This window comes from Microcoleus sp. (assembly GCF_041354475.1).
Classification (GTDB): domain Bacteria; phylum Cyanobacteriota; class Cyanobacteriia; order Cyanobacteriales; family Microcoleaceae; genus Microcoleus.
Genome location: NZ_JBGJZU010000051.1, coordinates 1 through 47804, shown reverse-complemented (window position 1 = coordinate 47804; position 47804 = coordinate 1). Strand labels below are relative to the sequence as shown.

Below are 47804 nucleotides of genomic sequence, written 5' to 3'. Positions count from 1 at the left end.
GAATTAGCCCCCCCTTGGTAAGGGGGGGTTGGGGGGGTATTCATGGAATTAGCCCCCCCTTGGTAAGGGGGGGTTGGGGGGGTATTCATGGAATTAGCCCCCCCTTGGTAAGGGGGGGTTGGGGGGGTATGAGTGGAATTAGCCCCACCTTGATAAGGGGGGGTACTTGTATAGGCGTAACTGCTCCAATTAATGTAAGCTTTTGCTAAATCTCCATCATCTGTCCAGTTTTGAGCTTCAATTATGCCTTGAAGTCCCGCGCCGTAGGCACCCGGTTTGGAACCAAAGACGCGAAATTGCGATCGCAATTTAGCCTCTTCCCGACTCAAACCAGTCGATTCCCAATCTTGAATTTCCTGCTTAACCTGTGCTGCTAAAGGATTGCTTTCGGCTGGTTCATCTAAATCTGCCACAGCTTTTACCGCCGAATCAAACAAATCAATTAAATTAAAAAAAGCATCCCGAAAAAAGCCAGAAATTCGCAAAGTAACATCGACTCTGGGCCGTCCCAAAACTGAAATTGGCAAAACTTCAAAATCTACAACCCGGCGCGAAGGGCCATCCCAAACTGGCTGAACTCCGATCAATGCTAGAGCTTCTGCAATGTCATCTCCTCCGGTTCGCATGGTGGATGTTCCCCACACAGACAAGCCCAAAGTTTTCGGATATTCGCCATTTTCTTGGGTGTATCTTTCGATTAAAGTTTCGGCTGCAACTTTCCCAACTCTCCATGCGGTTTCTGTGGGAATAGCGCGGATATCTACGGAGTAAAAATTGCGGCCTGTGGGTAATACATCGGGGCGGCCGCGGGTGGGTGCGCCGGATGCGCCGCTGGCTATGTGGCCCCCATCTAAGCCACGCAAAAGATTGGTAATTTCTTGGTTTGTTTGGAGGAGTGATGGTAAAAGATAGTTTGCTATCCAGTCTATTTCTGGTTTGGTTGCTTTTCCTATGGGGAGATTTTTAATCGCCGATTCATGGGAGTCAACCGGGAGATTTTCGATTAATTTATCGACTAATTGGATGGCTTGTTCTTCTATTTCTGCTGTTAAATCGCCCGCTGTGCGCTGTTGAATTTGGGAGGTGGGATCGGAGGTTAAGGGGTCGAAATCATAGCCTGAGTCTTCTGCTAGGGCGCGGGTTAAGCCCGATCGCCCGTTGGTGGGATGGCGGGCGATCGCAATGATCAAATCTCTCAACTGTCGCCCTTGGGGGCACTGTCCAAAAATGTGCAATCCGTCGCGAATTTGGGATTCTTTGAGTTCGCAAAGATAGCCATCGGTGCGGGTGATAAATTCGGTAAATTCTGATTTATTTAGTTGAATTCCTAAGTCTTTGTCTAAGTTTTCTTTGTTGGTGAGGGCGACAATGCGATCGCGAATCATCGGTAATCGAGACGGGTCTAAGCTTTGCGCCTCGCAATATTCGTCGATTAAGGCCTCTAACTGCTGCAAAGGCCCATAAAGTTCGGCGCGAGTCATGGGCGGGGTGAGGTGGTCGATTATCACGGCTTGCGATCGTCTTTTTGCCTGGGAACCTTCCCCCGGATCGTTGACAATAAACGGATAAAAATTCGGCATCGCGCCTAATGCAACTTCGGGATAACAATTACTAGATAAAGCGACACTTTTACCGGGAAGCCATTCTAAATTACCATGTTTTCCGGCATGAATTATTGCCTGACTTCCAAAGTTTTGCCGCAGCCAATGATAGTAAGCTAGGTAATTATGAGTTGGTTCTAAATCCGGTGCGTGATAGTTCAAACTAGGGTCAATTTCATATCCCCGCGATGGTTGAATTCCCACAAACACATTCCCAAACTGAATCCCCGGAATCGGGAACAGGTTCGCCGTCAGTAGTTCCGTTTTTTCCCCCGTCGCCAACCCCCATCTATTACAAATTCCATCCTGTACTTGCTGCGGCAAAGTTGCAAAATATTCTTGATATTCCGCCAAATCTAAATATTGATTTATAGGGCGCAATTCCCGTCCTTCCGGGTCATTTGTCACGCCGGATGTGAGCATTTCAATTAACTCGTTGCCGCTGTGGGGAATATTATCTACTTGATAACCAGCTTGCTGCAAAGCTTTCAGGATTTCCACACAGCTAGCAGGCGTATCCAAGCCGACACCGTTGGCTAATCTGGCGTTGCGGGTGGGATAATTGGCGAGAATGATGGCGATGCGTCTGTTGGCTGGGGGAGTTTGTTTGAGGTTTACCCAGTTTGTAGTTAAATCTGCTACAAATGAAATGCGATCGACCGCAGCGACATAACCCACAACATCAGTTTCTAATTCGCTATTCCAAGTTTGGACAGCCTTAAAAGAAACCGCCCTCGTAATGATTTTCCCATCCACTTCTGGCAAAGCTACATTCATCGCCACATCGCGGGGCGAAAGTCCTTGCAAGTCACTTTCCCGCTGTTGTAAACCACCGCCACTAAATATGGCTTGCAAGACTGGAACATCTAATAATTTTAAAGTATTTTGTTCTGAGTCGGGACTGTTGAAACCTGAAACTGCAAAACTTGTCGTGTTCAGCAATAATTGAATTGGTTGTGCGTCTTTGGGTTGAAAATATTCCAGCAATTCCACTTGCAATTCAGGTTCCCGCAAGGAAGACACAAACACGGGAACGGGTATTAAGTCTCGCTCGGATAACGCTTGACAAAGTGCATCGATTGGTGCAAGATTTCCCGACAGATAATGAGCGCGATAAAATAAGATTCCTACCGTAGGGGCGGTGCCCCCGTGCCCGCCCTCTTCCTGTCCTTTAGCATCTGTTTCCAGCCCCGGAGATCCCCCCCAGCCCCCCTTAATAAGGGGGGAGCAAGAAGTGGTCAAAGTCCCCCTTGTTAAGGGGGATTTAGGGGGATCGGAATCAGGAATCAAAGTCCCCCTTGTTAAGGGGGATTTAGGGGGATCGGAATCAGGTTGAAAAGTTTCAAAACCAGCCCTCGCATTCCCTCCCCAATCATAAATTCCAACGCGGGAAACGGTTTGAGGTAAAGGTGGATGGTAAGCAGTTTTGAGACAAGTATCAGCCGCAAATTTTAGGGCATTCACAAAGTTTTGGACTCCGCCTTCTGTGAAGTAGCGCCATAGTTGATTGACTGCTGACAGCGATACATTTGAATGACTGATTAAATCGGGGTCTGGACTGTCCTCACCGGGCATTATAATCAGTTTAGCTTGGGTTTTTTCCACTGTTTCGCGCAGTATTTCCAAGCCATAAGACCAATAGGAACGCCCTCCTAACAACCTTAAAATAATTACCTGGGCGTGTTGTAAAATTTCTTCGGCATAGGTGTCAATGGTTAGTTGTTGCTGCAATTGCAGGAGATTCACCGCGCGCAGTTTGGGGAATTCTGCTGGTAGTTTTGATGCAGCGGCTGCGAGGGTTTGAATATCTGTATCAGCCGCACTAATAAATACGATTGGTGCGGGGGTTTGTTGGATGAATATTACTCCTTCGGCTTGGGGGTTCCAGCCTCCTGGTGTTGCGGCTATTTTGTGCATTAATTTTTAGTTTATGTTGATAAATAATGAAAGGTGCGATCGCTCTTAGTATAACATGACTTATTTTAAATCCGGTTGGATTAGAATAATTGAACCACAGAGGGCGCAGAATACGCAGAGGAAGAGAAGAGAGAGATGGATGATTTTCTGTTTCCGAGGTTTCTATCTATAAACTGATAACGAAAACTCCCAAAACCATGATGGCTGCGCCTAGTAATCTTTGTTGTATGTCTTTTTCTTTGAAAATAAAGTGACCGAACAATACACCCATTAAGACGCTAGTACGTTTAATTGCTATCACTTGTACTACTAAAGTTAATGTCAAAGCTTGCATTTGACAAAGCACTCCAATAGCATTGAAAAACCCCATAGCTGCTAGCATGGGTAATTGTTTGAGGATTTTGCGGCTGGGATTTGGGGTTTTGTGCAATAAAATTGGGAGTAGCAAGATACTCATTGTACCAAATATAGAAAATATCCAAAAAATTGGGGATGAATTTTGAACTCCTATTTTGTCAAAATTTGAAGTAATACTCCACAGGAATGCTACCATTAACATCAATTTCGGTCCTGGTTCTTTTACCAGTGCTTTGAAGGGGGCTAAATATCCCTGGGATTTATCTTTGATATTGAGTAAGTAAGAGCCTGATACGATTAGAAAAATGCCAATATAATCAAAAAGTTTGGGATATTCACCAACAATTAAGGGTGAAGTTAGCAACATGAATAGCGGTGTCAAAGCTACCAGGGGTACTGTCAGGGATAAATCTGATACTTTGATGGCTTTGATGTAGAGTAGGGCTGTGACAGCATTGATGCTACCTCCGATTAATAGGGCGACCCAAAATTGAGAGTTTAATGCCGGAATTCCTGTATAAATTACCCAGGGAGTCAAAGAGATGACTGAAAAGAATGAGAGGGACCAAGCGACGACATATTCGTCACTTTTTTTGAGATTTTGTTTGCCAAAAACGTCTTTGACGGCTTCAAAGAATGCGGTAAAAATTCCTAAAATTAACCAAGTCAACCTAAGTATGCCCTCCTCACTCGATCGTCATTTAGCAAATCTGATGCCAGGCCTGTGAGAGTAATGTTACCAGCTTCTAGTACATAACCTCGATCGGCAATTTGCAATGCTAAACTGGCGTTTTGTTCGACCAAGAGAATTGTAACGCCTGTGGAGCGCAAATGTTGAATAATCCCAAAGATTTCTTTGACTATGGCGGGGGCTAAACCCAAACTGGGTTCGTCTAATAGTAGCAGTTTTGGGCGCGACATCAACGCGCGGGCGATCGCCAACATTTGCTGTTCCCCACCGCTGAGGGTTCCCGATAATTGATTGCGGCGTTCTGCTAACCTGGGAAATAGTTTAAATTGGTACTCTAAATCAGCTTTTATGGCCACTGTGTCCGATCGCACATAGGCCCCTAATTCCAAGTTTGTCAACACCGTTTGCTGCGCCAAAACCCTTCTCCCTTCTGGGCTGTGGGCGATTCCGAGTTTGACAACTTCGTGGGCTTGGCGGCGGGTAATATCGCGCCCGTTATAGATAATTTGCCCTTGGTGCAAATTAACTATTTTGGAAATAGCCCTGAGTGTGGTACTTTTCCCCGCACCATTGGCACCGATGAGGCTGACAACTTCGCCTGCATTAATTGTGAGATTAATATTTTGCAGGGCTTGAATTCCGCCATAATTTACAGAAAGGTTTTTGAGTTCTAAGAGGATATTTTGAGTGGTTTTAGGTGGGGTTTCGTGCATTTTTTGTAACTTGATATGTTGATAATCTTACTCGTTCCCAGGCTCTGCCTGGTAACGCAGATCCAGAGGCTCTGCCTCGATTTCGCCTGTTACCAAACGAGGCAGAGCCTCTAGATATCGGTTCCCAGGCAGAGCCTGGGAACCAGTGAAACTGTTTATCTATTTTTCATCTCCCAAATAAGCTTCAATTACAGCAGGATCGTTCCTGACAATCGCAGGTTCTCCCAAAGCAATTAGTTGACCGAAATGTAGCACGGCAATGCGATCGCACAATCCCATCACCAGCGGTACATGATGCTCGATCAATATTACAGTTAAATTGAACTTTTGGCGCACTTCGCGGATAAATTCGCTTAATTTGTGCTTTTCATTCGGATTCATGCCCGCCGCTGGTTCATCTAATAACAATATTTGCGGTTCTAGGGCTAAAGCACGGGCAATTTCTAAACGTCTTTGGTCGCCATAACATAAGTTTTTGGCTTGTTCGCCAGCCCGATCGCCCAATCCGACCAATTCCAACAATTCCAACGCTTTTGCGTGGGTTTCGCGCTCCATTGCGTTCGCTGCTGGTAACGCAAATATGCCCGCTAGCAGTGATAAAACGGGATTGTGCGATCGGCTGTGGATGTGTCGTGCGATCGCCACGTTTTCACTAACATAAAGTTCCCCAAATAACCGGATATTTTGAAAAGTTCTGGCAATACCTTTATTCGCAATTTGATAAGGTTTCAATTGGGAAATATTTTCATTTTGATAAATCAGATTGCCACTAGAAGCAGGTATTAATCCAGTCATTACATTAAATAGAGTAGTCTTACCAGCGCCGTTAGGGCCGATTAGTCCAAATATCTCGTCTTTTTCAACTGTAAAAGATACGTTGTTTACGGCAATTAAACCGCCAAAGCGGCGAGTTAATCCTTGGGCGGCTAAAACCGGATTGGATTTTGAGAGATTAAGGGGTTCGGAAATCATCAAGTATGATAAAATAGTGATTATCTAATTATGCCTGAGACTTCGGCAAACACGAATAAATGCCATCATGTCATTGCGAGGAAGGAAGCAATTCGCTTGCGCTTTGGGATTGCTTCCTTCCTTTCGCTGCAAAACGGTTGTTGTGCCGCATTACACTGTCGCCATTTCATACTGGATATCGGGGGATGCTGGCTCAAAATGTAGTACCATGAATTGCTCTGGACGTAACCCGACAGACTCGTAAGTTCGTCCATTGCGATCGCTAAATTCAACTTCAAATGCAGCACCATCTGCTAGCATCTCAACTATCGTCCCAACCTGCCCGCGCCACAAATTGTACTGGGGAAGGTCAACGGTCAGGGCTACAACATCTAGCAATTTGCTTGTACTATTTATCATGTTTATCACCTACACTAATTACAAAGGATAACAGGTCGTTAATTTGGGAATTTCCGACCCGCGCTCAATGATCCAGCCACTCCGAAGAGTTGCATTTCTATTTTGCCATTCTATGCTAAAGTCGAGAGTGTAGCGTTGCCCAAATTCATCTTGCCTCCCTAACCGAGCTTCCTGAGTCTTAACGACTTCAAGCAAGATTTGGCGCAATTCCTCAGCATCGTCAGCCGTCATCCCCATAATTGACGAAAAAAGCCTTGCTTTGTGCTTGCCATCGTCGTGTTCTAAATTGAGGCAGTAATCACGAAGTTTACGAATATCAACAACTGCATTCTTTGCATTTGGAATGAGCATAGGAAAGCTGATACAGATAAGTAACTTTCAGTTTATCTCAAAATCTGCTTCACCACTGACAAGCACAAAATTACATCGCCCGGAGTCCCGAAAACAGTTTGATGAGAATGTATACACAATTATTCAAATGACTGAAACTGCTCCTCAAATACAAGGATTCAGGCCATGACAAAATACTACCAACAAAGATTAATTGCCGTAATTGCCCTCTCGTTTCTATCTTTCACATCGCCTTTGCTGTTGATTCGGAATGCTACGGCTGAAAACCTGAGCACATCCACGACTAATCCCAAAGAAATTGCCTCCCTCATTGAGAAGTTAAAAACTAACGATAAAAAGGAACTTGATGCAACTATTAAAAAATTAGTAAAAATAGGTGAACCAGCCATACCGGCTTTGATAGAAGCTTTGCAGGATCAGAATTTGCTAGTCCGCCGGAGTGCCGCCCAGGTTCTGAAACAAATTGCTGGCCCTGCTATTCCTGCCCTTGCTAAAGCCTTGAAAAACTCAGATGCAGATGTGCGTAGTGGTGGCGCCTCTGCCTTGGGGATAATCGGTGCAGAAGCTAAAACTGTGGCGCCACAGCTAGTTCCCCTGCTTAAAGACTCAGATGCAAAAGTGCGTAAGAGTGCAGCCTCTGCTTTGGATAATATCGGTGTAGAAGCTAAAACTGCTGTGCCACAGCTAATTCCTCTGCTTCAAGACTCAGACCCAAAAGTGCGTAGGAGTGCAGCCTATGTTTTGGGGAATATCGGTGTAGAAGCTAAAACTGCTGTGCCACAGCTAATTCCTCTGCTTAAAGACTCAGACCCAAAAGTGCGTAGCAGTGCCGCCGATGCTTTGGGGAATATCGGTGCAGAAGCTAAAACTGCTGTGTCGCAGCTATTTCCTCTACTTAAAGACTCAGACGCAAATGTGCGTAGCAGTGCAGCCTCTGCTTTGGGGAATATCGGTGTAGAAGCTAAAACTGCTGTGCCACAGCTAATTCCTCTGCTTCAAGACTCAGACCCAAAAGTGCGTAGGAGTGCAGCCTATGTTTTGGGGAATATCGGTGTAGAAGCTAAAACTGCTGTGCCACAACTAATTGCTCTGCTTCAAGACTCAGACCCAAAAGTGCCTAGCAGTGCAGCCTCTGCTTTGGGGAATATCGGTGCAGAAGCTAAAACTGCTGTGTCGCAGCTATTTCCTCTACTTAAAGACTCAGACGCAAATGTGCGTAGTAGTGCAGCCTATGCTTTGGGGAGAATCGGTGCACAAGCTCAAAAAGTTGTGCTGGAGATAGTTCCCCTGCTTCAAGACTCAGACGCTAATGTGCGTCGCAGTGCAGCCGATGCTTTGGGGAATATCGGTGCAGAAGCTAAAACTGCTGTGTCGCAGCTATTTCCCCTGCTTCAAGACTCCCAGACAAAGGTGCGTAGCAGTGCAGCCTATGCTTTGGAGAGTATTGCTCTTAGCCTTCAAGAAAAAGCAAAGACGCTAACTTTAACGGAGTTAAATCAGGCTGTATCAAATTTAGACTCAGCCTTGAAAATTTTGGCTGAACCTAAAGCTCATTTCTCACAACGAACGATCGCAAATATCCGTGTATACATCAAAGAACTCAAAGCCGAACAAAGCGAGCGTCTATTTGTCAAATCAATTCTCCAAAATCCCTACGTCTGGGGAACCGGAATTTACCTATTATTACTCTTTGGAACCTTTGCCATCCGCCCACTGTGGCTGCCCAGAATCTACGAAATCTTAAAACAGATCGGCTTCAAAATACCACTTCTCGGTACAGATGTATCCCTCGGTTTTTTGCTATTTCTCAAATACCATCCCAGAGTCCTCGATGCTTGGGTGACAGCACACATCCAAGCCACGCAGAAGGAATTTCAGAAGCTGGAAACAGTGCACGATATGGAAATTTTTGTTCCCATTCGCGTCGAACTCAACAACAACAAAACTATGAGCACCCTCAAAGGCAAAGATTTACAGCCCACATTTGCTCAAAAGCGCGGCTGTTTGTTGATTTGGGAAGAAGGGGGAGCAGGAAAAACCAGTTTAGCTTGTCAGATTGGCAAATGGGCGATGTCCGATCGTCCTGAAGAACGCATTTGCAATCATCGAATGCTGCCAGTTCTAATCGAAGAAGAACTAAACATTAAAGTAGCAGAAGGCAAACAGCCATTAATCGAAGCAATTCGCGGTAAATTGCAAGATCTAACCGACACTGCCGAGCCGATTTATGAAGAATTATTAGAACAATTGCTCAAACAGCGGCGCATCCTAGTCATCGTCGATCACCTCTCAGAAATGAGCGAACATACACAAACAGCAATTCGACCGGGAATGCCAGATTTCTACGTGAATGCTTTGCTCGTAACTTCGCGGCTGGAAGAACCTTTAGATCTAGTCACGAAGACAGCAATCAAACCTCTCCGCATTGCGGGAAATAGACTGTCATCGTTCATGGAAAGCTATCTCAGCCAACGGCAAAAGCGCGACTTATTCAGCGATACAGAATTTTTAAATAACTGTATCCAACTATCCACAATCGCCGGCGACAGAAATATAACTGTTTTGCTAGCAAAACTCTATGCCGACCAACTCATTGCCAAGAAAGAAGGGGCAACAGACGGCAATTTACCGAATAATATTGCTGAGTTAATGCTGCAATACTTAAACCAACTCAACCGCAGTGTAACAGAGGATAAATTCAGCGATTCCACCGTCCACAAAGATGCTAAAATCATCGCTTGGGAATGCCTGAAGCCAAAGCCAACCTATTGCCCCGCAGCGGCAAACCGTCAAAAAGCGATAGATGCTCTGGGTGAAGAAAATGCAGAATCACGGCTCAAGTATCTAGAAGAAAAACTCAGCATCATCCAAACAATAGGTGTCGCCCACAACAAAATCCGCTTTGCTTTAGCTCCGCTAGCCGAGTATTTAGCTGCGTTGTATTTGCTAGATATTAACGGAACTGATGAGAGTAAATGGCAAGATTTCTTGAACAAAGCAGACTCCCAAAATTCACCAGAAGGAATCAAAGGTTTTATGCTAGCAGTAAAAGATTGCTATCTCGATAAAATTCCCGGTGCAAAAGATACCGATTTTCTGCCACAAGAAATCACATCACGCTATAATGTAACAATTACCGCAGTGGCTGTATCTCCTTAACATCTCGCAGGGATAATTGTTTGACACTCCCTGGCGTGAACGCACGAGGATTCTTTGATCTACGACATGACTTGCTGATGCAGGATTTCTCCAGCAAAAGTAGAGGAATCATCTCCCAAAGCGTTGCTTGCATTTAATGCAAAGGTTCCGGTATGCCCTACCGTACCCAATCCTCGACTGAGGATATTTCTAGCTGCATTGAAGTCTCTATCCATTACACAACCACACTGACAAACGTGTGTTCTAGTAGATAGCGTTTTCTTGACAATTGCACCACAGCTAGAGCATTCTTGGCTAGTATATTGCGGATTAACCGCAACCGTGACTTTCCCAAATACTTTGCCAAAGTATTCAAGCCAGATACGGAACTGATACCAAGATGCGTCGTTAATCGACTTCGCCAAACAGTGATTCTTCGCCATATTCTTGATCCTCAAATCTTCGTAGGCTATCAAGTCGTTTGACTGAACTACGCACCTTGCAAGTTTGATTGCATGGTCTTTGCGCTTCCTACTTATTTTGAGGTGGCGTTTTCCTAAAATCTGTCTAGCTTTGCCTCGATTCTTTGAAGCTTTAACTTTTCTGGAAACACGACGTTGACAACGCTTGAGGACTTTTTCACCTTTTCGGAGGAATCTCGGATTTTCAACCATCACTCCGTTGGAATCGGTATAATATTCTTTCAGTCCTACGTCTAACCCAATGGTATTCCCAGAAGATTCCGTTTGTTCTTTTCGGTGAACATCAATAGAGAATTGAACATATACGCCCGAAGCCCGTTTCACCAATCTCACCCGTTTTATTTGGCTAAAGGAGTAAAAATGTAAATCCCGTGTTCCTTTGAGTTTGAGTTTCCCAATTCCTTTTTTGTCGGTAAACTTAATCGACTTCCGATCTTCTGCTAACTTCCATCCAGTAGATTTATACTCAACTGAGCGACAATCTTTCTGGAATTGCGGATATCCTTTTTTACCAGGAATTCCTTTTTTGCAGTTCTCATAAAATCGGGAGATAGCAGACCAGGCTCTCTCAGCGCTAGCTTGTCTAGCTTGAGAGTTGAGTTCCGAGGCAAACGGAAAGTCACCAGCCAATACAGCGCAATATTTGTTCAAATCATACTTGTCCACTTTCTGGTTGTCCATCCAATAGCGTAAACAGCTATTGCGGACAAATTGGGCTGTACGAATTGCTTCATCTACTGCTGTGAACTGACTTGATTTTCCGTAGGCTTTGAACTCAAAAACTAGCATGGCTTTACCTCTTATTTTATGCTAATCTATTAGGAACAAGACTTGCTGGCATTGCAACAAAGTTTTATAATTAAAGCCGTCCTATAAGGCGATGTGCTGAGCGTAGCCGAAGTGACGGGGTTTTCAACCCAGTTTTCTGATAACAATGTACATACCAGATTCGCAATCTTCCCCAACAAAAGTGCTGCCGACGATGTACGATCTACCCAGTGAAGACCCGGAGCACCCAGGCTTGCCTGACGAATATCATCAATGGCAAGCACAACTTTTGTCTGCTAGCTGCATTCCTTCTAATTATCCACGCGATCGCGTATTTTCGGCCAGCGATCTGAATCTATACTACGATTCCAACCATCCCAATTGGTACAAAAGACCCGATTGGTACTTAGTTGTGGGCGTTTCGAGATTTTATCAAGACAGAGACTTGCGCCAAAGTTACGTGATTTGGGATGAAGCAGTCAATCCTTTGATTGCGATCGAATTTCTGTCACCAAGTACGGAAGATGAAGATTTGGGGCTGACAGAATCTGAACCAAACAAACCTCCGACTAAGTGGCAGGTTTACGAGAGAATTTTGCGGATTCCTTATTACTTTGTGTTTAGCAAATACAACAATCAATTGAGAGTATTTCGCTTAATTGGCAACCGTTACCGCGAACAAGTGTTAACTGGTTCTCGATTTTGGATACCGGAAATACAGTTAAGTTTGGGTTTGTGGCAAGGTGCTTTCCTGCAAAATGAAAGGTTGTGGCTGCGCTGGTATGATATTGATGGGAATTTGATTCTGAATCCTGAAGAATTTGAGAGACAACGAGCTCAATTGGAAAGCCAACGAGCCGAGTTTGAAAGACAGCAAGCAGAAATTGAAAGACAGCAAGCTGAATCAGAAAGGCAACGTGCTGAATTTGAAAAACAGCAAGCTGAATTAGAAAGGCAACGTGCTGAATTTGAAAAACAGCAAGCTGAATTAGAAAGGCAACGTGCTGAATTTGAAAAACAGCAAGCTGATTCAGAAAGAGAGCGGGCAAATCGTTTAGCCGATCGCCTCCGAGCAATGGGCATTAATCCCGATGAGCTGTAAAATGAAATAATAGGACTTTCTCTTTCATCCAAAAATAAAATTAGTTGGTAATGAGGACTGGAGTCTTTAACTGCTGGTGACTAAAGTCCTCACTACAAACATTTTTTTAAACTGTAAGATGAAATAGTAGCGTTAAATGCTGCTAGCACTGTCCATAAAAAATTATTAACAAAACACTACTTATGCCAGAATCTACCTCATTGCGCGATCGCTACTTAGCCCTGATCGACAAAATTGTCGAAATCACCCTCAAGGGTCAAATTCGCTCCAAAGAACAAGTATATCAAATGCTCGTCCAAGACATCGGCACCGGCACTGGCGAAATTTTTGAACGCTGTTTCGGAGAACGCCTAGATGCCACCGAAAACCTGCTCAAAAATGAAAAAGACGAAATCAAACAAGCCAAAGCAAATCGCACCCTCAGAGCGCTAAAAACTATCCAAGGAGAATGGGAACGCTGGCAAAAGGATAACCGAGTTTCCAGTGCGATCGCCTCGGCCATCCAACAAATCCTCACCGCCGAATCTAACGCCCGTCTTCTAGCATTATTACAAATAATTGACCCCAACAAAGAACTGCCCCTGACTCTCGATCAATTGCAGCAATTAGCAAAATCGCTGCACCAACAAATGCTGCAAACTTCCAATCCCGAAACCGAGCGGGACTTGCAGCAAATCACCGCTGGGATTGCCAAAGGTTTAGAATCTTGGCAACGGCTGGAACCGGAACTTGTAGGCTGGATTTATCAGCCACAGCAGCTAGGATTTGCCGGTAGTCCCGAACAAACTGGACCTTGGGCTTTTTGGGCAAAAAAGGTGAAAAGTCCGTTTCCTCACGCTCTTTTGCAGACAATTGCGATGGGTGAATCGATAGTTGAATTGGCTGCGAAACAATCGAGTTTAGAATTGGGCGCTTTGGTGGAATTAGCGATTATTTTGCAGTGCTTGCAGCGGGCTTTGGCGACATGGTTTGACAAGCAAGTTTACGACTCCAAAGTTTCAACCAAAGCTTCAATTTCTACTTACATTACTTTTTCGGTAATTTGGAGTCAGTTGGCCAGTGGATTTAATAATTCTACCAAAAGCGGCGAACAGTTGGCAAATGCTTGTTTTCAAGTAACGTTGCAAATTTTGCGGGCTTTTTCTCAACGGGAATACTTTCCGCTTTACGGCGGGATTTTCGCCTCCTTTGATGGCAAATCTCTGCGGCATACTTTGGAGTATTTAGATGAACCGCTGCGACGGGTTGAAGGTACTCAAGCTAAGGCTCGAATTTTGACGCTGTTGGGTTATTCGATGCGGGCTGTGGGAGCCTATGAGCGATCGATCTTACTGCACAAAGAAGCGCTGGAAATTGCCCGTAGGGAAGATGATAAAGCCTGCGAAGTTGCTAATCTCAATCACATCAGCCGCAACTATGTTTCTCAGAAAAACTATCAGGAAGCGATTAATTACAGTCAGCGGGCTTTAATTATGGCACGACAAGCGGGTGAGCGGCAAGGTGAGGCGAATGCTCTAGCTAATTTGGGTTATAGCGAGGTGTTTCAGGCACGACAATTGGAGGATGTGGAGCCGGAGGTGTATGAAAGTGCGATCGGCTATTTGGAACAAGGCTTGTTGCTGTCGGAAAGGTTGGGAGATATGCAAAGTCAAGCTTTTTGTTCCAGCAGTCTGGGGATTGCTAAAATTGCGCTGGAAAATTCTGAAAGTGCGATCGAATATTTGGTCAAAGGTTGGCAAGCGGCCCAATTCTCCGGGGACTTGTATTTGCAAGGTCTGAATTTGGCCTATTTAGCTCAAGCTTATTACAGTATCAATGAGCTGGAAAAAGCTATATTTGCTGGCAGTTTGGGGATGTATATTTTAGAGCAAATTGGGGCGATGGAGTGGCGTCAATCGGCTGGTTTACTGACTATTTTGCGGGGACAAATGGGGGCTGAGGCTTTTAAAGAGTCTTTGGCTAAGAGTCGAGGAAGTATCATTCCGGCGATCGGAGTTGATGGCTATGATTACATCCCGGAATTGTTGGAAAAATATCAGCAATCCATTTAATATAGCGGGATATGAATTCCCTGTCTAATAGTGACAGTCCTCTCAAAGATGACTAATGGTTGAAAATTCTTCTTCTGATATCAAATCCTCTCTTCATTGGAATTATTAAACTCTCTCTTCTCTTCCTTCGCGTCCTACCCTACGGGAACGGCTTCGCCGAACGCGCCTTCGCGGTTAAATCATTCCGATACAACCGGAATTGATATGAGTCCTCTTGAGAGGACTTTTGCTTTGAGGCAGGGGTTTTAACCCCTGCCGGACTATCGGTTTTATAAAAGCCCTGCAATCGCTGAATTCTAGTGGCTACTTAACAGTCTTGAAGGTATCCAATTTGCCAGTAAATCGGTTGATAAACATCTGCAAAACAGTCCGCTTACCAATATTGATATTAGAACTCACTGCCATTCCTGACTGCAAATTAACTTCCACTTGATTCGGCTTGTCCTTGTTCAAAACAAACTTTTGATTGTTGAGCTTAATTGTGGTTTTAAAAGCGTAGTATTTCCGCAGTTCTGTGGGAGCCACAGCATCGCTGCTAATATCTATCACTTCACCTTCAGCAGTACCAAATTCCATCGCCGGGAAAGCTTCTACATTCACTTCCACAGGCACGCATTGGTATTTAGTCAAACCCAGTTTATCTCTGTTAACTTCCTTCTCAGGACAAGCGCAACTTTTACCTTTTTCGCAGTCAATCTTTTCTCCATCCAATTGTTTGCCGTGATACTGCTCCAATTTTGCCCGCTTCTGTCTCAAAGCATCCAATACCAGGGCTACGTTGCTATTTTCCAAATAAACTGTTGCTTGCAAACCGTTTTCGTCATCCAAAACTTTGAGCAATTTCTCAGTTTGCTGCGCTTCATAATAAGCCTCTTCGCAGCGTTTGGGGCGCGGTTCCCCCGGTTTCAACACTGAGTTAATAATGGATTGACAGATCGGATCTTTTGCCAGATCCAATTTAGATTTCTCCTTGGTAGAAGGTTTCAAATCAAAAATCACGCCGGATACTGGGGACTTCAGAACTTGAGTGTTACGGTTTTCCTGTGCCTTTTCTAGTTGAGAATTGATGTCTGATAACTTTTTCAGGTTTTCTACTTTGTACCGACTCAGTTGAGAATCGCTGCTGGCAATTTGTTTCTGGTTTTCGGAAATTTTAGTATACAGTTCTTTTGCCCAGGAATCCTTGGTGTTTTTCAACTGTTCCTCTGCTCGCTTAATCGATTCTTGAATTCGTTCTTGCTCTCCTCGCTGGCGTTGGATTTCAGCAGTGATTTTTTGGATGTCACCTTGTCTGGCGTTAATCTCACCTCTGCGGGTGTTTATCTCACCTCTGCGGGTATTGATGTCGCCTTTACGGGCATTTATTTCACCTTCGCGCTGCTTGATTTGATCTTGTTGTTTCAGGACATCGCTTTGGCCTCGGAAAACATCTTGCTCCTGTTTTTCTTTTTGGAGTTCAGCGATCGCTCCTGCTTCCACCAGTGGGCCTAGTCTGCTCAAAATGCCTTGATTGGACTTGAGCACCTGTTGGGACTTGGCTAACTGTTCGTCGGCTAAGATTTTCTGAGATTCGGCAGATTTTACTTGCTCTTTGGCAGAATCTAACTGTTGCTGAGAATAGTTTAATTGGTTCTGGGCAAAACCCAGTTGTTGCTGGGCGACTGTCATTTGATCGCCTGCTGCTTTTTCGGCATCTTCAGCTTGTTTGAGTTGTTTTTGCAACTCCTGAATTTGTCCTTGGACGGCGGCTGCACGAGACAGAAATTCCGATCGATAATTAACATAAAGCCCTTGCTGAGCTGCATCAAAGTTGCCGCTGGCTCCTCGGTTCAGGTAGAGTTCGTCAATTAAGGCTTGCAGCACTTGATTTTGTGCACTGATGCTTTGCCTATCTTTGATGGTTGATTCTAGGTTAGAAGGAATCGGACCTTGAATGCTGCCGTTTACCACATCTTGGTAAAATTTGTTTTCCTTTTCCAGGGCTTCTTTGGTTTTCTTCAGGGATGTGAAATCGGCACTGGATGCCACGGGGTTAAAAGTAAGCAAAGGCTGGTTTTTTTCTACGCGATCGCCATTTTCGACGTGAACTCTCACCACCGCCCCGGTAGCAGGCGCTTGGATGTCTCTGGCACCATCTTTGAGTTCCAATTGACCGACGGCGGGTACGGATTGTTCGACGCTAGCAAAATAGGCCCAAACTACTGCTGAAGTGGTCATCAACATGATCATCCACAAAAACAAGCGCGACCAAATCGCTGGTTTTTCTAGAATGACTGGTTGCTCTGAGAGCATTATGGATTTCATTGCCATGGGTTTACTTGTTATTAGTTATTTGGTAATTTTTTGGTTATCAAGTGTTAGATGACTCTTGTTGTTGGAAGAGGCAATAGTAACGCCCTTTAAGACTCATTAATTCTTTATGAGTTCCCTGCTCGACTACAGCACCTTGATCCATCATAATAATCACATCCGCATTTTGGATGGTAGTCAGACGGTGAGTAATGAAAAACACCGTGCGACCCTTAAAAGCTTCTGCTAAGTTATTACAAACTTGGCGTTCGGAATGATAGTCTAGGGCGCTGGTAGCTTCGTCCAAAATCAGCAGTCTGGGGTTTTGCAAGATTGTCCGGGCGATCGCCAAACGTTGCCTTTGACCCCCAGAAAGCGAAGAACCCCGCTCTCCCACTACCGTATTATAGCCAGCGGGTAAGCCCATAATAAAATCGTGGGCTACTGCTAGTTTCGCAGCTCGGACAATCTCATCCGTGCTCGCGTCGGGATTGCTCAGAGCAATATTTTCCTGCACCGTACAGTTAAACAACAAAGTATCTTGGAGCACCACCCCAAGTTGGCTGCGGAGGGAATACAATTCCACCTTAGCAATGTCATATCCGTCAATAAAAATCCGACCAGAAAGTGGCGGATAAAGACGCTGCAACAGCTTCATCGCTGTACTCTTACCGGAACCGCTTCCCCCCACAATTCCCACAAAACTACCAGCCGTAAATTCTAAATTCACATTAGCCAATTGCAGCGACCCGCTCTCCAGAAATCGGAAGGAAACCTCCTCATAGGCTACCTGTCCTTGAATTGCGGGCATCGGGATGTTGCTGCGGTCTTCATCGCTGGTTTCCGTGGGCGTATCGACGACATCCTTAAGCATATCGATCGACATTGACACCTCTTGGAAACTCTGCCAAACGCTGACAAACCTGAGCAATGAACCTGTCACGTTCCCCGAAATAATTCGGAAAGCAATTAACTGACCCAAAGTGATGTCATTTTTCAATACTAAATAAGCTCCCACCCACAACTGAGCTAAGTTACCAACTTGGTTTAAGAAGCTACTAACTGTACCGGCGGTAGTCCCGGTAATAATAGTTTTAAAACTGGCAGTAATGTATTTAGCATAGCGGCTAGACCACTCCCAGCGGGATTTCAATTCAATATTTTGCGCCTTAACAGTTTGAATCCCGCTGACTACTTCCACTAAATAAGATTGAGAGTCAGCAAAACGCATATTTCTTTGTTTAATCAGGCGCAGCACCAGGGGATTGATCAGCACGATCATCAGGGCAAGCACTGGTACGACGGCCAAAGATACTGCCGTTAACTGAACGCTGTAGGAGAGCATCACGGCGACGTAAACCACCGAAAATACTGCATCGAGAACTACTGTCAGGGCTGTACCAGTCATGAATTCCCGAATCTGGCCCATCATGCTAAATTTGTAGACCAAATCTCCCACGCGCCGATTGTCAAAGTAATTCTGGGGAAGCCGGAGTAAGTGGTCGATGACTTCGGCGCTCAATTTGACATCTATGCGGTTGGAAGTGTCTATGAACAAAAAGGTACGCAAAGCATTGAGGAGTCCTTCAAACAAGGCAACTCCTAACAGAAATGCCCCTAAAATATCTAGGGTATCAATGCTGCGTTGACCTAATACTTTATCAATAATTACTTGGCTAATTAAGGGATTGGCAAGACCGAATAGCTGTACAAAAAACGAGGCGAGCAACACCTCAATAAATACTGTTTTGTGTTCCATCAAGGCTGGCACGAACCACCAGAAGCTGAACTGTTCTTTTTGTTCAACTTGCGGGGCTTGTAGCAGCAGGACTTCTCCTGATTCTCCCCAGACTTCTCTAAACTGAGCTACGCGCTTTCGCATCAGCCCTTCTTCGGGGCTGGCGATGGTTAATTCCTGCTCGGTAATGCTGTAAATAATGGCAAAGCTGTCTTTCCATTTAATCATTACCGGGGCTTTGATGCGGTTGATTGCTTCTGCTGGTACTTGGGCCATTTGAGGTGTCAGGCCGATGCTTTGGGCGATCGCACCGCAGGCTTGGATACTGATGGAACCAGCGGTTTTTAACTGATTGTCGAGAACTTTGCGGATGATATCTCGACGAAACTTCATGCCAAAATACTTGCTTAACATCTGGAAGCAAGCTAGTGGCCCGTCTATTTGCCCTCGGCCCCGGAAAACTGGGTATTTAGCAGCATCCTTGGTTTGGCTCGATGAGGGTTCTGGGGGACGCGGTGGGGCGATGGTTACTTTGTCAAAGAGACTCTGGTTCTCCAAGTCTCCTGGTTCGATTTCTGCGGGATCGTTTAGGGGATCTGCTTCTGGTGTTGGTGGTGGGGGTTCCCGGAAGCCTACCAAGCGAGTGCCCAGGCGGCCTTCTACTTTTAGGGATTTGGCTTCGCCGTTAAGATGTAAGCGACTGCCGGTGGGAAAGTCGCCCAAGACGCCGCTGCTGACTAGCCAAATGCGATCGCCCTCTAACTCTTTGGCGAGCTCTTGGGTTTTTTTGTTACCATTGGGCAGGTTGATCACTTTCGCATCTTGCCAAGCTTGCACAGTGATGTCCTTGAGGTTAGAGGAAGAATCGGCCTGGCGTTGCAATTCTAGGCTCAACAGTTCAAATACTTCGCTCAAGGAACAATGTTCGCGAAAGGCTTCTCCAAATTGCGGCTGTTTTTCTAGTAAGCTGAGAAAATCTTCGGCTTGTATGACGATCGCAATTACATTTGTAGAGGCGATCGCAGTTTCGCAAGGAACACACCTGAGCAAACCCGCCCAGCCGAGAATTTCCTTGGGCTGTACCAACCGTAAACTGACGTGGCGTTGAGAGCGCTGGTCAAAGCCCAGGAGTCGGGCCTGACCATCATAGATAATTGCCACCTGAGTCGGCATTTTTTCCCGTTCAAACAACGGCTGCCCAGTCCGATAACCTAACAGTTGGCATTTCGCCACCAAAGCGGTGAGTGCCGTCTCCGAGAGTCGGTCAAAAGGGGGAGTTTGAGCCAGGAAATCCTGAATCTGAGATGGGGAAACAGCGGAAGAAGTCATCCGATTTTAGATTTTAGATTTTAGATTTTAGATTGAAAAATTGACTCGCACCCTTTACTGTTTGATGGTTGTCAGGATGCGGAGTTAGTCGATCGAGTCTCCACAGTCCAACGGCTCAATGGGGGGTAACTGACCCCTCATTGCTAGATCTTCATGAGATTGAAGACACCGAAGAGAGCGGCTGTAGCGGGCCTATTTTCGATATTTGTTCGGCTACCCAGGTTTCAAATAGTTCGTTAATTAAGTGCAGTCGCATCGATTCGTCTAGCTGAGCTGGCATGAATTTTTCTAGTCGAATAATGACCATCCATTCTGCCAGAGGACGTGGCATCCAAAGTTGATTTGGTTTGCTCACTGACAAAAGTTTACTGATTGCTGGGTGCGGCTGACTGAGGGGTACTGGTCCTAACAACCCGCCGGACTTGGACTCTGGGCCTTCGGAAAATTGCTGGGCCACTTCAGCAAAGCTTTGTTCCCCTTCCGAGATGCGAAAGTATAGTTCGTTGGCTAATGCTGGATTTTTAGTGCGGACCAGGGAATAGACTACGTGGTCTAGGCTGGCTTTGCGGGTTAAAAAATAGTTATCTACTTTAGGTCTCCAAGTTTCTTGCTTAAATTTTTCGATCAGCAAGGGTCTGGTGACCATTTCTTGAAGTTCTTCTATGGTCATATGCTGGCTGCGAAGCCAAGCTTCTCTGGCTTCGGGGGCTGTCAGTTGGTGCTGAACCAGAAAGTTCTCCAAGGCGGATTGGCGTTCTTCGTCGCTGCAACTGAAGGATGCGATCGCTTGGTCGATGATTACGCCCCGCAAAAATTGTGGCATCAACTGATAGCGCTTCAGGAGCGATGGCATATCCTGAGCTTGCAGTAATTTATCCCCGATTTGAAAAAGTCCTGTCATTTTTGTGTCTCCAACTGACTTGCGCTTCCCCTTTTAATCTAACTGTGGTAGGAAAAGAGCGACAACCACTAAACCACTAACAGTTATAATTCCATAGAATTTACCAGGACTAGCCGAGTAAACTTATTACTTTTCGATCGTTTTAACGGGTGCTGACGGCAGCTTTCACCGCGAGCGATCGACACCAGGTAGCGGGTCGGCTATATTTGGCAGAATTTGACGCTACCTCAGTTTCCCGATAATAGCAGACCATTAGCGGGCTAACGCTCTTCCTGTTTGTTTCCTGACGCTTGGTTTTCGGGGGGGTTCCCTAACAACTACATCTGGCAACATTCTCCAAAACTGGCCTGAGAGCGGATTCTACAAACATCAATCTGCTGGTGGGTAGGTACGGGAACCCGCCCCATATCACATTTAAATCCCCTTGAAAAATATCTCTTCCAACAAAGTTCCGAGTTTAAAGGAGTAAGCGCGACTGTCCAACAATTTTGGGTTGGTCGCCATTTGGCTTTGGACTCGATCCCGATAGTGCCGGCGCAATTCTGGGTTACTTCCCAATGCTTTGCTAATCTCCACATAACCATTCTCGCTGTTGGCTACCAATTCAGGAAGTTGTAGTTCTTGCATGACTGCTGCACATTGTCGAGAGCGCCCGGTTTGGCCGGCTCTCACCACCACCGGCAACCCCGCCAACAACGGTGCTACTAGGGATGCAGCGTCGCTATCGGGATAGGAGTCTAAATATATATCAGCCAATTTCAAACATTCTTGGTAATCGGCAGCCGTCGGCAACGCTTTGATCGTCACCAATCGCTGTTTGTCAATCCCCAATTCCGCAAATAGCGATCGCATTTGGTGATAAAAAGGCATCATGGGAAATTTTTCCCGGCGCGAATGAAAGGGATATAAAACTAAGATCGAATTCGGTGTAGAGGCAATTATTTTTGCCCAAGTCGCTCTCAATTCTGGGATAATTTTAAAAGCTGTGACACCGGACATAAATATTACAGATTGCTCCGTTGCACCCCAACTGGTTCTTGTTGGTTGAACAGTGGCTTTTTCTGAGGTTACAGGATAACTGAAACAAACTCCTGAGCCTTCTAAAGTGATTAATTTTTCCCGATGTTCTGGGGGTGCATCTGGGGGGGATATTAAATTTCCGGTCAAGAAGCGATCGATATTGCGAGCCCAGGTAGTCACCGGAACCGATAGAGCAGCAGCTATTTGGAGGCGCCCTAGTCGGTGTAGGGACAGCAAAGTGCTAGGTTTGGGGGTGTCGGTGGTATTGGTCCCCAGGAGCAGAATGTCTAAATTGTGCGATCGAATTTCCTCTACTTGACTGAGCAAGTCTGCTGACAGGTGTACTACCTTGTCAACCCGACTTTCAAAGTATTTACCCAAGGAATCCTGTGGCAGAGGATAGAAATTATACACAATAATTTCAAACTTGTTTCTGTCTAAATATTCACAACTTGCCAGGGCAGCAAAAGTCTCTGGTTCCGCACAAATTTGATCGAGCAAAATCCCCAATTTAATTTTGCTGCGTTCAGGGGCTGTCTGCTCAAAATTAAAGTCTATTTTACACCCTATATTCTTCAAATGATACTCAATAATATTAGTTCTTAACTTACCAACATCAAGGAGATTACATTCGCTGAGATACAAATTTTTTAAGCTGAGATTTTCCGCAATAAACTGCGCCAAATAACGCCAAATCTCCGTAGCCGGAAAACTGGCAATATTCCCAGCCACATACTCTATTAAACGCTGCAAATACTGAGCATATCGGGCCACTTCTCCAGTTTCTTGAAAATAAGTAGGAGACTGAAACAGGAATTTCAGAAAACCGTCAAAAAACCACTGAGGAATCGCTGCATTTTGATAGGACAAGGGCAACTGATAAGCGTCGCGGTACAGCATAGCTGCTAGCAGATATTGCAGCCTATATATAAGTTCTCCTCCTAGAGACAAAGTGGAACATAACTCCTGGACAAAACTTTGTTCTTCCGCAGTCAAGGTTTCATGTTTGATACCACTATCTAGTAGCAATTGGTGAGCTTTCCCCATGTCTCCCCTGTAAGCATTTTCACATTGCTCTGCTGGTAAATTCAGCCAATATTTAGCCATTTGTAGGCGGTATTTTCGCAGTTTTCCGACAGTAGACTCATTACTTGGCGATTTGTGATAATCTTGAATTAGCTTGGATAATTCAGAGGAATTTCGCTGAGTTTTGGCATCTAATTTTTGTTGAATAATTTGTTTGATTTGGGGATTCAAAAAACCGTATTCAGGGCTATTTAGGAGTTTCTGGTAAAATCTGACTACATCTTTATGATTTTCGCCAGCCGAGAAATTTTTCCAAGTTTGTTGTTCGGGATGAATCCGAAGTGAGGAGAGTGTTTGAGGGACAAATCCGATGTGATAATTTCCCATAATTCGCCACCACATATCTAAGTCTACATACTGAGATAATCCCGAATCAAATAATCCGATTTCGGCAAAAACGCGGGCGGCAATTAGGACGGTAGTCGGTTCACCAATTTTGTTGATGGGGTTGCTTAAACAGTTAGGATCTGCTAGTAATTCTTGTCCGGGCTGAATCGGTTTTAAATTTGACCAACCTTTGTACAAATCTTTAATTGATTGGGAAGCTTTTTGTAAAATGGGATTGGATTCAGATGCGTCTATGGTAATTCCACGGGGGGAAAAAATCATGCCTATATTTGGGTGTTTTTCGGCAAGTTCGACCATTTTTTCAATACATTCTGGTGCGAGTAAGTCGTCTTGAAACAGAAATTTAATGTATTTACCTTTAGCTTGGGAAATGCAGAAGTTCCAGTTTTGGGAGAGTCCATAGTTGCGGTGGAGGATGATGCGTAAATCTACTGAGGTTTTTGAGGTGAATGATTGGGCGATCGCAATTGTTTGGTCTGTGGAGCCGTCGTCGGATATAATCACTTCTATGTTAGGGTAAGTTTGAGCCAAAGCACTCTCAATTGCTTCGCCAATAAATGCTGCTCCGTTATATGTGGGAATGCAAATACTTACTAAAGGTTGTACTGTTTGGGGATGATTTAGCATGGCAGTTTTTGAATTGTTTAAATCTTGAAAATTCTGCGTGATTTGAGCAATATGTTCCAAACGTTTTTGAATTTTTTTACCGACAGTTGATGGACTTAGTAAAGTCTTAATTTCCTGCGCTGCTCTCGCTCCTATTTGTTGAGCTTCCCCGTAATTATTGAATATATGCTGCATTAAATAAGCGCTGTGTTCTGTATCCGGTTCTGCCCAAAAATTGCCTTTTTTGTAAGGGCCGCAATCTGCCTCAAGGGGAATTAATTTATATTTGACTAAAAAGCTATTGCCCACATTCATAAATTCTGTATTTGATGAATAAGCAGTAGCAATTACCGGTTTGCCATAAAACATGGCTTCTGCCATGGTTAAACCAAATCCTTCACAGCGATGTAGGGATACATAACAGTCGCAATTGTAGAGCAAACCATTTATTTCATTTTTAGATAAATATCCGTCTAAATGTTGAATGTTGGTCGCATTTCCGATGGCGGATTTTAACAATGCTAAATCTTGGATGTTTTTGTCGGAGTTGGAAGATTTGAGGAGAAATAGTACGCGCTCGTCTTGACCAAAGGCTTGCTTAAATGCTTGAATGGCAGCTAAAGGATTTTTCCGTTCGATGCGGCTGGAAAAGTCGAATATAAATAGAAAAATAAATTTATTTTCGGGCAAATTCAGGGATTTTCTGTTCAGGTAAGATGGGGGTAAATCAATGCTGGGCATTATTTTGATGACGGGAATTGGCGAGACTAGGGAAATTGCTTCGGCGCAGTAGTTGCTGTAAGTCCATATTTCGTGAAAGTTGTCAAATACTGGTTGCCATTTTTGGGGAAATTCGGGCATTTCCCAGGCCCAAAAGCCGATATTGTAGCGATTTTTAAAATAGCTGGAACCAGAATGTTTTAAGAAAGTGTTGACTTCATCGGCGTTGACTTGAATCAGGTTTATGGGATAAGGATTGTCTGGGCTGAAGTTTTGATAGCTGGTGTCTTGACTGCGGTGGGGACTGCGGGTGAAATTGTTGATAGTGAAGGGAATTTGGGCGGCTTCTAGGGATCTAATATTTGCTCTGACTCCTTCTCCCACTCCAAATTCACCGTTGATGTAGCCGGCGATGTTAATTCCTAAGTTAGGGTTCATAGTTTGTGCTATAATTCTTTTTTAGTTGATTTGGTGCTTGACAAATGTGCCGATCGCCATTGTATACTGGCATCGCCATGCTCACAAATTAGAGAAAGTGATCGATAGCATCAACCATGACCTCTTGAATCTGCTACCCCCGGATGCTAAAGTCATTGTCGAAATAGGCTGCGGTACGGGGGCTATGGGCGCACAGTACAAGCTGACAAATCCCCATTGTCAATATATTGGCCTTGAATGCGATCGAGAAAAAGCTAAAATAGCAGTCGATCGGCTAAACTGGGTGGCGATCGCCAATATAGAAGAAACCGACATCGCCAGTCTCGACATCGCCCCAGGCACCGTTGATTGTTTGGTGTTTGGCGATTTGTTACCTTACCTCAAAAATCCTTGGGATGTCCTCAAACAATACAGTGCTTTGCTGCATCCCAGGGGGCAAATTTTCGCCAGAATTCCCAATGTTCAATACTGGCGGCGCATTGTCAATTTGTTGCGCGGGCACTGGGAAAATGCCGATGGCAAAATGCAGCACTGGTTTACCCTAGAAAGTATTCAATCACTCTTTACTCAAGCCGGATTGCAAGTGTACGAATTGCAAGGAAAGGGACAAAAAACCGAAAATTTTGCCCAATTTCAGCAATTGCTGCATCCCATGGTCAAGGCATTAGAGCTACAATCGAGTAGTTTTGCTACGGAAACCAGTGCTGAATATTATATTGTGCGATCGACCAAAACCCCTGTACAACCACGCAGATTGCTGATTCAAACCATAATTATGGCACCTACAGGGTGCGATCGCCTGCGAGTATTGGAACCGGACAAATTTAGCGCTACAATTCCCGGTGTCCGCACTGTATCTGGCGTGAAAACACTCGAATTAATTGCCCCACTCCCTGCGGAAGAAAAAGTATTTATTTGGCAGCGGACAATCATGCAATATCCCGCCTATCTTCCCCGCATCAAACAACTCCTACAACAAGACTATTTAATAGTAGCTGAAATTGACGACAATCCCATCCGTCGCCGGGAATACGCAGACAACAATTACCTCAGCTACCGTGGCTGTCATTGCGTTCAAACTTCCACAGAACCCCTAGCCAAAATTTTACGACAGTACAATCCCAATGTTACAGTATTTCCCAATCAATTAGCCTATTTACCACCACCGCGCACTTATGTAGAAGATAATGTTACCATCTTTTTTGGAGCCTTGAATCGCGAAAAAGATTGGCAACCAATTATGGCAGCACTGAATCGAATTTTAGTCGCTCACAAACACACCCTTCGAGTTAAAGTGATTCACGATAGCCTATTTTTTGACTCCTTAGAAACCGAGCAAAAACAATTTGATTCATTTTGTAGTTACGAACGGTATCAAGAAATTATGTACAGTTGTGATATCGCTCTGTTACCGCTAGTTCCTAACCAGATAAATGAAATGAAATCTGACTTAAAATTTATTGAATGTGCGGCGCGGGGAGTGGCGGTGTTAGCAAGTCCTACGGTGTACGAACACTCAATTGTCGAAGGTGAAACCGGGTTAATTTATCGCTCAGAAAAAGAGTTTGAAAATAAGCTAAACTTGCTGATTTCCGATGCTCAAACGCGCCGACAGATAGCTGGGAATGCTTACGAGTGGGTCCGGGAGAACCGTTTGCTGTCCCGACACTACCGCCAGCGGCGAGACTGGTACTTGCAGATGCGGGATGAGTTGCCGCGTTTGAATGCTGAATTGCGCGATCGGCTACCGGAGTTATTTGATGACTGAATGTAGTAAAATTGATGAAGATTTATGCGAAAAATATTGGGAAAAATCCCCTCCAATTCAGCCCAGCCGAATATAATTCGCGGCTAAACCTACAAAGTCCCCCTGGGCGGACTAAAATACCGCTATTAATGTTTTATTGTTTAATGTTTAATTATTAATTCACACCAATGCGAATTCTATTCACTATTGCTCACTTTTACAATCCCAGTGGCGACGGCAAACACGCTTCCCAAAGAAACGATCCGCAACCGCGACTCAATGCTTTAACCGCCGCCGTTGCATCGCTGCAAGCTTTGTACGGCAAATCTCAGTGCATGATTCACATTGGCGAATGTGCAACTATCCCAGCCAATCAAGATCAGAATCACGAAATTGACATTGTGATTTGCACAACCCAAGGCTATCATCTGTTGTCTCAATTGCCGGTGCAGCCAAAATCTTTTATGCACCATGCTACCAAATGCGAACCGCTGCTGTTGGGGTTTGAGTGTCAGGCAGTTTTACGAGCTTGTCTTGACAAATATGATTATTTCTGTTACTTGGAAGATGACTTGATTTTACACGATCCGTGGTTTTTCAACAAATTAAACTGGTTTAGACATCACGGTGGCAATGGAAACTTGTTACAACCAAACCGTTACGAAGTATCACCTCAAGCCCCCGTTTTTAAAGCCTATATCGATGGCGATTTAACACATTCTGCTACGGCTAATTTTCAAAATATTGAGGAACAACGGCAGTTAATTGGCAAAATAATGGAACAAAAAATCGCTTTTGAGCGGGCTTTAAATCCTCATTCAGGGTGCTATTTTTTGAATGCAGAACAGATGGCTTACTGGGCTAAACAGTCTCATTTTTTGGATAGAGATACTAGCTTTGTTGGTCCCTTGGAAAGTGCGGCTACTTTAGGGATTATGCGAACTTTTAGAGTTTACAAGCCAGTTTCTGCCTATGCTAATTTTTTGGAGATTCAACACTTTGGGTCGAGTTTTCTCAAGTTAATTGGTAATAAGGTGAGACTTTCGGAAGTTTGATGAGAATATCCAAATCGCCTACTTTTTGGGTATAATGATATGGATTTGAACAAATTTATGCAGCCTCAAATAATCGTTCTAGCTTCTTAGTTGCTGGTAATGGTTTACCTTCCGCTTGACAGCTTTCGATTAGTAACTCCAGTACCTCTTGTGCATTGTAGATAGCTTCTTCATAGGAATCTCCGTGAGTTACGGGCTGCATTACATCTTCAAATTCAGGCAAAAATACGACAAAGCACCGATCCTCTTCTGACCATTGGATCATAACTGTATATTTCATGGTTCTGTCTCCTCTGCTTGGATTGGCCTCAGCAACTCAATTATTTGGTTTTACGCAATCTGTAATCGTTTCCCCAATGTCTGAGGTTCTGGTAGAGGTTTGCCATCTTCTTGATAGAGTTCAATCAATGTTTCTAATAATTCTTGTCCGTGTTTTGCCGCTTCTTCGTAAGTGTGTCCGTGAGTGCAAGGCTGCATGACATCGGTAAACTCAGGTAAGCTGACCACAAAAAGTTGATCTTCTTCTGACCACTCGATGATTAGACTATAATGGCTATTCATTCTTCTATCTCCTTCAGCTTCTGTAAATCAGAAATTACTCTTTTTTCGTGATAATTTGGCGCATCATCACCATCATTACCTGATAGTGTAATTTTTTCAGGTAATAAAGGGTGTTCCCATACAGTGTGACTGCCCTTTCCCTGTCTGTAAGTAAAGCCTGCTTTTAGTAATAGGCTTTTCAATTCTCTGATTTTTTTAGGCATGAGTGATGCCAGCTAACGGGGTTTACGATATTGTAGCCGATCGCCCAAACTACAAAAACCGAGTTGATTTGAGAAACCGGGTTTTTACCAAATCTGCGGGCTACAACAAAGTATTTTCGTAAAAAACCCGGTTTCTGGGCCCCATGTCTAAGTCCTATGACTCTCGCATCCCCCACAGATGTACAATAGGACGATCGCACTCCCCAACTCCAAGCGCGAACCCGACACTCTGCCCGAAATGGTCAACATCAGATAAAATGCAGTAAAAAACTAGAAAATGGAAGCAATACAACTGTCTTCGTTCTCAAACGAGTCAGAATTAATTCCTGCCAAAAAGCAGAAAAAAGCAAAATTAGGGCGTTACGAACGCATCCAACGCGAACTAGAATCAAATGACTGCGACCCCTACAAGATATTCATTGATATTGAAGCTCAGTCACTGCCAAAATCAGACTATACATTTGTCGATCTTTTTTGCGGTGCGGGCGGCATGACACAAGGTTTATTGCAAGCAGGTTTTCGACCAGTAGCAAGCGTTGAAATTAATCCCATCGCCTCGGCAACTCATACAAGAAACTTCCCTAATTGCCATCACTTGTGCGAGGATATAAACAACTTAAATCCTCAAAAGTTGCTAGCTGAAATTGGTTCGCCACGAGTTCATGTTGTTGTAGGTGGACCGCCGTGTCAAGGCTTTTCAGTGGCTGGAAAGCGCGACCCCAACGACCCTCGAAATCGCTTATTTAGAGAGTTTGTCCGCGTAGTCTCAGAAATACGCCCTTGGTATGTTGTCATGGAAAATGTACCCGGAATATTGACTATGCAAAAAGGAGCTGTTAAACAAGCTATTTGCGAAGCTTTTCAGGAAATTGGCTATCCCCATATGTCCGTTGCTGTTCTGGAATCAGCAACCTATGGAGTCCCGCAAATCCGCCCGCGAGCTATTTTTATTGCCAACAGATTCGGGATGCAAAATCCCTATCCCAAGTCGCAATTGTTGCCGGAACAATACAAAGGAATTGAGTCAGCAATTGATGATTTACCAGAGTATACTCCCATCCCCGAAATTAACCACGAATGGACTCGTCATTCTGTTCAGTACATGGAAAGACTTGCTAAAGTTCCACCGGGCGGTTCTTTGTATGAAAGCTATGCCGATGCTTTCAAGCGACAGTATCCGGGAAAACCGAGTATGACTGTTAAAGAAAATCACGGTGGCACTCATATTCATCCTCATCTTAATCGTGTTATTTCTGCTCGTGAAATGGCTAGATTGCAAACTTTCCCGGATTCATTTATTTTTGAAGGTTCGATGAAAAAGGCAATGTGGCAAATTGGAAATGCCGTGCCGCCGCGATTAGCAGAGTGTATTGGCTTTGCACTTATTCCATATTTGGCTGATATTGCGCTTAACAAGCCTAGCTTCGTTAATAAGTTCCTGTTACAGAAATCTTAAATTAGTAAAAAACGTAAGCGCATCTCATCTTGCTATTAATGGTTTTGCCTGACTCAGAAGTTCATTAGCCTTCTCTTTCAACTTATCCACCTGTAATTTATCATTACCTACTGAAAATGATTCAAGCGCTTGCTTTAATTCTTTCAGTGTTTCTAAAGGTAAAGCTTGAGCTTTTAGTGATTGCTCCAAATCTTTCCTATAATCACCTAGAAGAGAGTCGAGAGCCTCAAAGTACCTTTTAATTTGTTGATCCAATGATTGCTCAATCAATCGGTTAGATTGTTCTTGAATTTCTTCGACTTTATTGTCAAAGAATTTAACTATTTCACCCTTGAAAAGGATTAGGTTAACTGTATATATTTGTTTATATACAAGTTTGTCTAAGTCCACACGGAACCAACCCAAAAAGGCGCTAACTCCACCATAAATTGTGCTGAGTATTGAACTGTTAGCTACCATTGCCACTAAGCCAGCAGCAAACTGCACAAACAAATTACCAAATGCTCCTTCTAACAATGCTGCGAGTAAATCAGATAACCCATATCCTATGAATTCAAGATCGGGGGTATTCACTTCTATGTAAATATCAACTAGCTTGAGTATATCTGGCTTAAAAATAACATCAAAATCTCTTTTTAACCGATCTTGAGCGCGTTCAATAATAGGCTTATTTTTATTATATAGTAACTCGGATAATTTTTGAATCCTGCCTTCAGTCTGTTTATCCGTCTCTTTACAAGCGACATCCAATTGACGTTCAATAATTTGCTTCGCCGAAGCTGCTATTTGCTCAGCGAATAGCTTGGCATCTTGCTTACTATCAAATTCAAATTCATCCTTATCTCTATTAAAGAAGTTGGATATGTTGTCCCGCAAATTGGAAAATACTATTATAGCAGAATCTAAAACATACTTTTTCAATAGTGTGTCAAGTTCATTTTTTACATCTTTTTTGAGGTTTTCTAGGTTTGCGTTTACGGTTTCCTTTATTTGCTTTTTTGTTTCGGCAACCTCTTCATCTAGATTCCGACGGCAAGCAGTTAGACTAGAAAGCTCTATCTTAAGATCCTCAATTGCTTGCTGGAGCTTTTCAGCATTACTGTTAATGTAAGTCAGGTCATTTTTTGCATTATTACATAAATCATTTAGATGAGTAAGACAACGATTCAATGCAAACTCCATACAGCGGGGGGCAACTTGTAGCAAAATTACATTAATTGCTTCTTCCAGAAAAGATGCAAACTTTGATGCTTCCCAAAGTTTTACCGCTTTCTTTTGTAATTTCTCTACAGTTGCATCCTTCAGTTCATCCTCCCAATCAACAGTCCATACTTCTCTAGCTAATGCTTGGGCAGCTTCAGGATCTTTAATATCTTGACTACTGAGAGATGATTGACGGAGAAAATCCTTAGCGCAGAATGCTTGCCTAGCAGAAACTTCAAATACGCGGTCTGTGTTGGCCAGTTCGAGGTTATTAGCAACAAATTGTTTTACCATTTCGGTATCTATGTCACCTCGACGACGCTCATCGATTTTATTAACTAAAACATATAAATTTTCTTGACTGCTTGTTCTAATAACTTTGTGAACTTCTGCTTTAATCTTTTCGGCTGCTTCAGCCCTCAATTCAGTGAAATTAAGGACAAGTAGGACAAGTTGGCTACGCTTAAGTTGCTTGGAAACTACAATTTCTAGTTTTTCGCTGACTCCGGCTTCACTTGGCCCAGGCGTATCAACGATTACAAGATTACCTAGCTTCTCTAGTTGTTGATTTTGCTGTGTTCTGAAAAAAGGAGTTTCGATAGATGGAATGTCATTGTCATTGAGCAACTGGAGAGGATCTTGATCTTGGGATACCGCCAAAATGTTGCAAAGACGGATAATATGATTCAACTCTGTCAGGATCTTGTTGATATTCTTACTGCCAGAGATTTCTTCTGAAATTCCAAAATCTGTATCACTGTGGATTTCTTGGAGTAAACTTGCTAAATGCGGATATTCACCAGTATGCTTAAGAACTTCTTCCATCCCTTTCTGCTCAATTTTCAGCCTGATAGCATCCAATGCTTTCTTAAATGCTTCACAAATTCTAGGACTCAATTTTAGAATCGGCTCTGCTGCATTTTCTTTCAATACAATCTCTGTTGGCAGTGTTGTCATCGCTGTAGCAGAACTTGGCAGGAGTTCTTGACCAATAATGGCATTAATAATTTTGGACTTGCCAGCATTCATCGGTGCGGCAATAGCCATTCTGAGTTTTAGGTCTGTGACTCTACCAATCTCCTTTTCAATTTCCTGTTGATATATCTGGTACTTGTTTTCTGAGCTATCCTCAGACTTAAGTTCTTTGCTAGCGCGACCAATCAGACTGCTAACTTCTTGTAACAGGGCAATCACCTGTCTTTGTAGGTCTTGGACATTTGGGTTGGAGGCTTGATAAGTCATAGGGTTTTTAGTTGGTGTTTGTTTTGTGTTCGGTGAGTTATTTGGCGCTCTTTATTTGTTTCAATCGCTATTTGTTAATTAATTATCCAAATAAGAAAATGCTTCTTGAGATAATTGGTCATCGGTAAATATCCCTACTTCTTTCAAAACATTACTCAATACTTTTTTACTCAACTCTAAAAGTTTTTGATCGAAAGATTTCCAATCAGTATCTGTTCGTTCTTCGATTATACGAATATGCACTTTATTTCGACTTTTTCTTAATTTGTCTATATCATCATAAATTTCTCCATCTTCACCTAAAAGATTTTTGTTTCTTACTTTTTTAATCATTTGGTCTAAACTCATCTCGGTATTAATGGCATTTTCAAGCTTGACAAATACCTCACTTTCAATCTTATAGTGTTTTCCATTAGAATGTTTTTTTGTGCCAGATATTACACCCATAACTGATTCCCACTCATCATTCTCCCTTACTAATAGTTCATTTTTAATCATATATTCTTTTCCTGAAAGATCTCTTTTATTATTTTGTATCTTCATAACTAATTTCCAATCCGTAGTCGCTGGTTCACCACGAGTAACTATTAAATAGTATAATATTCCCTCAATAATTCCTGTGGTAGTAATAACAATAGTTTTAATTGTCTGTTTTTGTAAAACTGTTGTTAGCTTAAAGTATTGATTTTTATTGCTAAGCAGAAAATCAAGAGATTCTAAATATTGCAGATTGTAGCAAATATTACTTGTTAAAGCTTCATGATATTGATATTTTGTATCATCTCTTTCTATAAACTTCCTAGTCAACTGTGTTAAGTCAGGGATAGGTGTAGGAAGAAGTTTACCATTTTCTATTTTTAGCATAATGCTTTACTCGCTTATAATTTTTATTTCGTGAGCCGTCAACCCACATAAATGAGCTACCCTATCATCTATCTCAGCTTTCCCACTTCTTCTGACCATTGGATAACAACTGTATATTTCATGGTTCTGAAGTTTCGGGTTGAAATTATAGTCATGGACACCCTAGCCCACAAAGAAACCGGGTTTTTTAACTCTAATTGAGGGTTTTAAGCAAGTATTTTGGTTAAAAAACCCCGTTTCTGGCTACCCGTGCGCTCGTCCTGAATTATTATACACGATCACCCAATCGCCCCAAATTCCCCATCCCGACTCAAGACCGATACCTCACAGATGTACAATAGTCAGATCGCATTCCCCAATTCCCAACCGTGATTGACCGCTACACTCTGCCCGAAATGGGCAACATCTGGACTGAAACCGCCAAACTCAAAAGCTGGCTACAAGTAGAAATCGCTGTCTGCGAAGCTCAAGCCGAACTCGGCTACATCCCCGCCGCCGCAGTCGAAGAAATTAAAGCGAAGGCTAATTTTGACCCGAAACGAGTCCTCGAAATTGAAGCCGAAGTCCGCCATGACATGATCGCTTTCTTGACAAATGTCAACGAATATGTAGGCGATGCCGGCCGCTACATTCACCTCGGTTTAACCAGTTCCGATGTGCTCGATACCGCTTTGGCGCTGCAATTAGTCGCCAGCGTCAATATCTTGTTAGAACGTGTCGAAGATTTGAGCCAAGCTATTCGCTATCAGGCGCAACAACACCGCAATACTGTGATGGTTGGCCGATCGCACGGAATTCACGCCGAACCCATCACCTTTGGCTTTAAACTAGCAGGATGGCTGGCCGAAGTCTTTCGCAACCGCGCCCGATTAGTCAATTTGCGATCGTCCATTGCAGTCGGCAAAATCTCCGGTGCTGTCGGCACCTATGCTAATATTGACCCGCGAATTGAAGCGATCGCCTGTCAAAACCTCGGACTCGAACCCGATTGTGCATCGACTCAAGTCATTTCGCGCGATCGACACGCCGAATACGTCCAAACCTTAGCACTGTTAGCCGCATCGATCGAGCGTTTTGCAGTAGAAATCCGCAACCTGCAACGCACCGACGTACTCGAAGTCGAAGAATTCTTTTCCAAAGGGCAAAAAGGCTCCTCCGCCATGCCCCACAAACGCAACCCGATTCGATCCGAAAGACTCACAGGAATGGCAAGAATTGTCCGCGCCAACGCCGTCGCAGCCTTAGAAAACGTGGCGCTTTGGCACGAAAGAGACATTTCTCACAGTTCCGTAGAACGGATGATTTTGCCAGACAGTTCCACTGTCACCCACTTCATGTTAGTGGAAACCACAGACTTAGTGAAAAACCTGCTAGTCTATCCCGAAAACATGAAGCAAAACATGAATGTTTACGGCGGAGTTATCTTTAGTCAGCGCGTCATGTTAGCTTTAGTAGAAAAAGGCACGAGTCGCGAAGAAGCATACAAAATTGTGCAATCTTGCGCTCACGAAGTTTGGAACAAACCGGGTGGCAATTTCTACAATTTGATTGCTAAGGACCAGCGGGTTACTGCTAAGATGACTAGCAAAGAAATTGATGATTGTTTCGATCCGCAGTATCAATTGAGGCATTTAGATTTAGTGTATCAGCGCTTGGGAATTTGAAGAGATATTGATGCTAATTTTTCCTAAAATTTATCGCCATTCACCCTGAAGCATATAAGTTGGGATTTTCAATCGTATTTTAGGGCGATTCTGCGGCCAGCATAGCCGCTTTTTTTTGTATAATGTTAGTATTAAAAAGTTATGACGTTAAAAAATAGTTTAGATGTGTGTTTCTTATATCCAGGAAAACAGCCTGCTAGTGTTGAAGAATTATCAAATTCGTTAAATTTGCTAAGGGTTCTAGATTGACGATTTGATTTGATTTAAGGGAAAGTTCTGTAAGATTAGTCAGGGTTTCTTGAGCGCGATCGCACTCTTGTGTCTTTGCTTTCGATAGCAACACCTCAACGGTATGTCTAGCTTCTGGGGTCAAACTCTCTTTTTTGGTGCACCAATCGCCGAAGCTTTCAAATGTTTTGGGGTTGGGCGCAGTCGCTGATGCGAGCAGGATACTCGCACCTACACCTAACCCCAAACGCCCCCAAGCCCAAGTAGTGAGATTCACAAACACTCGTCCAAAAAACACCCGATCGGATGCTATCATAATCGATCGCAGCTTGTGCCAAAGAAGCCAGCTTTCTTGACGAAAAGCTAAGCTTTCAGCATCATCCCTTGACAACAAACCTTGTTTCTCATACCCCGTGGGTTGGACTTACGCAAAAACCGGGTTTTTTCCGAAAACCTTGGAGCGTAGCCTTAATCTCCACAAACAACCCGGTTGCTTGGGTATTTAGACATAACTCCTGTACTTTTAAATTAGCGAGCTCAAATCTACTATCTAATATTTTTTGGTGCAGTCTCATGAAAGCGAACAAAAAACAATTCAACAAATCTAATTTTATTTTTTACCTGGGAATGCTCGCTGTGTTCCTCGTCTCCTTAACTCTCCGATTTTGGCAACTAGAGCGGTTTAACTCTTTCGTATTTGACGAAGTTTACTACGCTAAATTTGCCAACGATTATCTCACCAAAACGCCTTTTTTCAACGCTCACCCGCCTCTGAGTCAGTACATAATTGCGATCGGCATCTGGATCGGAACTCACCTTCCCTTCGGCAAAACTGCCGTAAACAGTATGGCAGGTTCCCTACTTTCTCCTTGGGATTACCGCTGGCTCAACGCTCTCACAGGCTCCTTTATTCCCCTAGTTGTGGGAGCGCTAGCCTATCAGCTCGTTAAACGTCGTAGTTATGCTTTTATTGCTGCTTTATTTGCCGCCTGCGATGGTCTATTTTTAGTCGAATCTCGGTACGCCCTGAATAACATTTATCTAGTTTTATTTGGAATATTAGGTCAAATATTTATTTTAAAATCCGTCGGAACAGAAGGAAAAAACCGCTGGATTTTGCTAGGGCTATCCGGCGCTAGTTTCGGCGCTTCCGCTGCTATTAAATGGAACGGCTTATGGTTTCTTTTGGGAACTTATTTAATTTTAATCTGCGCTTGGGTAGTGCAACTTACTCAACAAAATCAAGAAGAACCACAACTGGAAAACCAGGAATTATCAACAATGCTTCCGGCGGCAAGTCCCGTCCAAAAATTGACGAAACTCAATTTTTTAGAAGTAGGACTAAGTTTAGCTATTATTCCTATTGTAGTTTACAGCATCTCTTGGATTCCTCACCTACACTTTAATCCAACTCCCAATTTCTGGCAGATGCAAACAGAGATTTTGACTTATCACCAGCGGATTAAGAGTGGCCCCAGCGTTCATCCTTACTGTTCCGCTTGGTACGGTTGGCCTCTGATGCTGCGCCCCATCGTTTACTTCTACAAAACTGCTACGAATAATGCACCACCAGACCCTGTTTTGCCACCTCTGCCAAGCGGTGCGACTAAGGTAATTTTTGACGTTCACGCGATGGGCAATCCCATGCTTTGGTGGCTGTCAACTTTAGCTTTAATATTAGTAGCAGTAATTTTGGCAAACCGCTTTTTGATTTGGCGACAAACCCGCAATGAGGCTTCTGTTAATCTCCTGGAACAGCAGCAGCTATTTGTGTTTCCGCCCACTACTGAAATGTGGTTGATGTTATACTTAATAGTTAATTGGGCTGCTAATTTGCTGCCTTGGGTCAAGGTTACTCGTTGCGTATTTTTGTATCATTATATGGGTTGTTCTGTATTTGCAACGCTGGCAATTGCTTGGTGGGTTGACAGGTGGATTAATAGCCATCAGAATCGTCTCCGAGGGATGGGAGTGACAATTATTTTTATGGTTTTAGGTGGTTTTGCTTTCTGGATGCCTATTTATTTGGGACTCCCTTTGTCGGAACTTGAATGGAAAATTAGGATGTGGCTGCCATCTTGGATTTAATTAAGTGAATTTAACAGATGCTAAGTAGAAAGGTGCAAATAAACAGCACGCAAATGGGACTTATTAATTTAAGATGGCGATCCACATTTATGATATAGTGCTCGATAAACTGGTTCGCCGCGTTGGAGTCTACCAATTTCTCTCTCCGTCGCCACAGGTAGGGGATTTTCTGCTAACCATTCGCCATTGTTTTGACGCTTAAAGCTAGGGTGAGATGAAAAGCGATCGCACATTTCCCTTTCTACTTCTTCAATATCAGATTGCATAAAAACTTCGCCACCAATTGCCAAATAGGTTGCCAAATCATTGACTAACTCCGGTTGCACTACCCGCCGTTTATGGTGTTTGTTTTTAAACCAAGGATCGGGAAATTGAATGCTAACTCGCTGCAAAATACCTGCGGGTAAAGTTTCTAAAATGGGCTTCAGAGAACTATTGGCATTGCCAAATAAATAGTGGAGATTTGTCAAGCCTTTTTCATCCCGCCAAACATTCGCCTCTTCTACCAGAGGTTCCCGAATTTCTAATCCCAGAAAATTCCAGTCTGTTTGGAGTTGCGCCATGTGCCACAAAAACCTTCCCCTACCGCAACCGATATCTAAATGCAGCGGCAAATTTAAGTCAGCATAAATTTTTGTCCACTCCGGGGGATTTACGGATGCTTGATATCGAATGGATAGGGGATTGACGTGTTCCCGAACTCTAACTCTTGCCAATTTTGATGTCTCCTTAATGTTATTTTTAACCGCATTAACGCTGATAATTATTGATTTTTGCTAACTGGTCTAATTTTTTCCACGAATTAGCGATCGCCAAATTAGAAATGAAAAATTGCATGATTACGATTTCTCATTTCTAATTATTGTATCAAGCTTCTGGTTCAATGCCTGCTGCTCTTAATTGTGCAGCTAGTCTTTCCGATCGTTCTCGTTCTTGTTCCGCTTGCTGTTGAGCGATCGCCCTTTGCTGCCTTTCTCTTTCTACCATTTCTGCTCCCCACAATAACATCTGTCCGCTTTCATCCCACCAGCGCAACCAATATCCGCTTCTTTCCGCTTTTGTTCCCTGCCAAACACCCAGAAATAGCCCAACTCCTGCAACCCAATAACGACCATTTAAATCGGGTTGCTGTGGTTGATACCTTCCTCCTGAATCCAACTGGTAGACTTCTAGCACTCCGGCGGCGGGTTCAAAGATTACATAGATTGGAACTCGCAATACTTGTTCGTAAAAAAACCATTTACCGGGGGGATAACTTGGCTTGATTGAATATTCATCGTTGGGACTAGCTGACAAGAACTCCATCACGATCGCCGGAATGTCCCCTTCTAAGTTGGGAGTGTAACTGCGGCGAATTTCTTGACTGGGAAGCGCTTGTACGTTGCGGGCATAAAACCAATCTGGAGCTTTGATAACTAGCTTGCTGTCTACTGTCGCACAAATACCCATATTTGGAGCAATTAATATTCCTGCTACTATTAGCCCTGCAATTTCTAAGATTTCTCGCAAGGCAGCAGCTAGCAAAGGCTGGTCGATGTTTTCCACTGGTTCCTCGTCTAAAATAAAATCGGCGGGCAATTTTTCCCAGGTAATTTTCAAGTCTGCTGTACTGACTGTCATGGTATTTTACCTCTTATTGAGACTGCTGGAGTGCGGTTTTCAATACTTCTTGATGAAAGAGCGATCGCCCTACTATAAATTTTATCCTCTCTGGCGATAAGGCGTCGCCGTTAGCATAGTGTTCGATCCAGATTTTACTGATTAAATAAGGATCGTCTGGCAAGTCTGATAATAAATATCCCGGCATTTCTAACTCGTCCATCAACTGACTAACTTTGGGATCGTAGCTGAGGGCAAAACAGCGACATTCTTCTGAAGCTGCCATAATTAAACTATGGTAGCGCATCCCGATCGCCATTTCGACTCCCCGAAATAGTCCTTTCAATTTCCTTGGATCGTCTAAACTCAGAATCCGACTCCTTTTCGGTAATGCTTCATGCAAATATTTGGCAATTTCTAAGTCTTGGGAAGCTTGAAATGGTAGCAATAAAATTAACGTGCGGGTGGCTTTTTGAAAGTCCACTAAAGCTTGAGTTAAAATTGATAACCGAGCGGGAGTTAGGCTAGGATGCGATCGCAAACAAACCGCAACTCTGGGCGCTGGCAAATCCCACAAACCCGACACTGGTGAATTTTCCAAAGCCCACACGGGATCGGGTGCTAAAGTAAAGGGGATTTCCCAATCTGAAAGAAGGGTAGCAGAGCCTTTATCCCGCACGCTAACCGCAGTACATCCAGCAAAACACCGCTGAGATAACTTACGGGTAATTTCTCGATTCAAAGGCCCAATTCCCTGGGCCCAAGCCACAGTTTTTAATCCCATTTTTTGTGCTAATCCCATCAAACCGCCATAATAAAATGGGCTGATGATGCTAGTAGTGTCTTGGATTAAACTGCCGCCACCCCAAATTAGGGCATCGGAGGTGCGGAGTGCTTCGAGGACTTGAAAGGCATTCATGCGATCGCGCGCAGCTACACCGTAACGCTGATTTGTCTCGACAGGATTGCCAGAAAGGACGATCGGTGTCACATCATCTGGTAACATTTGCAGTAGCGAGGCTAATAGCGCCTCGTCGCCACCGTTGCCTTTACCGTAATAGCCGCACAAAATTGCTCGCATTTTTACTCTTTTCTTAGTTTACGATGGGGAATCTAACTATTACAATATCTAATCAATACATCTTGCATCTTATTTCAGAATACAAACAATGCACGCTTTGTCAATTCCCACCTGGATTATTCACATTTCTAGTGTCGTCGAGTGGATTGTCGCCATCTGGTTAATTTGGACCTACGGCGAAGTTACTCACAACCGAGCTTGGTGGGCCCTTTCCGCCGCGATGTTACCCGCCCTCGTGAGCGCTATGTGTGCCTGTACATGGCACTATTTTGATAACTCTCCAGCCCTAGAATGGATTGTTACCCTGCAAGCCGCCATGACTCTCATCGGCAATTTTACTCTATGGGCGGCTGCTTGGTGGATTTGGCGATCGGCTCAAACAACAGAAAAAATTAAACAGGACTAGAATTTGGTCAGGAAAATTCCCCATTCACCTATTATTACATCTCCAAAAAAGCCTGTCTTGAACACGCATAGAGCCTGTTCCACAATAGTTATTGGATCTGTCTAATGATGATAGTGCACCGTTATTGTTTACTTCAAATTAATTAAATCGCTGACATCATTATTTCGACTCCCAAATCTTTTTATACGGACGCAGAGAGAAGGTAAGACCACTTGTGGCACATCTCCATGAAGTGTCAAGAATCCTCGCCGTTCTACGGCGGGGAGTATATCAATTGACTTTTATCTACCCCCATGGTGTACAATCTAAAATCTCAGATCTCATATCTTAAATCCCTATGTCTTTCGTTGGTTTGCACATCCACAGCGATTACAGCCTGCTAGACGGGGCATCTCAGCTACAGCAGCTAGCAGAGCGGGCGGTGGAATTGGGGATGCCCGCGATCGCCCTTACGGATCACGGAGTCATGTATGGCGCGATCGAGCTGATTAAAGTTTGTCGCAATAAAAATATTAAACCCATTATTGGCAACGAAATGTACGTTGTCAACGGCGACATCGAAGTAAAAGTTCGAGGTAGAAGAAAATACCATCAAGTTGTTTTAGCTAAAAACACCCAAGGTTATAAAAACTTAGTTAAATTAACTACAATTTCCCATTTAAAGGGAATGCCAGAAAGAGGAATTTTTGCCCGCCCTTGCATCAACAAAGAACTCCTAAAACAATACTCCGAAGGCTTAATTGTTACCAGCGCTTGTTTGGGTGGAGAAGTCCCCCAAATGATTATGCAAGGAAAGCTAGATGTCGCCAGTGAAGTCGCCAAATGGTATCAAGAAGTATTTGGCGAAGATTACTACTTAGAAATACAAGACCACGGCTCCCAAGAAGACCGACTTGTGAATGTAGAAATTGTCAAAATTGCTCGCGAACTAAAAATTAAAATAGTCGCCACCAATGATTCTCACTATATTTCTTGCAACGACGTAGAAGCTCACGATGCTTTGTTGTGCATCAACACCAATAAACTAATAGAAGAAGAAAAGCGAATGCGCTACAGCGGCACAGAGTATTTGAAGTCCGCTGACGAAATGGCGCAACTATTTCAAGACCATTTGGATGCTGAAACGATCCAAGAGGCGATCGCAAACACGCTAGAAGTAGCAAACAAAGTATCAAGATATGATTTAACAGGAGAAGCTCGGATTCCCACCATTCCAATTCCCCCAGAACATACCGCCGATACCTATGTAGAAGAAATATCCTGGCAAGGACTATTAGAACGCCTCAAATCCCGCACCAAAAATGAAATACCTCCCGTCTACAAACAAAGACTAGAATACGAACTCAAAATGATTCAGCAAATGGGATTTTCTGAATACTTTTTAGTAGTTTGGGACTACATCAAATACGCCAGAGATAACAATATTCCCGTCGGACCAGGACGCGGTTCTGCCGCAGGTTCTCTAGTTGCCTACGTCCTCAAAATTACCAATATAGACCCCGTACACCACGGATTACTATTCGAGCGATTTCTCAATCCCGAACGCAAATCAATGCCAGATATTGATAGCGATTTCTGCATCGAAAGACGGGATGACATGATTAAATACGTGACCGAAAAATATGGAGAAGACCGCGTAGCGCAAATTATCACCTTTAATAGAATGACATCAAAAGCTGTCTTGAAAGATGTTGCCAGAGTTTTAGGGATTCCCTACAAAAAAGCAGACGAAATGGCAAAAATGATTCCGGTGTCGCGGGGAAAACCAGAAAAACTGAAAGTGATGATTTCCGATGCAACACCTGCACAGGAATTTAGAGAAAACTACAAAAATACAATTTGCATCAATGCAGAAACTGGCACTGAAGTCCCCGTCCGTCAGTGGATTGACATGGCAATTCGCATTGAAGGAACCAACAAAACCTATGGCGTTCACGCCGCCGGTGTGGTGATTTCTTCCCAGCCCCTAGATGAAATCGTACCGCTGCAAAAGAATAACGAAGGTGCTGTGATTACCCAATATTTCATGGAAGATTTGGAATTTTTGGGGTTACTGAAAATGGACTTTTTGGGACTTAAGAATTTAACAACCCTCCAAAAAACTGTTGATTATGTTAAGCAAACGCAAGATATAACCATCGATGCCGAAGGGCTGCCTTCTGATATAGAACGCAGAGCTCAAGAGACATTTACTAGAAACAACAAGTTGCCCGGTGATGTAGCAAAAACTTATAAACTCTTAGAAAAAGGAGATTTAGAAGGTATTTTTCAGTTGGAATCTTCTGGAATGCTGGATGTAGTAAAAAAAATCAAACCTTCTTGCCTGGATGATATTTCTTCTATTCTGGCACTTTATCGTCCCGGCCCCCTGGATGCTGGTTTGATTCCACAATTTATCGATCGCAAACACGGTAGAGAGGTAGTTAAATACGACCATCCACTGTTAGAACCGATTTTAAAAGAGACTTATGGAACCCTTTGTTTCCAAGAGCAAATTATGCGGATGGCTCAAGATTTAGCAGGGTATTCTTTAGGTCAAGCTGACTTGCTGCGCCGCGCCATGGGTAAGAAAAAAGCGGAGGAAATGCAGAAGCAAAAGGAAACATTTATTGATGGGGCTACTAAGAATGGTGTCCCTCAAAAAATTGCCGAAGAATTGTTCGACCAAATGCTGAATTTCGCGGAATATTGCTTTAATAAATCTCACTCAATGGCCTATGCCTACATCACTTATCAAACTGCTTATTTAAAGGCAAATTTTCCTGTAGAATATATGGCTGCACTGCTGACTGCTAACAGTGGGGACCAGGATAAAGTACAGAGATATATCGCTAATTGTCTCAAACTGGGTATCGAAGTAGAGCCGCCGGATATCAATAGTTCTGAACTGACGTTTACACCTATCAAGATGAAACATCCTGCAAAAGATAAAATTTTGTTTGGGATTTCGGCGGTCAAAAATGTGGGTGAGGGTGCAATTGAAAATATTTTAGCTGCGCGACAGGAAGGGGGGGATTTTAAATCTTTACCCGATTTGTGCGATCGCGTCAATCTTCATGCTGTCAACCGCCGCGCTTTAGAAGCATTAATTCAATGCGGGGCCTTTGACAAAATTGAGAATAACCGCCAGCAATTAATCAACGACATGGAAGGGGTAATTAAATGGGCACAAGACCGGAAAAAAGACCGAGAAAGCGGTCAAGGTAATCTATTTGATTTGTTAGGTGGGATGAACTTTGGGAAGTCTGCGAATAAGTATGAGTCTGCGCCAAAATCTAAAATAGTCAAAGATTTCGATGCACAAGAAAAGTTGCGATTTGAAAAAGAATTGCTCGGATTTTATGTATCAGAACATCCCCTGAAAATTTTGCTCTTAGTAAACCAAGAACCCGATGTCGTTACTATCCAAGAACTAGCAGAAAAGAAGGGAAAAGTATCAGTTATTGCCATGATTAGTGCTATCAAACCCGTAGTTACTAAAAAAGGTGAGAAAATGGCAATTTTGCAATTAGAAGATTTAACCAGTCAAGTCAAAGCTGTGGTGTTTCCCAAAACTTACGAACAGATTGGCTCCCATATTACAGAGAATGCTGTGTTACTGATTAGTGGAAAAATTGAGAAAGATGGGGAGGAAATTCAGATAATTGTAGACGGTGCTAAACCATTAACAGCAGTAGAAACTGGAGAAGAAACAAATCCCTTAGAACCAGAAGAGCCAAAAACTTGGGAACCCGAACCACTCAACAGGGTACAAGTACCAAAACCAGTAGCAATTTTACAAATTGTGATTATTAACTTGACACCCCAGCAAATAAAAGACACCAAAAAACTGAATTCTCTCAAAGCTATTTTGCAAGAACTTTCCAATCGAGGACAAGATGGTAGCGTTTCGGTGGGGGGAATTGTGGTAGGTGAATATTCCTGTCAACCCCTTCGCATTAGCCCTCAATTGTGGGTACAAGATGGCGAAGAAACTGTTAGCCGTCTTAAGTCTGCGGGATTTGATGCTCGCATTTTTCCCCTGCATAATCATGGGGATGTTCTCGTATTTCGAGAAATGCGCGATCGACTAAACTTACACTCTTGGGCTAGTCGTTTACTGGGTACAGAACCCGATCGCATTTCTCGTTATCTGAACTATCTCACCCAATCATCACCAACCGCAATCCATCCCTTTTAGATGTGAGAAACTATTCCGGTGAAGATTCTTTGGCTTTAATCACCGCTTCCCTAAATCCTAAAACTACTAAAATATTCGCAATTGTTAAGAATAATTCCGCTGAACCGTGAAGCCAGTCAACATTGGCTAGGGATTCGTTATAAGCAACTTTTGCATAAATTGCGGCAGGAATCGTCACACCCACAAACACGAGAGTGCCATAAAATCCCATCAGAGCTAAACGTGGTGTTTTTCCAGATTTAGTCAAAAACCACAGAAATCCCAAGTAGGGAAACAGAGACAAAACAAATAAATTTTCCTTAGCAATCATTAGCGGTCGTTAGTAATTGGTGATTGACCACATACTATGATAAATCAAAATTTTAAGATTATTGACAATAATTTTAAAATTTTAATATTTAATTTGAAAGATGCACCATTTTCGATCGAACCTCTACAGACTCACCCAAGCACCGTAGATATTACCAAAACTCACAACACGAAGGTAGTATGTAAAATACCTTCCCCCATCTACAGACAAAACCCACAGACAAAACCGATAAATATTCCCCTAAGCACCGTTTTTATTCAAGAATAATTTCAAAGAACGCAGTCTCTTGATTGCCATGTATAACATCTCTATCCAGCAATCAGAAACTGAGAGTTGACAAAAGTGTTTTTTTTGCTAGGAGGAATCAAGGAAGTATCGCTGAAATCATTTAGATTGAAGCAGAATCTTCTATCTTCCAGAATGAATTCTGTGATTTTAGCATCCAAATCAAAATACACTCCGCCATCCCAAATTCGGAACTCCAAGCGTCCGTGAAAAACCATGACTTCCAGTTGAATAGGAGTTTCAACGGGCAGATTTTTGTGAGCGTGACGAACTGCATTAGTGAAACCTTCAACCACTGCTAGCTGAAGCGCGTACCAAGTCTCACTAGGAAACGATAAATCCTGCAACTGCTCAAACAACTCGAAAACTTTAGTTACATCATTCAAATCAGTATTTACTTCCAGGTTAAGAGTTCTCACGGGAATATCGTCTAATACTTCTTCCTGTTGTTCTATATCCAGCCAGTCCCACCGATTTAAAAAATTTAGTAAGCCATCTAAAGCACTGGCTTTTTGATTTGTTTTGTGTCGAACACGGCCTTCTGCGTCGTAACTTTTACTCAGTAACAAACAATTGCGACCCTCGCAAGTGCGGGTGTAACTTAGCTTGTCTGCAATCTGCCACATGAGTTTAATACCACGGCCGCCTTCTGCCAGTTCATCTATGCTAGTAGACATTTGTTCTCCTCGTCTGAAAGTGTTAGCTTTAATCAATTTGCACACCCGCCGTTTACTAGCCGTACTTTTTTATACTTTCGTACTCAGTATTATTTCGGCGATTACACAAGAATGCTATCTTTTTTCTAGAAGCCAAGGCATCAGCAATATGTCTAAAGACTCTAAGCCAATTGGCTTAGTTACTCAACACCTGTACGCAGACCATTACCCTCCGTAGTAAAACAAAACTTAACAGAGTATAAATATTCCTCCTTTGTACTCTAAATTCGTTTGTTCTAGGGGGTGTAACCCCTACATGGAGAACCCTTTGATTGCTGAGACTGCTGATGGCTCAGATATTCTAGCCCACCCTGAAACCTCTACTGTTACCGGAACTTTCACCCGAACTACGTAAGTAATATTTGCTATGACCAAAATCCAACGGACTATTCTGACAGCAGCAATAGTGCTGCTACCATTTTTCGCAGCAGTTCCCTTACCAGCTCAAAATTTGTCCCTAGTCCAGCGACTGTTAGAAACCAGAGGATGTCCAGGATGCGACCTATTTGGAGCTTCCTTGAACCGTGCAGACCTGTTTGGAGTTGATTTAAGCGGTGCCATCCTGAGCAGGGCAGACCTGATTGATGCTGATTTAACCGGGGCTGATTTAATGGAAGCTAATTTAAACAACGCCAACATGAGAAATGCCTTTTTGACCAACGCTGACATCAGCAAAGCTAACATCAGCAGGGCTGACATCAGGGGAGCGAACTTAGAAAATGCTAACCTCAGCGAGAGTTCTCTGAGAGAGGCTTCTCTCCAGTTTACTAATTTAAAATGTACGAATTTGAGTGCATCTCAACTAAATGGGACAGATCTCAGGAATGCTGATTTAACTGGTGCAAATCTCAGCGGTGCGGATCTGACAGAAGCGGATTTAACTGGTGCAAATCTCACTGGTGTAGATCTCAGGAATGCCAACCTCAGCGATGCTAGATTGATTAAAGCCAATCTCAAAGATGCCAATTTATGTGGTGCCCGGATGCCCAACAAAAAAACATCTCAGCGAGGTTGTCCAGCTAAGAAAGAGGAATCAGAATCAATCAAGATGAATAATTACTGCAATTACTGTCCAGCCCTTTGAATATTTTCAAATTCAGGAATTAGGCGATCGCAGTTAGATGCCCGACTTTTTGAAAAATTCGGGTGTCTGGATGATTGTGTTTACTATTTAATGTTTAATCGTGTTTCCCTGTTGAAAAAAATTGCTGATTTTTTCGAGATATTCAGCACCAGCAAAGTTTGCTAAATTATTGTGACCGGCATCTGGAACTATGTACAACTGTTTGGGTTCAGGGGCCGCATCGAACAGTTTTTTGCTCATTTCAACGGGAACTACAGTATCAGCGGTTCCGTGAATAAATAGTACAGGCATTTCCAGGCGATCGACTTTAGCAATAGAATCAAACCGCTGTCTCAGCAATAAATCAATCGGAAATATCCGATACACTCCAGACTGAAAGTCTACCATTTCCCGTGCCGAAGTAAAAGAGCCTTCCACTATTAACCCGGCGGCTTCGGGGTTTCGCAGTGCTAAATCGATCGCGATCGCCCCTCCCAAAGAATGACCATAAATATAAATTTGCTTAGGGTTAATTCCCCGTTGTTTCACTAAATAATCCATAGCGAGTTGAGCATCTTCATAAACCTGAGATTCTGTCGGAAACTCGCCCTGGCTTTTTCCATAACCGCGATAATCTATGAGGAATACGGACATACCTAACTGATGAAATCGATTAGCGTGTTCCACGTTTGCCCCTACATTTAAACCATTCCCGTGTAGGTATAAGACTACCCCCCCTAACCCCCCCTTATAAAGGGGGGGGACAGGAGAGGAGCCTTCCTTATCAAGGGGGGGGACAGGAGAGGAGCCTTCCTTATCAAGGGGGGGGACAGGAG

35 protein-coding genes are annotated in these 47804 nt (G+C 43.4%); 12 read left to right on the top strand and 23 right to left on the bottom strand.

Annotated elements, in window-relative coordinates:
- From cobN to ACBR23_RS18700, 6 genes are all read right to left on the bottom strand, one after another.
- The coding region (cobN, locus tag ACBR23_RS18725) for a cobaltochelatase subunit CobN (protein WP_371125671.1) at positions 1-3518 on the bottom strand (3518 nt) is incomplete at its 3' end.
- Between the two features lie 166 nt (positions 3519-3684).
- Complete coding sequence (locus ACBR23_RS18720) at positions 3685-4545, bottom strand: EamA family transporter (RefSeq protein WP_341739476.1); 861 nt, start codon at positions 4543-4545, stop codon at positions 3685-3687.
- Positions 4542-5279, bottom strand: coding sequence for an ABC transporter ATP-binding protein (locus ACBR23_RS18715; RefSeq protein ID WP_371120154.1), 738 nt, complete (start codon positions 5277-5279; stop codon positions 4542-4544). The genes ACBR23_RS18720 and ACBR23_RS18715 overlap by 4 nt, the downstream gene beginning before the upstream one ends.
- A 159-nt stretch (positions 5280-5438) precedes the next feature.
- The gene (locus ACBR23_RS18710; RefSeq protein WP_371120155.1) at positions 5439-6251 is read right to left on the bottom strand and encodes an ABC transporter ATP-binding protein; all 813 of its coding nucleotides are present in this window, start codon (positions 6249-6251) and stop codon (positions 5439-5441) included.
- A 150-nt stretch (positions 6252-6401) separates the two neighbouring features.
- Positions 6402-6650, bottom strand: a complete 249-nt coding sequence (locus ACBR23_RS18705) for a DUF4926 domain-containing protein (protein WP_371120156.1) — start codon at positions 6648-6650, stop codon at positions 6402-6404.
- 18 nt (positions 6651-6668) lie between these two features.
- Complete coding sequence (locus ACBR23_RS18700) at positions 6669-7001, bottom strand: DUF6883 domain-containing protein (protein WP_371116305.1); 333 nt, start codon at positions 6999-7001, stop codon at positions 6669-6671.
- Positions 7002-7166: 165 nt separating this feature from the next.
- Here ACBR23_RS18700 and ACBR23_RS18695 point away from each other — a divergent pair, with 165 nt between their 5' ends.
- Positions 7167-10160, top strand: coding sequence for a HEAT repeat domain-containing protein (locus tag ACBR23_RS18695; protein WP_371120157.1), 2994 nt, complete (start codon positions 7167-7169; stop codon positions 10158-10160).
- A gap of 59 nt (positions 10161-10219) precedes the next feature.
- On the opposite strand, the gene ACBR23_RS18690 is transcribed toward ACBR23_RS18695, so the two are convergent.
- Complete coding sequence (locus ACBR23_RS18690; protein WP_371120158.1) at positions 10220-11410, bottom strand: RNA-guided endonuclease InsQ/TnpB family protein; 1191 nt, start codon at positions 11408-11410, stop codon at positions 10220-10222.
- 145 nt (positions 11411-11555) lie between these two features.
- On the opposite strand from ACBR23_RS18690, the gene ACBR23_RS18685 reads away from it, so the two are divergent.
- Positions 11556-12491, top strand: coding sequence for a Uma2 family endonuclease (locus ACBR23_RS18685; RefSeq protein WP_371120159.1), 936 nt, complete (start codon positions 11556-11558; stop codon positions 12489-12491).
- Positions 12492-12673: 182 nt separating this feature from the next.
- Positions 12674-14542, top strand: a complete 1869-nt coding sequence (locus tag ACBR23_RS18680) for a hypothetical protein (protein ID WP_371120160.1) — start codon at positions 12674-12676, stop codon at positions 14540-14542.
- Between the two features lie 303 nt (positions 14543-14845).
- Here ACBR23_RS18680 and ACBR23_RS18675 read toward each other — a convergent pair whose 3' ends face one another.
- The 4 genes from ACBR23_RS18675 to ACBR23_RS18660 form a co-directional block, all read right to left on the bottom strand.
- Positions 14846-16852 (bottom strand): chromosome partitioning protein ParA, encoded by a 2007-nt coding sequence (locus tag ACBR23_RS18675; protein ID WP_371116300.1) that lies wholly within the window; start codon positions 16850-16852, stop codon positions 14846-14848.
- Between the two features lie 40 nt (positions 16853-16892).
- Positions 16893-19898, bottom strand: a complete 3006-nt coding sequence (locus ACBR23_RS18670) for a peptidase domain-containing ABC transporter (RefSeq protein WP_371120161.1) — start codon at positions 19896-19898, stop codon at positions 16893-16895.
- A 151-nt stretch (positions 19899-20049) separates the two neighbouring features.
- Positions 20050-20799, bottom strand: a complete 750-nt coding sequence (locus ACBR23_RS18665) for a peptidylprolyl isomerase (protein WP_371116298.1) — start codon at positions 20797-20799, stop codon at positions 20050-20052.
- 414 nt (positions 20800-21213) lie between these two features.
- Complete coding sequence (locus tag ACBR23_RS18660; protein ID WP_371120162.1) at positions 21214-25017, bottom strand: glycosyltransferase; 3804 nt, start codon at positions 25015-25017, stop codon at positions 21214-21216.
- 97 nt (positions 25018-25114) lie between these two features.
- On the opposite strand from ACBR23_RS18660, the gene ACBR23_RS18655 reads away from it, so the two are divergent.
- A complete protein-coding gene (locus ACBR23_RS18655) occupies positions 25115-26785 on the top strand; it encodes a methyltransferase domain-containing protein (protein WP_371120169.1) in 1671 nt (556 codons plus the stop codon).
- Positions 26786-26952: 167 nt separating this feature from the next.
- Positions 26953-27819 (top strand): calcium-binding protein, encoded by an 867-nt coding sequence (locus ACBR23_RS18650; RefSeq protein WP_340520826.1) that lies wholly within the window; start codon positions 26953-26955, stop codon positions 27817-27819.
- Between the two features lie 55 nt (positions 27820-27874).
- Here ACBR23_RS18650 and ACBR23_RS18645 read toward each other — a convergent pair whose 3' ends face one another.
- Genes ACBR23_RS18645 through ACBR23_RS18635 form a run of 3 tightly spaced genes read right to left on the bottom strand, consistent with a single transcriptional unit; the run spans position 27875 to position 28583 of the window.
- Positions 27875-28099, bottom strand: a complete 225-nt coding sequence (locus tag ACBR23_RS18645) for a type II toxin-antitoxin system HicB family antitoxin (RefSeq protein WP_341740258.1) — start codon at positions 28097-28099, stop codon at positions 27875-27877.
- A 50-nt stretch (positions 28100-28149) separates the two neighbouring features.
- Positions 28150-28380, bottom strand: coding sequence for a type II toxin-antitoxin system HicB family antitoxin (locus ACBR23_RS18640; RefSeq protein WP_341732724.1), 231 nt, complete (start codon positions 28378-28380; stop codon positions 28150-28152).
- Positions 28377-28583, bottom strand: coding sequence for a type II toxin-antitoxin system HicA family toxin (locus ACBR23_RS18635; protein ID WP_106148795.1), 207 nt, complete (start codon positions 28581-28583; stop codon positions 28377-28379). Before ACBR23_RS18635 ends, ACBR23_RS18640 begins: the two co-directional genes overlap by 4 nt.
- A gap of 277 nt (positions 28584-28860) precedes the next feature.
- Here ACBR23_RS18635 and ACBR23_RS18630 point away from each other — a divergent pair, with 277 nt between their 5' ends.
- Positions 28861-30039, top strand: a complete 1179-nt coding sequence (locus ACBR23_RS18630) for a DNA cytosine methyltransferase (protein WP_371116291.1) — start codon at positions 28861-28863, stop codon at positions 30037-30039.
- A 24-nt stretch (positions 30040-30063) separates the two neighbouring features.
- Here ACBR23_RS18630 and ACBR23_RS18625 read toward each other — a convergent pair whose 3' ends face one another.
- Positions 30064-32484: a dynamin family protein gene (locus ACBR23_RS18625; protein WP_371116290.1), complete on the bottom strand. Its 2421-nt coding sequence runs from the start codon at positions 32482-32484 to the stop codon at positions 30064-30066.
- Positions 32485-32562: 78 nt separating this feature from the next.
- Complete coding sequence (locus ACBR23_RS18620; protein ID WP_371116289.1) at positions 32563-33348, bottom strand: hypothetical protein; 786 nt, start codon at positions 33346-33348, stop codon at positions 32563-32565.
- 368 nt (positions 33349-33716) lie between these two features.
- Between ACBR23_RS18620 and purB the strand changes: the two genes are divergently transcribed.
- Entirely contained in the window at positions 33717-35012 is a 1296-nt protein-coding gene (gene purB / locus ACBR23_RS18615) for an adenylosuccinate lyase (protein ID WP_371120163.1), read from the top strand.
- Positions 35013-35208: 196 nt separating this feature from the next.
- Here the strand turns inward: purB and ACBR23_RS18610 are convergent, their stop codons facing one another.
- Positions 35209-35634 carry a leucine-rich repeat domain-containing protein gene (locus tag ACBR23_RS18610; protein ID WP_371116287.1) on the bottom strand — a complete coding sequence of 142 codons (426 nt, stop codon included), beginning with the start codon at positions 35632-35634 and terminating at the stop codon, positions 35209-35211.
- A gap of 179 nt (positions 35635-35813) precedes the next feature.
- Between ACBR23_RS18610 and ACBR23_RS18605 the strand changes: the two genes are divergently transcribed.
- Positions 35814-37328, top strand: coding sequence for a dolichyl-phosphate-mannose--protein mannosyltransferase (locus ACBR23_RS18605; protein WP_371116286.1), 1515 nt, complete (start codon positions 35814-35816; stop codon positions 37326-37328).
- Positions 37329-37396: 68 nt separating this feature from the next.
- On the opposite strand, the gene trmB is transcribed toward ACBR23_RS18605, so the two are convergent.
- The 3 genes from trmB to csaB all read right to left on the bottom strand — a co-directional run bounded on the left by trmB (position 37397) and on the right by csaB (position 40008).
- The gene (gene trmB, locus ACBR23_RS18600; protein ID WP_371120164.1) at positions 37397-38044 is read right to left on the bottom strand and encodes a tRNA (guanosine(46)-N7)-methyltransferase TrmB; all 648 of its coding nucleotides are present in this window, start codon (positions 38042-38044) and stop codon (positions 37397-37399) included.
- A gap of 151 nt (positions 38045-38195) precedes the next feature.
- Entirely contained in the window at positions 38196-38948 is a 753-nt protein-coding gene (locus ACBR23_RS18595; protein ID WP_340521203.1) for a Uma2 family endonuclease, read from the bottom strand.
- A gap of 13 nt (positions 38949-38961) precedes the next feature.
- Entirely contained in the window at positions 38962-40008 is a 1047-nt protein-coding gene (gene csaB, locus ACBR23_RS18590; RefSeq protein ID WP_371120165.1) for a polysaccharide pyruvyl transferase CsaB, read from the bottom strand.
- Positions 40009-40096: 88 nt separating this feature from the next.
- Here csaB and ACBR23_RS18585 point away from each other — a divergent pair, with 88 nt between their 5' ends.
- Both ACBR23_RS18585 and ACBR23_RS18580 read left to right on the top strand, forming a co-directional pair.
- Positions 40097-40414, top strand: coding sequence for a DUF2499 domain-containing protein (locus ACBR23_RS18585; protein WP_341739958.1), 318 nt, complete (start codon positions 40097-40099; stop codon positions 40412-40414).
- A gap of 337 nt (positions 40415-40751) precedes the next feature.
- On the top strand, positions 40752-44594 hold the full coding sequence (locus tag ACBR23_RS18580) for a DNA polymerase III subunit alpha (RefSeq protein ID WP_371120166.1): 3843 nt from the start codon (positions 40752-40754) through the stop codon (positions 44592-44594).
- A 10-nt stretch (positions 44595-44604) separates the two neighbouring features.
- On the opposite strand, the gene ACBR23_RS18575 is transcribed toward ACBR23_RS18580, so the two are convergent.
- Positions 44605-44904 (bottom strand): DUF3593 domain-containing protein, encoded by a 300-nt coding sequence (locus ACBR23_RS18575; RefSeq protein ID WP_341739960.1) that lies wholly within the window; start codon positions 44902-44904, stop codon positions 44605-44607.
- A 308-nt stretch (positions 44905-45212) separates the two neighbouring features.
- Positions 45213-45866, bottom strand: coding sequence for an ATP-binding protein (locus tag ACBR23_RS18570; protein ID WP_371120167.1), 654 nt, complete (start codon positions 45864-45866; stop codon positions 45213-45215).
- Between ACBR23_RS18570 and ACBR23_RS18565 the strand changes: the two genes are divergently transcribed.
- Both ACBR23_RS18565 and ACBR23_RS18560 read left to right on the top strand, forming a co-directional pair.
- Positions 45853-46083, top strand: coding sequence for a hypothetical protein (locus ACBR23_RS18565; protein WP_371116280.1), 231 nt, complete (start codon positions 45853-45855; stop codon positions 46081-46083). The two genes, ACBR23_RS18570 and ACBR23_RS18565, sit on opposite strands and share 14 nt — an antisense overlap.
- Before the next feature lie 189 nt (positions 46084-46272).
- A complete protein-coding gene (locus tag ACBR23_RS18560; protein WP_371116279.1) occupies positions 46273-46989 on the top strand; it encodes a pentapeptide repeat-containing protein in 717 nt (238 codons plus the stop codon).
- Between the two features lie 87 nt (positions 46990-47076).
- Here ACBR23_RS18560 and ACBR23_RS18555 read toward each other — a convergent pair.
- Positions 47077-47804: alpha/beta hydrolase (locus tag ACBR23_RS18555; protein WP_371125670.1), on the bottom strand; the 728-nt coding region annotated here is incomplete at its 5' end.

Bases quoted from the DNA above. Each gene is read 5' to 3' on its own strand.
- ACBR23_RS18585 (WP_341739958.1), top strand. From the start codon at position 40,097: ATGCACGCTTTGTCAATTCCCACCTGGATTATTCACATTTCTAGTGTC.
- ACBR23_RS18660 (WP_371120162.1), bottom strand. From the start codon at position 25,017: ATGAACCCTAACTTAGGAATTAACATCGCCGGCTACATCAACGGTGAA.
- ACBR23_RS18670 (WP_371120161.1), bottom strand. From the start codon at position 19,898: ATGACTTCTTCCGCTGTTTCCCCATCTCAGATTCAGGATTTCCTGGCT.
- ACBR23_RS18675 (WP_371116300.1), bottom strand. From the start codon at position 16,852: ATGGCAATGAAATCCATAATGCTCTCAGAGCAACCAGTCATTCTAGAA.
- ACBR23_RS18665 (WP_371116298.1), bottom strand. From the start codon at position 20,799: ATGACAGGACTTTTTCAAATCGGGGATAAATTACTGCAAGCTCAGGAT.
- ACBR23_RS18595 (WP_340521203.1), bottom strand. From the start codon at position 38,948: ATGACAGTCAGTACAGCAGACTTGAAAATTACCTGGGAAAAATTGCCC.
- ACBR23_RS18710 (WP_371120155.1), bottom strand. From the start codon at position 6,251: ATGATTTCCGAACCCCTTAATCTCTCAAAATCCAATCCGGTTTTAGCC.
- ACBR23_RS18620 (WP_371116289.1), bottom strand. From the start codon at position 33,348: ATGCTAAAAATAGAAAATGGTAAACTTCTTCCTACACCTATCCCTGAC.
- ACBR23_RS18570 (WP_371120167.1), bottom strand. From the start codon at position 45,866: ATGTCTACTAGCATAGATGAACTGGCAGAAGGCGGCCGTGGTATTAAA.
- csaB (WP_371120165.1), bottom strand. From the start codon at position 40,008: ATGCGAGCAATTTTGTGCGGCTATTACGGTAAAGGCAACGGTGGCGAC.
- ACBR23_RS18645 (WP_341740258.1), bottom strand. From the start codon at position 28,099: ATGAAATATACAGTTATGATCCAATGGTCAGAAGAGGATCGGTGCTTT.
- ACBR23_RS18635 (WP_106148795.1), bottom strand. From the start codon at position 28,583: ATGCCTAAAAAAATCAGAGAATTGAAAAGCCTATTACTAAAAGCAGGC.
- ACBR23_RS18580 (WP_371120166.1), top strand. From the start codon at position 40,752: ATGTCTTTCGTTGGTTTGCACATCCACAGCGATTACAGCCTGCTAGAC.
- ACBR23_RS18715 (WP_371120154.1), bottom strand. From the start codon at position 5,279: ATGCACGAAACCCCACCTAAAACCACTCAAAATATCCTCTTAGAACTC.
- ACBR23_RS18650 (WP_340520826.1), top strand. From the start codon at position 26,953: ATGCGAATTCTATTCACTATTGCTCACTTTTACAATCCCAGTGGCGAC.
- ACBR23_RS18640 (WP_341732724.1), bottom strand. From the start codon at position 28,380: ATGAATAGCCATTATAGTCTAATCATCGAGTGGTCAGAAGAAGATCAA.
- ACBR23_RS18690 (WP_371120158.1), bottom strand. From the start codon at position 11,410: ATGCTAGTTTTTGAGTTCAAAGCCTACGGAAAATCAAGTCAGTTCACA.
- ACBR23_RS18565 (WP_371116280.1), top strand. From the start codon at position 45,853: ATGCTAGTAGACATTTGTTCTCCTCGTCTGAAAGTGTTAGCTTTAATC.
- ACBR23_RS18680 (WP_371120160.1), top strand. From the start codon at position 12,674: ATGCCAGAATCTACCTCATTGCGCGATCGCTACTTAGCCCTGATCGAC.
- ACBR23_RS18705 (WP_371120156.1), bottom strand. From the start codon at position 6,650: ATGATAAATAGTACAAGCAAATTGCTAGATGTTGTAGCCCTGACCGTT.
- ACBR23_RS18625 (WP_371116290.1), bottom strand. From the start codon at position 32,484: ATGACTTATCAAGCCTCCAACCCAAATGTCCAAGACCTACAAAGACAG.
- ACBR23_RS18685 (WP_371120159.1), top strand. From the start codon at position 11,556: ATGTACATACCAGATTCGCAATCTTCCCCAACAAAAGTGCTGCCGACG.
- ACBR23_RS18605 (WP_371116286.1), top strand. From the start codon at position 35,814: ATGAAAGCGAACAAAAAACAATTCAACAAATCTAATTTTATTTTTTAC.
- ACBR23_RS18560 (WP_371116279.1), top strand. From the start codon at position 46,273: ATGACCAAAATCCAACGGACTATTCTGACAGCAGCAATAGTGCTGCTA.
- ACBR23_RS18695 (WP_371120157.1), top strand. From the start codon at position 7,167: ATGACAAAATACTACCAACAAAGATTAATTGCCGTAATTGCCCTCTCG.
- ACBR23_RS18575 (WP_341739960.1), bottom strand. From the start codon at position 44,904: ATGATTGCTAAGGAAAATTTATTTGTTTTGTCTCTGTTTCCCTACTTG.
- ACBR23_RS18630 (WP_371116291.1), top strand. From the start codon at position 28,861: ATGGAAGCAATACAACTGTCTTCGTTCTCAAACGAGTCAGAATTAATT.
- ACBR23_RS18700 (WP_371116305.1), bottom strand. From the start codon at position 7,001: ATGCTCATTCCAAATGCAAAGAATGCAGTTGTTGATATTCGTAAACTT.